The sequence below is a fragment of the Sphingomonas bisphenolicum genome (assembly GCF_024349785.1).
In the GTDB taxonomy this organism is placed as follows: Bacteria; Pseudomonadota; Alphaproteobacteria; order Sphingomonadales; family Sphingomonadaceae; genus Sphingobium; species Sphingobium bisphenolicum.
Genome location: NZ_AP018818.1, coordinates 685,001 through 742,024, shown reverse-complemented (window position 1 = coordinate 742,024; position 57,024 = coordinate 685,001). Strand labels below are relative to the sequence as shown.

At 64.6% G+C, this 57,024-nt stretch carries 50 protein-coding genes, 1 pseudogene and 1 riboswitch (2 of these 52 only partly in view); of the genes and pseudogenes, 25 read left to right on the top strand and 26 right to left on the bottom strand.

What is annotated here, in order from left to right; translation table 11 throughout:
• The 12 genes from SBA_RS21765 to SBA_RS21710 all read left to right on the top strand — a co-directional run.
• Window positions 1–415, top strand: the final stretch of a protein-coding gene (locus tag SBA_RS21765; protein WP_315975821.1) for a cobyrinate a,c-diamide synthase. The gene continues 893 nt to the left of window position 1, outside the view; the window shows 415 of its 1,308 coding nt (coding positions 894–1,308); the start codon falls outside the window, past its left edge; the stop codon is at window positions 413–415.
• 11 nt (window positions 416–426) lie between these two features.
• A riboswitch (cobalamin riboswitch) is annotated at window positions 427–617 on the top strand.
• 150 nt (window positions 618–767) lie between these two features.
• Window positions 768–2,708 carry a TonB-dependent receptor plug domain-containing protein gene (locus SBA_RS21760; RefSeq protein ID WP_261936996.1) on the top strand — a complete coding sequence of 647 codons (1,941 nt, stop codon included), beginning with the start codon at window positions 768–770 and terminating at the stop codon, window positions 2,706–2,708.
• Window positions 2,709–2,734: 26 nt separating this feature from the next.
• Window positions 2,735–3,268 carry a hypothetical protein gene (locus SBA_RS21755; RefSeq protein WP_261936995.1) on the top strand — a complete coding sequence of 178 codons (534 nt, stop codon included), beginning with the start codon at window positions 2,735–2,737 and terminating at the stop codon, window positions 3,266–3,268.
• On the top strand, window positions 3,268–3,675 hold the full coding sequence (locus tag SBA_RS21750; protein WP_066609172.1) for a DUF1636 domain-containing protein: 408 nt from the start codon (window positions 3,268–3,270) through the stop codon (window positions 3,673–3,675). Before SBA_RS21755 ends, SBA_RS21750 begins: the two co-directional genes overlap by 1 nt.
• Window positions 3,672–4,688 (top strand): nicotinate-nucleotide--dimethylbenzimidazole phosphoribosyltransferase, encoded by a 1,017-nt coding sequence (cobT, locus tag SBA_RS21745; protein WP_261936994.1) that lies wholly within the window; start codon window positions 3,672–3,674, stop codon window positions 4,686–4,688. Before SBA_RS21750 ends, cobT begins: the two co-directional genes overlap by 4 nt.
• Window positions 4,685–5,254 carry a histidine phosphatase family protein gene (locus tag SBA_RS21740; RefSeq protein ID WP_261936993.1) on the top strand — a complete coding sequence of 190 codons (570 nt, stop codon included), beginning with the start codon at window positions 4,685–4,687 and terminating at the stop codon, window positions 5,252–5,254. Before cobT ends, SBA_RS21740 begins: the two co-directional genes overlap by 4 nt.
• A complete protein-coding gene (locus SBA_RS21735) occupies window positions 5,251–5,970 on the top strand; it encodes an adenosylcobinamide-GDP ribazoletransferase (RefSeq protein WP_261936992.1) in 720 nt (239 codons plus the stop codon). The genes SBA_RS21740 and SBA_RS21735 overlap by 4 nt, the downstream gene beginning before the upstream one ends.
• Complete coding sequence (locus SBA_RS21730) at window positions 5,967–6,956, top strand: threonine-phosphate decarboxylase (protein ID WP_261936991.1); 990 nt, start codon at window positions 5,967–5,969, stop codon at window positions 6,954–6,956. The genes SBA_RS21735 and SBA_RS21730 overlap by 4 nt, the downstream gene beginning before the upstream one ends.
• Window positions 6,949–7,890, top strand: coding sequence for an adenosylcobinamide-phosphate synthase CbiB (cbiB, locus tag SBA_RS21725; protein WP_261936990.1), 942 nt, complete (start codon window positions 6,949–6,951; stop codon window positions 7,888–7,890). Before SBA_RS21730 ends, cbiB begins: the two co-directional genes overlap by 8 nt.
• On the top strand, window positions 7,887–8,393 hold the full coding sequence (gene cobU, locus SBA_RS21720; protein WP_224550622.1) for a bifunctional adenosylcobinamide kinase/adenosylcobinamide-phosphate guanylyltransferase: 507 nt from the start codon (window positions 7,887–7,889) through the stop codon (window positions 8,391–8,393). Before cbiB ends, cobU begins: the two co-directional genes overlap by 4 nt.
• 79 nt (window positions 8,394–8,472) lie before the next feature.
• The gene (locus SBA_RS21715) at window positions 8,473–9,948 is read left to right on the top strand and encodes a carotenoid oxygenase family protein (protein WP_261936989.1); all 1,476 of its coding nucleotides are present in this window, start codon (window positions 8,473–8,475) and stop codon (window positions 9,946–9,948) included.
• 235 nt (window positions 9,949–10,183) lie between these two features.
• The gene (locus SBA_RS21710) at window positions 10,184–12,583 is read left to right on the top strand and encodes a TonB-dependent receptor (protein WP_261936988.1); all 2,400 of its coding nucleotides are present in this window, start codon (window positions 10,184–10,186) and stop codon (window positions 12,581–12,583) included.
• Window positions 12,584–12,639: 56 nt separating this feature from the next.
• Here the strand turns inward: SBA_RS21710 and SBA_RS21705 are convergent, their stop codons facing one another.
• Window positions 12,640–13,683: an aromatic ring-hydroxylating dioxygenase subunit alpha gene (locus SBA_RS21705; protein WP_261936987.1), complete on the bottom strand. Its 1,044-nt coding sequence runs from the start codon at window positions 13,681–13,683 to the stop codon at window positions 12,640–12,642.
• 65 nt (window positions 13,684–13,748) lie between these two features.
• On the opposite strand from SBA_RS21705, the gene SBA_RS21700 reads away from it, so the two are divergent.
• The 3 genes from SBA_RS21700 to SBA_RS21690 all read left to right on the top strand — a co-directional run bounded on the left by SBA_RS21700 (window position 13,749) and on the right by SBA_RS21690 (window position 16,298).
• Window positions 13,749–14,312, top strand: coding sequence for a TetR family transcriptional regulator (locus SBA_RS21700; RefSeq protein ID WP_261936986.1), 564 nt, complete (start codon window positions 13,749–13,751; stop codon window positions 14,310–14,312).
• A 103-nt stretch (window positions 14,313–14,415) separates the two neighbouring features.
• Entirely contained in the window at window positions 14,416–15,885 is a 1,470-nt protein-coding gene (locus SBA_RS21695) for an aldehyde dehydrogenase (protein ID WP_261936985.1), read from the top strand.
• A gap of 2 nt (window positions 15,886–15,887) precedes the next feature.
• Complete coding sequence (locus tag SBA_RS21690; protein WP_261936984.1) at window positions 15,888–16,298, top strand: hypothetical protein; 411 nt, start codon at window positions 15,888–15,890, stop codon at window positions 16,296–16,298.
• Window positions 16,299–16,375: 77 nt separating this feature from the next.
• Here the strand turns inward: SBA_RS21690 and SBA_RS21685 are convergent, their stop codons facing one another.
• From SBA_RS21685 to SBA_RS21670, 4 genes are read right to left on the bottom strand one after another with little or no spacing between them, the layout of a single operon-like run.
• Window positions 16,376–17,287 (bottom strand): CmcJ/NvfI family oxidoreductase, encoded by a 912-nt coding sequence (locus tag SBA_RS21685; protein WP_261936983.1) that lies wholly within the window; start codon window positions 17,285–17,287, stop codon window positions 16,376–16,378.
• The gene (locus SBA_RS21680; RefSeq protein ID WP_261936982.1) at window positions 17,287–18,723 is read right to left on the bottom strand and encodes an aldehyde dehydrogenase family protein; all 1,437 of its coding nucleotides are present in this window, start codon (window positions 18,721–18,723) and stop codon (window positions 17,287–17,289) included. The genes SBA_RS21685 and SBA_RS21680 overlap by 1 nt, the downstream gene beginning before the upstream one ends.
• A gap of 9 nt (window positions 18,724–18,732) precedes the next feature.
• Window positions 18,733–19,554, bottom strand: coding sequence for a glutathione S-transferase family protein (locus SBA_RS21675; protein WP_261936981.1), 822 nt, complete (start codon window positions 19,552–19,554; stop codon window positions 18,733–18,735).
• A 3-nt stretch (window positions 19,555–19,557) separates the two neighbouring features.
• Window positions 19,558–20,310 (bottom strand): glutathione S-transferase family protein, encoded by a 753-nt coding sequence (locus SBA_RS21670; RefSeq protein WP_261936980.1) that lies wholly within the window; start codon window positions 20,308–20,310, stop codon window positions 19,558–19,560.
• A gap of 220 nt (window positions 20,311–20,530) precedes the next feature.
• Here SBA_RS21670 and SBA_RS21665 point away from each other — a divergent pair, with 220 nt between their 5' ends.
• The 4 genes from SBA_RS21665 to SBA_RS21650 all read left to right on the top strand — a co-directional run bounded on the left by SBA_RS21665 (window position 20,531) and on the right by SBA_RS21650 (window position 22,741).
• Window positions 20,531–21,202, top strand: coding sequence for a glutathione S-transferase family protein (locus tag SBA_RS21665; protein ID WP_261936979.1), 672 nt, complete (start codon window positions 20,531–20,533; stop codon window positions 21,200–21,202).
• Entirely contained in the window at window positions 21,199–21,621 is a 423-nt protein-coding gene (locus tag SBA_RS21660) for an acyl-CoA thioesterase (protein ID WP_261936978.1), read from the top strand. The genes SBA_RS21665 and SBA_RS21660 overlap by 4 nt, the downstream gene beginning before the upstream one ends.
• Window positions 21,622–21,754: 133 nt before the next feature.
• Window positions 21,755–22,426 carry a DUF4197 domain-containing protein gene (locus SBA_RS21655; RefSeq protein WP_224550635.1) on the top strand — a complete coding sequence of 224 codons (672 nt, stop codon included), beginning with the start codon at window positions 21,755–21,757 and terminating at the stop codon, window positions 22,424–22,426.
• Window positions 22,427–22,477: 51 nt separating this feature from the next.
• Window positions 22,478–22,741 (top strand): hypothetical protein, encoded by a 264-nt coding sequence (locus tag SBA_RS21650; protein WP_261936977.1) that lies wholly within the window; start codon window positions 22,478–22,480, stop codon window positions 22,739–22,741.
• A 10-nt stretch (window positions 22,742–22,751) separates the two neighbouring features.
• On the opposite strand, the gene SBA_RS21645 is transcribed toward SBA_RS21650, so the two are convergent.
• On the bottom strand, window positions 22,752–23,585 hold the full coding sequence (locus SBA_RS21645) for a helix-turn-helix transcriptional regulator (RefSeq protein WP_261936976.1): 834 nt from the start codon (window positions 23,583–23,585) through the stop codon (window positions 22,752–22,754).
• A 119-nt stretch (window positions 23,586–23,704) separates the two neighbouring features.
• Between SBA_RS21645 and SBA_RS21640 the strand changes: the two genes are divergently transcribed.
• The 3 genes from SBA_RS21640 to SBA_RS21630 are packed head-to-tail and all read left to right on the top strand — an operon-like array spanning window position 23,705 to window position 26,420.
• The gene (locus tag SBA_RS21640) at window positions 23,705–24,580 is read left to right on the top strand and encodes a BKACE family enzyme (RefSeq protein ID WP_261936975.1); all 876 of its coding nucleotides are present in this window, start codon (window positions 23,705–23,707) and stop codon (window positions 24,578–24,580) included.
• A gap of 14 nt (window positions 24,581–24,594) precedes the next feature.
• Complete coding sequence (locus SBA_RS21635; protein WP_261936974.1) at window positions 24,595–25,530, top strand: SDR family NAD(P)-dependent oxidoreductase; 936 nt, start codon at window positions 24,595–24,597, stop codon at window positions 25,528–25,530.
• On the top strand, window positions 25,527–26,420 hold the full coding sequence (locus tag SBA_RS21630) for an SDR family oxidoreductase (RefSeq protein ID WP_261936973.1): 894 nt from the start codon (window positions 25,527–25,529) through the stop codon (window positions 26,418–26,420). Before SBA_RS21635 ends, SBA_RS21630 begins: the two co-directional genes overlap by 4 nt.
• 159 nt (window positions 26,421–26,579) lie before the next feature.
• On the opposite strand, the gene SBA_RS21625 is transcribed toward SBA_RS21630, so the two are convergent.
• From SBA_RS21625 to SBA_RS21590, 8 genes are all read right to left on the bottom strand, one after another.
• Complete coding sequence (locus tag SBA_RS21625; protein WP_261936972.1) at window positions 26,580–27,365, bottom strand: class I SAM-dependent methyltransferase; 786 nt, start codon at window positions 27,363–27,365, stop codon at window positions 26,580–26,582.
• 175 nt (window positions 27,366–27,540) lie between these two features.
• Window positions 27,541–28,410 (bottom strand): amidohydrolase family protein, encoded by an 870-nt coding sequence (locus tag SBA_RS21620; RefSeq protein WP_261936971.1) that lies wholly within the window; start codon window positions 28,408–28,410, stop codon window positions 27,541–27,543.
• A complete protein-coding gene (locus SBA_RS21615) occupies window positions 28,400–30,529 on the bottom strand; it encodes a PQQ-dependent dehydrogenase, methanol/ethanol family (protein ID WP_261936970.1) in 2,130 nt (709 codons plus the stop codon). The genes SBA_RS21620 and SBA_RS21615 overlap by 11 nt, the downstream gene beginning before the upstream one ends.
• Before the next feature lie 41 nt (window positions 30,530–30,570).
• Window positions 30,571–32,133 (bottom strand): AMP-binding protein, encoded by a 1,563-nt coding sequence (locus SBA_RS21610; protein ID WP_261936969.1) that lies wholly within the window; start codon window positions 32,131–32,133, stop codon window positions 30,571–30,573.
• A 4-nt stretch (window positions 32,134–32,137) separates the two neighbouring features.
• The gene (locus SBA_RS21605; RefSeq protein ID WP_261936968.1) at window positions 32,138–32,887 is read right to left on the bottom strand and encodes a glutathione S-transferase family protein; all 750 of its coding nucleotides are present in this window, start codon (window positions 32,885–32,887) and stop codon (window positions 32,138–32,140) included.
• On the bottom strand, window positions 32,884–33,651 hold the full coding sequence (locus SBA_RS21600) for a glutathione S-transferase family protein (protein ID WP_261936967.1): 768 nt from the start codon (window positions 33,649–33,651) through the stop codon (window positions 32,884–32,886). The genes SBA_RS21605 and SBA_RS21600 overlap by 4 nt, the downstream gene beginning before the upstream one ends.
• Before the next feature lie 64 nt (window positions 33,652–33,715).
• The gene (locus SBA_RS21595; RefSeq protein WP_261936966.1) at window positions 33,716–36,223 is read right to left on the bottom strand and encodes a TonB-dependent receptor; all 2,508 of its coding nucleotides are present in this window, start codon (window positions 36,221–36,223) and stop codon (window positions 33,716–33,718) included.
• 273 nt (window positions 36,224–36,496) lie between these two features.
• Window positions 36,497–36,952 (bottom strand): MarR family winged helix-turn-helix transcriptional regulator, encoded by a 456-nt coding sequence (locus tag SBA_RS21590; RefSeq protein ID WP_224550648.1) that lies wholly within the window; start codon window positions 36,950–36,952, stop codon window positions 36,497–36,499.
• A gap of 112 nt (window positions 36,953–37,064) precedes the next feature.
• On the opposite strand from SBA_RS21590, the gene SBA_RS21585 reads away from it, so the two are divergent.
• The gene (locus SBA_RS21585) at window positions 37,065–38,534 is read left to right on the top strand and encodes a carotenoid oxygenase family protein (RefSeq protein ID WP_261936965.1); all 1,470 of its coding nucleotides are present in this window, start codon (window positions 37,065–37,067) and stop codon (window positions 38,532–38,534) included.
• A 13-nt stretch (window positions 38,535–38,547) separates the two neighbouring features.
• Here SBA_RS21585 and SBA_RS21580 read toward each other — a convergent pair.
• The 6 genes and pseudogenes from SBA_RS21580 to SBA_RS21555 form a co-directional block, all read right to left on the bottom strand.
• A pseudogene (locus SBA_RS21580) lies at window positions 38,548–39,260 on the bottom strand (IS5 family transposase).
• Window positions 39,261–39,436: 176 nt separating this feature from the next.
• Window positions 39,437–41,032, bottom strand: coding sequence for an MFS transporter (locus SBA_RS21575; RefSeq protein ID WP_261936964.1), 1,596 nt, complete (start codon window positions 41,030–41,032; stop codon window positions 39,437–39,439).
• Window positions 41,033–41,037: 5 nt separating this feature from the next.
• A complete protein-coding gene (locus tag SBA_RS21570) occupies window positions 41,038–42,093 on the bottom strand; it encodes an amidohydrolase family protein (protein ID WP_224550652.1) in 1,056 nt (351 codons plus the stop codon).
• Between the two features lie 3 nt (window positions 42,094–42,096).
• Complete coding sequence (locus SBA_RS21565) at window positions 42,097–43,524, bottom strand: NAD-dependent succinate-semialdehyde dehydrogenase (protein WP_261936963.1); 1,428 nt, start codon at window positions 43,522–43,524, stop codon at window positions 42,097–42,099.
• Window positions 43,525–43,528: 4 nt separating this feature from the next.
• Window positions 43,529–44,287, bottom strand: a complete 759-nt coding sequence (locus SBA_RS21560; RefSeq protein ID WP_261936962.1) for a nuclear transport factor 2 family protein — start codon at window positions 44,285–44,287, stop codon at window positions 43,529–43,531.
• A gap of 37 nt (window positions 44,288–44,324) precedes the next feature.
• On the bottom strand, window positions 44,325–45,749 hold the full coding sequence (locus tag SBA_RS21555; protein ID WP_261936961.1) for an MFS transporter: 1,425 nt from the start codon (window positions 45,747–45,749) through the stop codon (window positions 44,325–44,327).
• 133 nt (window positions 45,750–45,882) lie between these two features.
• Here SBA_RS21555 and SBA_RS21550 point away from each other — a divergent pair, with 133 nt between their 5' ends.
• Window positions 45,883–46,785, top strand: coding sequence for an SDR family NAD(P)-dependent oxidoreductase (locus SBA_RS21550; protein ID WP_261936960.1), 903 nt, complete (start codon window positions 45,883–45,885; stop codon window positions 46,783–46,785).
• Here the strand turns inward: SBA_RS21550 and SBA_RS21545 are convergent.
• From SBA_RS21545 to SBA_RS21520, 6 genes are all read right to left on the bottom strand, one after another.
• Window positions 46,782–47,357: a hypothetical protein gene (locus SBA_RS21545; protein WP_261936959.1), complete on the bottom strand. Its 576-nt coding sequence runs from the start codon at window positions 47,355–47,357 to the stop codon at window positions 46,782–46,784. The genes SBA_RS21550 and SBA_RS21545 overlap by 4 nt on opposite strands.
• 160 nt (window positions 47,358–47,517) lie before the next feature.
• Window positions 47,518–48,891, bottom strand: a complete 1,374-nt coding sequence (locus SBA_RS21540; RefSeq protein ID WP_261937486.1) for a sensor histidine kinase — start codon at window positions 48,889–48,891, stop codon at window positions 47,518–47,520.
• Between the two features lie 2 nt (window positions 48,892–48,893).
• Window positions 48,894–49,577 carry a winged helix-turn-helix domain-containing protein gene (locus tag SBA_RS21535; RefSeq protein ID WP_261936958.1) on the bottom strand — a complete coding sequence of 228 codons (684 nt, stop codon included), beginning with the start codon at window positions 49,575–49,577 and terminating at the stop codon, window positions 48,894–48,896.
• Between the two features lie 8 nt (window positions 49,578–49,585).
• On the bottom strand, window positions 49,586–52,192 hold the full coding sequence (gene mprF, locus SBA_RS21530; protein WP_261936957.1) for a bifunctional lysylphosphatidylglycerol flippase/synthetase MprF: 2,607 nt from the start codon (window positions 52,190–52,192) through the stop codon (window positions 49,586–49,588).
• Window positions 52,189–52,920, bottom strand: coding sequence for a virulence factor (locus SBA_RS21525; protein WP_261936956.1), 732 nt, complete (start codon window positions 52,918–52,920; stop codon window positions 52,189–52,191). The genes mprF and SBA_RS21525 overlap by 4 nt, the downstream gene beginning before the upstream one ends.
• Window positions 52,917–56,294 carry a glycosyltransferase gene (locus SBA_RS21520; RefSeq protein WP_261936955.1) on the bottom strand — a complete coding sequence of 1,126 codons (3,378 nt, stop codon included), beginning with the start codon at window positions 56,292–56,294 and terminating at the stop codon, window positions 52,917–52,919. Before SBA_RS21520 ends, SBA_RS21525 begins: the two co-directional genes overlap by 4 nt.
• A 515-nt stretch (window positions 56,295–56,809) precedes the next feature.
• Between SBA_RS21520 and SBA_RS21515 the strand changes: the two genes are divergently transcribed.
• Window positions 56,810–57,024, top strand: the 5' portion of a protein-coding gene (locus SBA_RS21515) for an ATP-binding protein (protein WP_315975820.1). The gene runs 76 nt beyond the window's last position; 215 of the gene's 291 nt are visible here — the first part of the coding sequence; it begins with the start codon at window positions 56,810–56,812; the stop codon falls past the right edge of the window.

Genomic DNA, 57,024 nt, shown 5'->3' with positions numbered 1-57,024 from the left:
CTATCCCGAACTCCATGCTGCGCGGATCGCGGCCAATGGTCAGTTCCTGAACGGCCTGCGCGCCTTTGCGCAGAGCCGGCCGGTGCATGGCGAATGCGGCGGCTATATGGTGCTGGGCCGCACGCTGGAGGATGGCGACGGCATCGTCCACCCGATGGCGGGCCTGTTGCCGATGGATACCAGTTTTGCGCGCAGGCGCCGAACATTGGGCTATCGCAGCGCGCGGCTGCGGCACGGCACCAGCTTCGCCTCTGTCGGGCAACTGTTGCTGGGTCATGAGTTCCATTATGCCAGCATCACCGCCAGCGAGGGCGAGCCGCTGGCCGACATGGCCGATGCGGAGGGGCAGGCCCTTCCTCCGGCGGGCCACCGCGCGGGCCAGGTGACCGGTGGCTTCTTCCACTTGATCGCCTGATCCAAGTCGATTAGGGCGGCTGCGCGTCAGGTTCCCCGCAAGGGGATCAAAAGGGAACGGGGTTAAAGACCCCGGCTGCCCCTGCAACTGTGAGCGGCGAGCCATCGAGGCACAAGCCATTGGAATCGATGATTCCGAGAAGGCGCTTCGAATACGGCATTGACCCGCAAGCCAGGAGACCTGCCTGTCGCGGTCGTTCTTCGTCCGGACAGGGTGTGCCGGTCGAACGAGGATATCCTCGCGCAACGACAAGCTGACCGTGCGGGTTCGCACGGTGGCGATGTCGTGCGCGCGTGCGCCCTGCATCGCCACCGCGTCGCGTCCGCCCGGTCCTGTCAACGACTGGGGGATTATGATGCATTGGATTTCAAAGAGCGGCCTTCTGCTTCTGGCGGGCCTGTCGACGCCGGCCTGGGCCGATGATGCGGGCGAGGTGATCGTGACCGCGCTGCGTCAGCCGCAGGCCATCGAACAGGTGGCGTCGAGCATCACCATCATCGACAAGCCGGCAATCGACGCCGCACAGGCGCTGGCGGTGTCCGACCTGCTGATCCGCACGCCGGGCGTCAGCTTCACCCGCAATGGCGGCTATGGCACGGCGACCTCGATCCGCATTCGCGGCGCGGAGGCCGACCAGACCGTGCTGGTCATTGACGGCGTGAAGCTGGCCGATCCGTCTTCGACCGGCGGCGGCTATAATTTCGCGACGCTGATGACCGGCGCCATCGACCGGATCGAGATATTGCGCGGTCCACAGTCGATCCTCTGGGGCAGCCAGGCGATCGGTGGCGTGGTGAACATCGTCACCGCGCGGGCCGAACGCCCGATCGAAGGCAGCTTCGATATCGAGGCGGGATCGCGCGATACCGTCAGCGCCCGCGCTGCGCTGGGCGGACGACAGGGCGCGATCGACTGGCAGGTCGCGGGCAGCCGCTTCACGACGGAGGGCATCTCGGCGATCAGCCCGCGCTTTGGCGCCAAGGAGAAGGACGGCTACACCAACGGCACGCTCAACGGGCGTCTCGGCGTCGCGCTGGCGCCGGGCGTGTCGATCGATATGCGCGGCTATTATGCCAAGGGGCGCACCGACATCGACAGCGCCGGGGCCATTCCCGATAGTCCGGAATATTCGGAAGTGGAGGAATGGATCGGCTACGCCGGCCTGAACGCCGATCTGTTCGGCGGTGCGCTGCGCAATCGCCTGTCCTTCAGCCGCAGCGAGACGCTACGCGACAACGTCAACCCCGCCCGCAAACTGCGCCAGACCAGTTTCACCGCCAGAGGCGAGACGAAGCGCTACGAATATCAGGGCGTGTTCACCATCGCGCAGGGCTGGACCGCGGCCTTCGGCGCGGAGCGCGAGGAGCAGCGGATGCGCACGGCTTCGCCTTCCGATAGTTTGGCTGCCTACGCCACGACCCGCGGGTCTGCCGATATCGACAGCCTCTATGCCCAACTGAGCGTCGAGCCGCTGGCCGGCCTGACCGTCAATGGTGGAGTGCGCTACGATCATCATTCGACCTTTGGCGGCAACACGGTCTTCGGCGCGGGCGCAGCCTGGGCGCTGGTCAAGGACCGCACGATCCTGCGGGCGAGCTATGGCGAGGGCTTCAAGGCGCCGACGCTCTACCAGCTCTACAGCGATTATGGGAACACCGCCCTGGTGCCTGAAAAGGCGCATGGCTGGGATGCCGGCATCGAACAGCATCTGTTCGACCATGCGCTGATCCTGTCGGCGACCTGGTTCGATCGCAGCACCGACAATCTCATCACCTATAATGGCTGTCCGACGACCAACCGGCCGCCGCTCTGCTATGCGCCGGGCACGACGACACCGCGCTTTGGCTATTATGCCAATGTCCAGCGCAGCGAGGCGCACGGGCTGGAACTGGCCGGCGTCGCCCATGCCGGTCGGCTGACGATCGACGGCAATTATAGCTGGGTGTCCGCGGAGGATCGGTCGCCGGGCCTGAACTATGGCAACCAACTGGCGCGGCGACCGCGCCATGCGGCCAATGCGACAGCGCGGTACGACTGGGCGTTCGGCCTGAGCACTGCCGTGGCGGTGCGCTGGTCGGGCAAGGCGCTCGACACCGCGCGCACCAGCGCCACGGTCGCGCCACTGGTCAACGCGGCCTACACGCTGGTGGATCTGCGTGCCGAAATGCCGGTGATGGGCAAGCTGACGCTATTCGGCCGGGTCGAAAATCTGTTCGACGAATATTATGAAACCGCGCGGCGCTACGGTCAATTGGGCCGCAGCATTCATGCTGGCCTGCGGGCGCGGTTCTGATCCCCCCTGACAAGGAACGTATGACCATGGACAGCCTGTCCCCTGCCGCCGCCCGCCATCTCTGGATCGGATTGATGACGCTGGCCAGCACCATAACCACTCTGGCGCTGGCCTGCGCCACGCCTTTCCCCGCCCTGGCCGCCCTCGCCGCGTTGCATGTCCGCCGGCAGGACGGCATCATCCTGATGCTCGCGGCCTGGGCGGTGTCGCAGGGGGTGGGCTATTGCCTGCTGGGTTATGAAACGACTGTGGAGAATGGCGTGTGGGCCGGGACCATGGCGCTGGCGGCGATCGCGTCGCTGCTCGGCGCGGATGGTGCGGCGCGCCTGTTGCCGCACCATCCGGCGGTGCGGCTGGTCGTGGCCTATGGGGCAGCGTTCGCTACGTTCAAGCTGGCCGTCCTGGCGGGCGCGTGGGCGCTCGATTCCGGCTGGGCGGCCTTCGCGCCGGATGTAATGGCGCGGCAGTTCGCGCGCTACGCCATGATCCTGGCCGGCCTGCTGGCTTTGCAGCATCTGGCCGACCGCAGCGGCCTGCTGCGCCGTGCGGCGACCGCCTGATGTTGCGCGCGGTCGAGGATGGTCCGGCGGTGGTGGTGTGCAGCAGTTGCCGCCACTCGCCGGGGCAGCGGGAAGATGCCGATGGCGTGCGCGGCGGTGCGCGGCTGGCGGAGGCGCTGCGCCGGGTGAAGGCCGGGTCGGACCGCTATGACGGGGTGGCGGTGCAGGACATGCCCTGCCTCTTCGCCTGTTCCGACCATTGCGCCGTCCATCTGCGGGCGCCGGGGAAGATCGGTTATGTGCTGGGGCGCTTTACGCCCGACGAGGATGCCGCGCGCGCGATCCTCGACTATGCGGCGCATCATGCCGCGAGCGCCCATGGCCAGGTGCCTTATGCCGACTGGCCGCAAGGGGTGAAGGGCCACTTCATCGTGCGTCTGCCGCCTGCCGGGTTCGTCGCCACATGAGCCTGTTTCCCACCGTGGCGGCTTTCGACGACGCGCTGGCGTCCCTGCCGGGGGCCGACCTGGCCTGCCGCGTCGCTGCCGCAGCGCGGCAGGGGCAATTGACAAAACCGGCCGGGTCTTTGGGTCGGCTGGAGGAGATCGCCATCTTCCTGGCCGGCTGGCAACGGCGCGCGCGCCCGCATATCGATCGCGGCCGGGCGGTGATTTTTGCGGGCAATCATGGCGTGGCGCGGCATGGCGTCAGCGCCTTTCCGCCCGCGGTGACGGCGCAGATGGTTGCGAATTTCGCCGCTGGCGGCGCCGCCATCAATGCGCTGGCGGGCGCAGCCGGGCTGGATCTGCAGGTCGTGCCGATCGACCTTGATCGCCCGACCGAAGACTTCACGGTCGCCGCGGCGATGGGCGAGGCGGATTGCCTGGCCGCGCTCAACTGCGGGGCCGATATGGTCGATCCGGGCCTGGACCTGCTGTTGCTGGGCGAGATGGGCATTGGGAACAGTACCGCCGCCGCGGCCCTGTGCCAGCGCAGCTTCGGCGGCAGCGTGGCGGAATGGGTCGGCGCGGGGACCGGCGTGGATGCCCACGCACTGGCGGTCAAGCGACAGGTGGTCGATCTGGCCATGGCGCATCATGCCCAAGCGCCGATGACGCCGTTCGAGACGCTGCGCCGGGTTGGCGGGCGGGAGATCGTCGCCATTGCAGGGGCCATGCTGGCGGCGCGGCATCGCCAAGTGCCGGTGGTGCTTGACGGGTTCATCTGCGCATCGGCGCTGGCGCCGCTGGCGGCCACCACGCCCGCGATCACCGATCATGTGATCGCCGGACATCGCTCGGCCGAAGCCGGGCACGGGCGGCTGCTCGACCGGCTGGGACTGAAGCCAGTGCTCGATCTCGACATGCGGTTGGGCGAGGGCAGCGGCGGCGCGGTGGCGGTGGCGGTGATCCGCGCGGCGGTAGCGGCCCATGACCAGATGGCGACCTTCGCCGATGCGGGTGTATCGGCGGGCGGATGAGCGGCATGCTGCTCCATCTGATGCGGCATGGCACGCCCGAACTTGCCGGGCGATTGCTGGGACATGCCGACTGGGCCGCCACCGATGCGGGGACGGCCGCCTGCGTGGCGCGTGCCTGCGGGCTGGAGGCGGAGGTTATAATATCGTCTGACCTGACCCGCACGCGGCAGGCGGCGACGGCCATCGCCGCGCCGCGTGGCATCGCGCCGCAGATCGACCCGCGCTGGCGGGAGCTGGATTTCGGGGCATGGGACGGCGCCGATCCGGCGATGCTGGACCAGGCGGCCCTGACGCATTTCTACGCGGACCCCGATGCCTGTCCGCCCCCCGGAGGCGAGCGCTGGTCTGCGCTGGTAGCGCGGGTCGGTGCGGCGATCGCCGCCCTGTCGCCCCGGCCGACGCTGGTCGTCACCCATGGCGGGGCCATACGCGCCGCGCTGGCGCTGCTGTGCGGCTTCGACCAGCGCCAGATCTGGGCGATCGACCTGCCCTATGCCGCCCGTCTTACGCTGCGTCTCTGGCCTGGCGAGAAACCTTGGGCGCAGATCGCGGGGCTTGCGGCGTGAAGGGCCTCATCTTCGCGCTCCAGTTCTTGACGCGATTGCCTATGCCGCGGGTGGAGGCGGACGGGGCGGCGTTCGCCGCCGCGATGCGCTGCTTTCCGGCGGCGGGCCTGGTGGTCGGCGCGCTGGTCGCCGCCGCGGGATGGGCCGGCGCCTGGATCGATGCGTGGACCGGCGCGTTGCTGGCGCTCGTGGCGTGGGTCTGCGTGACCGGCGCGCTTCATCTGGATGGACTGGCCGATCTGGCCGATGCGACGAGCGCGGCGCACAAGAATCGCGAGCGGTTGCTGGCGGTGCTGGCCGATCCCCATGTCGGCGCCATGGGCGCCACCGCGGTGGCGTTGCAGGTGATCGCCAAGCTGGTGCTGCTCCATGGCCTTGTGGAATCGAAGGCATTCGCCGCGCTGCTGTTGATCCCCTTCGCCGCACGGATTGGGCCGCTGCTCTGGAGCCGCTGGCTGCCGCCTCTGCATGACGGCCTTGGCGCGCAATTCCGCGCGGTCATCCGCCCGGCCGATCTGGCGCTGTGGGGCGTCATGCTCCTCTCCGCCGCCTTCTGGATGCCGGCGCTGCTGGCCGTGGCGCCGTTGGCCGGATTGTGGGGCTGGTGGGTTCTTGTGCGGATCGGCGGCATTTCAGGCGACAGCCATGGTGCGGGCATCGAACTGCTGGAAAGCGGCCTGTTGCTCGCAGCACTGATCCTGACGCGGGCGTCATGACGCGCTGGACCCATCATGGTGGCAAGCTGAACGAGGCGCGGCGATGGTTCGGCGAAGGCCGGGACCCGTGGATCGACCTGTCGACCGGGATCAATCCGCTTGGCTGGCCGGTGGAGAAAGCGCCTGCGATCGATTGGCGCGGCTTGCCCGGCGATGCGCTACTGGCCGAATTGGAGCAGAACGCTGCGCGGCATTTCAGCGTCGATCCGGCCCATTTATGCGCGTTGCCGGGGAGCGAGGCGGGATTGCGGCTGCTGCGCGGGATCATAGCCGGGAATGTCTTGCATGGCGCAGCCTGCTACCGCACCCATCGCGATATCCATCCCGACGGCCGCGCCTTCATCCCCGGCGTAGATGATCCGGCCTTGCTCGACGGCAATATCCTGCTGATCGCCAATCCCAATAATCCCGACGGCGGCTTGTTGGACAAGGTTCAACTGAACGCGCTGCTGGAGCGACAGACTTCGAGCGACGGCTGGCTGGTGCTGGACGAAGCCTTTGCCGACTGTCTGCCGGACATCAGCATGGCGGATCGCATTGCGGACGATCGGCGTCTCCTCATCTTCCGTTCCTTCGGCAAATTCTTCGGGTTGGCTGGCATACGGTTGGGATTTGTCATCGGGCCGCGCGCGACCATCGCGCGATTTCGCGAACGGCTGGGGAGCTGGCCGGTATCGACCGCGGCGTTGGTTATCGGGGCGGCCGCCTATGCGGATCGGGACTGGATCACTACCACCCAGGCACGCCTGATCGAACAGGCGGCAACGCTGGACGGATTGTTGCACGCACATGGCCTGTCTCCCCAGGGCGCTTGCCCCCTGTTCCGCCTGATCGTCACCGATGTCGCCACGACGTTGTTTGCCCGTTGCGCCCGGCACGCGATCCTGACCCGGCCCTTCGACGAGAATGCAGGCTGGTTACGAATCGGTCTGCCTGCCGACGCGGCGGCGCTGGCGCGACTGGATCGGGCGCTGGAGGGTGGCTGAGCCCGTGGCCCTGCTGGCGCTGGCGATCGAGGGTGCGATCGGCTGGCCCCAGCCATTGTATCGGCGCTTCGGCCACCCGGTCGGCGCCTTTGCGGCGATCATCGACGGGTGCGAGCGGGCCTGGAACCGACCGGAATTGCCCGGTCGGCTACGACGCGTGGCGGGTATTGGTTGTCTATTGCTGCTGCTGATCGTCGCCATGGGGGCAGGGCTTTTGCTGGAGTGGGGCCTGAATGGGATTGGAGGACGCTGGGCCTGGATTTTCATCACGCTCTGCGCCGTGCCGGGCATGGCGGCAGGCAGCCTCTACCGGCATGTCCGCGCGGTGACGGAACCCTTGCAGGCGAATGATCTGGCTGCGGCCCGCACCGCCGTCGCCATGATCGTGGGCCGGGATACCGAAAGGCTCGACAGCGCGGGCATCGCGCGCGCCGCGATCGAGAGCCTGGCCGAAAGCTTTTGCGACGGCGTGGTGGCGCCGCTCTTCTGGCTGCTGCTGGGCGGGTTGCCGGGCCTGTGGGCTTATAAGGCTATCAACACCGCCGACAGCATGATCGGTCATCGCGAAGAACGGTGGCGCGCCTTCGGATGGGCGGCAGCAAGGCTCGATGATTTGCTCAATCTCATACCCGCGCGGTTTGCCGGCCTGTTGCTTTGCCTGAGTGCGGGGCGAGGCTGGCGCATCATGCTGCGCGACGCGCGTCGTCACGCCTCTCCCAATGCCGGATGGCCGGAAGCGGCCATGGCGGGCGCTCTCGGCGTACGGCTGGCCGGGCCGATCGCCTATGATGGCGTGGCGCAGGACAAGCCGTGGATCGGATCGGGCCGAGGGGATCTCGCCGCCGCCGATCTCGAAGCGGCGCTGCGCCTTTATCTGCGCGCCTGCCTGCTGCTTGGATTGGCCGCTGCGCTCTTTGCATGGAGTGGCTTATGACGGTGCTATTGGTGCTGGGCGGCGCGCGATCGGGCAAGAGCCGCTATGCGCTCGCCCGTGCAGAAGCGATGCCGGGCGACTGTCTGTTCGTTGCGACCGCGCAGGCGCTGGACAGCGAAATGGACAGTCGTATCGCGCGCCACCGGGAGGAGCGCGGCGCACGCTGGCGCACGATCGAGGAGCCGGTCGCGCTGGATAGTATCGTGCGGACGGAAGCGCGGCCGGGCCGGGTGTTGCTGATCGACTGCCTGACCTTATGGGCGTCCAACCTGATGATGGCGGAGCGCGACATCGACGGAGCGGTGGATGCTCTCGTTATGGCGCTACGCCAGGCGCGGGGGCCGGTGATTTTGGTCGCGAACGAGGTGGGGCTGGGCATCGTCCCGGACAATGCGCTGGCGCGGCGGTTCCGCGACGTCGCGGGCACCATCAACCAGGCGGTGGCGACCTGTTCTGACGAAGCGGTTTTCCTGGCGGCAGGCTTGCCCCTAACACTGCGCTGACGGCGCCTTGCACTCTCCGCTTGGCAACAACAGTAACGATTGTTACTATGAGTCGAGATAAGAGAGGAGCCTCAAGGCCATGCCAGCCTATCCCCAGACCATTCATTTCGTCGGGTTGAACACACCTGTCGGCATCGAATGGGCGGCCCGCAATCTGGACGTTATCGGCGAAATCCCTGCCGGGATAGCCGGCGCCTTTTTCCGCGCCGTCCCGGACCCCGCCCATGCGCCGATGTTCGACGACGATATCGTCCTGTCGGGCGACGGCATGGTTGCCAAGTTCACCATCCAGGACGGCAAGGTGGATTACGCGATCCGCTATGTCGAAACCGAGCGCTACCGGCTGGAAAAGGACGCGCGGCGCGCGCTGTTCGGGCAGTATCGCAACCCGTTCACGGACGATCCCGTCGTTGCCGGCCGCGATCGTACGGTCGCGAACACCACGCCGGTCTGGCATGGCGGGCGGCTGTTCATGACCAAGGAAGACGGGCTGGGCTATGAGATCGATCCCGATACGCTGGAGACGATCGGTCGCTGGGACTATCATGGCGCCTTCACATCGCAGACCTTCACCGCCCATCCCCGCGTCGATCCGCAGACGGGAGAGATGTTCTTCTTCGGCTATGAGGCGGACGGCCTGTGTTCGACCAAGGTCGCCTATGGCGTGGCGGACCGCAATGGCAATCTGGTCAGCGAAACATGGTTCGATCAGCCCTATTGCTCGTCGATCCATGATTTTGCGATCACCGAACGCCACGCGATCTTCCCGGTCTTTCCGACCACGGCCGACCTGGATCGGCTGAAGGCCGGCGGCGCGCATTGGGCGCATCGGCAGGATCTGGACAGTTGGGTCGGCATCATGCCGCGCCATGGCATGGGGGGGGAGATGCGCTGGTTCCGGGGGCGACCGGGCGTGTCGGCCTTCCACATCGTCAACGCCTATGACGATGGCGATCTCGTCCATCTCGACCTCTGCCTGTCGGATACCAATGCGTTCGGCTTCATGCGGGAAGCGGGCGGCATCCGGCGCGACCAGCGGGAGATACAGGGCGGGTTGACCCGCTGGACCTTCGACCTGTCGAAGGAGGGGGACCGTTTCGAGGAACGGTTGGTCGGGCCGCCCGGTGACATGCCGCGCCTGCGCGACGCGGACCAGGGGCGGCCCTATCGGTCGGCCTGGTATCTGTCGATGAACCCCCAGGGTGGTCCGCCGCTGCCGGGCGGGCCGGTCGGCTTCGCCTTCAACGCGCTGTTGCAGATCGAGCCGGGTAACGGCCGTATCGACATGATGGGGCTGGAGTTCGGCATGGCCATCAGCGAACCGGTGCATGTGGCTTCCCCGGAAGCGGGACATGACGGCTGGCTGCTGATGGTGGTGGACCGTCAGGCGGGCGAAACAGAGTTCAGGTCCGAATTGTGGGTGGTCGATGCAGGCGCGATCGCGGCCGGGCCGATCGCGCGCGTGCCCATGCCCTTGCCGATGCGCGCGCAGGTCCATGGCGCCTGGGTGTCGGCGGCGCAATTGGCATCGGCGCAAGGTAAAAAGGCAGCCTGATCGCTATGCGGCACGCTTGACAAAATACTAACGATCGTTATTGATAAGCGAGAGAGGGGTGGTCTACTTCTGCCCCCTCCAACAAGAACCGCAACGCGCAAGCCGGCCGCCGGTATGGGCGAGAGGATGACATTATAAGGCAGGTGCAAAGCGCCGCCCGACCGGAACCTGCGACATGCGGGGCCGGTGTCGCCCTTTCCATGCCATGAGCTGCAAGAGAGGGAGGAAGACCAAGATGTCCGACTGGAAACGCATATTTCGAGGCCATGTGGCGGGGTGGGCGCTGGCGAGTGCGATGATCGCTGCGCCGGCTCTGGCGCAGGATGCGACCGTACCGGCCGACGCGCCCGCACAGGCAGCGGATCAGGCCGGCGGGGCCGCCGACATCATCGTCACCGCCCAGTTCCGGGCCCAGAATCTGCAGGATACGCCGATCGCGATCACCGCGGTATCGGCCGATACGCTGGCGGCGCGCAGCCAGACCAGCGTCACAGACCTCGGCCAGTTCGCGCCCAATGTCGCGCTGGCCCCCGCGACCAGCATCCAGGGCAACGCCGTGGCCGCGTTCATCCGCGGGGTCGGCCAGCTCGACGCAAGCTTCGCGCTGGAGCCGGGCGTCGGCATCTATATCGACGATATCTATTACGGCACGACCTTCGGCGCGGTCATGGACCTGACCGACCTGGAGCGGGTCGAGGTGCTGCGCGGGCCGCAGGGCACACTGGCCGGCAAGAACAGCGTCGGCGGCGCGGTAAAGCTGTTCAGCAAGAAGCCGGATTCGACGCCGGGGGGCTTTGTCGAGGCGACCTATGGCCGGTTCGACCGGCTGGAATTGCGCGGCAGCGCCAATGTCCCATTGACCGACGACCTGTTTCTGCGGGTGTCGGGCGTGTCGAAGAATGTCGACGGTTATATGAAGCTGCTCGACTATGGCTGCGTCAATCCAGCGTCCGGCATTCCGCCCAGCAGCGGCAACAAGAATTGCCAGATCGGCACCGAAGGCGGCATCGACGTGATGGCGCTGCGTGCCGCACTGCGCTACGCGCCGGCCGGATCGCCGCTGGAAATCAATATCGTCGCGGACGTATCGAAGGACAAGAGCGAGACGGTCGCGACCAAATTGCTCTATGCCGATAACCCGTCGGTGCGCAGCTATGTCGCGGGCGATCCCACAGCCGGCATCCCGTTCGACAGCCGTTTCCTGACCGGGGACAAAAGCTATACCTCCTATGCCACCTATGCGACGGGGGGCAACTATACGACGGTGTTCGGCATCCCGACCCAGATCGCGCCGGGCGGCTTCACCGCCAGCCCGACCAGCACCGTCAAGGCCTGGGGCCTCTCCGGCACGATCGATTATGACCTGTCCGACAGTCTGAAGCTCAAGTCGATCACCGGCTATCGCAGCGCCGATGGCACCAGCGCGATCGACGTGGACGGATCGCCGCTCGCCATTCTTCTGCAGGAATTCACCTACGGCCATGAGCAGTTCACGCAGGAACTGCGCCTCAGCGCCAATTTCAATGACAAGGTCGACCTGACCGTCGGCGGTTTCTATTACAAGGCGACCGATACGATCCAGGGCCGTAGCCAGATCCCGACCCTGTTGTTCGATTTTCTGGCGGACGATGTCGTCAAGAATCGCAGCGCATCGGTTTTCGCCCATGGCGAGTTTCATGTGACGGACGCCTTCAACATTATCGGCGGGCTGCGCTACACCGACGACAAGAAGAGCTATCGCTATTCGCGCCGCAACGTGGACGGCACGCTGCCCAGTGGCGCCTTCTTCACGCCCAATTTCCTGCTCGTCGGGCTGGACGGGCTGACCGGCACCTTCAAGGGCAATCGGGTCGATTATCGCATCGGCGTCAATTATCGCTGGTCCGACGAATTGATGACCTACGCCCAGCTATCGACCGGCTTCAAGGGTGGCGGTATCAACCCGCGCCCGTCGGCGCCCGACCAGGTCCAGACCTTCGGTCCAGAAAAGCTCACTACCTATGAAGCCGGGTTCAAGGCCGATCTGCTCGGCCGAATGCTGCGCCTGAACGGCGCGGTGTTCCTCAACAAATATAACGACATGCAGCTGGTGCGCTATCAGTGCCCGGAAAGCGTCGTCCTGTCCTGCTCGGTGCCGTCCAATGCGGGCGATGCGGAAGTGTTCGGATGGGAACTGGAAGCGCAATTGCGTCCGGCGGACGGCCTGTCGTTCGATGCGTCGGTCGGCTATCTGGACTTCGATTACAAGAAGATCACTAATCCCGCGACCTTGGTTACCAAGGATATGATCGCGCCCTTCATCAGCAAATGGCAACTGTCGGCGGGCGTGCAATATGAAGCGGACCTCGGCGGCAACGGCACGCTGACGCCGCGGATCGACTGGTCCTGGCGGTCGAACTTCTATTATAACTCGGTCAACAATCCCTATAATCTGATCGACGCGCCCAGCTTGGTCAATGCGCGGCTGACCTATCAGGCGGCCGACAAGGACTGGTCGCTCAGCGTCGGCGTGACCAATGTATTCGACAAATTCTATTATAATGGCGTAGCGGAAAATGTCGGCACCTTCGGGGTCGTCACGGGCACGGTCGGCCGGCCGCGCGAATGGACGGCCACGGTCAAGAAGAGCTTCTGATCTTTTCTGCAGGGATAGGGGGAGGAGGGCTCGTCCGCGGACGAGCCCTCCTTGCGTCAGGCAGCGACCGCTTCGCCGGCTTCGGTGCGGGCAAGACGATCGACGAGGCGCGTGAACAGTGTCACGCCGCGATCATGGACGGTGGGCATGATACGCGGCGCAGGCGTGCGATCGATCACGCGCTGCTGCGCTTCGATCATCAGCTTGTCCTCGGCAAAGGCCATGTCGGCCAGGCGCATCAGCATGTCGCGGACGGCTTCGTCGCCATGGTTGCGATGCGGTCCCCAGGAAAAGAAATAACGCGCCGTCCGGTCGCCGGTCGGCGTCACCGCCTGGCTGGTGAAGGTCACCGCGCCGATCGCCTCGTCATAATCGGGCCGTTCGAAGCCGCACCGTTCTGCCGTGCCAGCCGCAAAGCTGCCGCTCCACATCAGCAGCACGCCGGGCAACAGGAAGTCGTAGCTTTGCCAGCTATCGATCGGTGCATCGCTTTGGCGCCCGCCCGGTCCACGGGTGCCGACCACCCAGCGCTCGAAACGCACCCCCCGGTCCAGCGGCAGGAGACGCGGGCGTTCCTCTGCAAATTCCGGCCCTGCGCCGAAACTCTTGGCATGGACATAGCTCAGATGGCTGAAGTCCAGCAGATTGTCGTCGATAAGCCGGGCTTCGGCCGCATAGTCGAGAAAGCCGCGCCCCAATATATAGTCGGGGTCGTCAAAGCCGACCGCCGGCGGGATCAGCGCCGGGTCCGCCAGTGCGGGATCGCCCATCCAGATCCAGACCCAACTGTGGCGCAGTGCGACGGGATAGGTGCGCAGCCGCGCCTGCGGCGGGATCATCTCCTGCCCCGGTATCTGCACCACCGCGCCGTCCGCATCGAACAACAGGCCATGATACATGCAGCGCAGCCGCGCGCCCTCGCAGTGGCCGAGCGACAAGGGAGCAAGGCGATGGACGCAACGATCCTCGCACGCGACCAGCCGGCCGTCCGCCGACCAGAGTACGATAGGGTCATTCAGGATCGATACGGCCATCGGCTTGTCGGGCTCCAGATCCTGCTCCCAGGCGGCGACATACCAGGCGTTGCGGACATAGGTCATTTCGACTCTCCCTCATTTATTGAACAATGTTCAATGAACGTTGTTCAATTGTCAAGGCGCGCGCCATGGGGCAAGAAGGGTCGGTGAAGATCAGGCAGGAAGAGATTGTCGAGGCGGCGCTGACGCTGGTGGACGAACAGGGGTTGGGGGCGCTCAACATGCGCGCGATCGCGGCGCGGTTGGGCGTGCAGGCTTCGGCGCTCTACTGGCATTTCCCATCCAAGACGGTGCTGATGCGGGCGATGGCGCAAAGCTTTCATGCGCGCGCCCTGGTTGCGGCCGGCACGGGTGCGGCCAGGGATTGGCGGCACTGGTTGCTGGACTATGGTGCGGCCTTGCGCCGCGCGCTGCTCAACCATCAGGGATCGGCGCTGCTCTGCGCCACGGCGCGGCCCGCGCCGGACACGGCAGCGGCAGCGGCCGATCTACTGTCCGCGCCGTTGGTGGCGCAGGGGCTGTCGCGCGCCCACGCGCTCAGTTGCCTCGCGTCGATCAATGCGCTTGTGCTGGGCTGGGCGGTCTATGAACAGAGCGAGGCGATGCACGATCATCTGGCCGAGATGATCGGCTTTGACGAGAGTTTCGCGTTGGGGCTGAAAGCGATGGTGTCGGGCTTCCGTGTCGATTGACCCGTTGCAATAATTATAACGTTCGTTATGATGAAGTGGTCAGTCAAGGCCAGCCGCATGGTCCAGCAAGGGTGCGGTGGCGACATGCAGAAGAGGATAGACCATGACTCCCGACGCCATCCGCATCGCCCATCCCGATAAGCTGTTCATCGGCGGCGCCTGGATCGATTCGACCGGCGACGGCGTGATCGAGATCGTCTCGCCCAATAGCGAGGAGGTCGTCGCGCGGGTCGTCGATGGCACGGAGACGGACATGGATCGTGCCGTCGCCGCCGCGCGCAAGGCGTTCGATGAAGGACCATGGCCGACCATGGCCCCCGCCGAACGCGGTGCGATCGTAAAGCGCATGGGCGCGGAACTGGAGAAGCGCGCGCCCGAACTGGCGGCGGCCTGGACCGCGCAGGTTGGCGGGCTCGCCAGCTTCGCGCCGATCATGACCGGTGGCGCGACCGCGACCCTGATGGCGATCGCCGGCTATGCCGAGACCTATCCCTTCGTGGAGCGGCGACCCTCGCACATGGTCAACACCGCGATCGTGGTGCAGGAGCCCGCAGGCGTGGTCGCTGCGATCGCGCCCTGGAACGCGCCCTATGGCATCATGTCGGCCAAGGTCGCCTATGCGCTGGTCGCGGGTTGCACCGTCATCATGAAACCATCGCCCGAAACCCCGCTGGAAGCCTATATCATGGCCGAAGCGGCAGAGGCGGCGGGCGTGCCGGCGGGCGTCGTCAATCTGGTCGCGGCCGGACGCGATGCGTCCGACCATCTGGTCCGCAATCCCGGCATTGACAAGGTGACCTTCACCGGATCGACGCTGGCGGGCAAGCGGATCGGCGAAGTGTGCGCTGGCCGCGTCGCACGCTGCACATTGGAGCTGGGTGGCAAGTCGGCAGCGATCGTCCGCGACGATTTCCCGATCGAGGTCGCTGCCGCAATCCTGGGCAACACCATCACCATCATGAGCGGGCAGGTCTGCGCGATGCTGAGCCGCGCGATCGTGTCCAGGCACCGGCATGACGAGCTGGCCGACGCCATTTCCAAGGTGATGCAGGGTATCCGCATCGGCCATAGCGACGCGCCCGACACCCAGCTTGGCCCCGTCGCGATGAAGCGGCAACTGGAACGGGTGGAGGACTATATCGCCCTGGGTCGCGAGAGCGCCGATCTGGTGACGGGCGGCAATCGTCCGGCGCATCTGAACAAGGGCTATTTCATCGAGCCGACCCTGTTCGCCAATGTCGATAACGCCAGCCGCATCGCGCAGGAGGAGATTTTCGGTCCGGTGCTCTGCCTGATTCCCGCCGAAGATGAGGAGGATGCGATCCGTATCGCCAACGACAGCAGCTTTGGCCTGAACGGATCGGTGCTGACCAACGACGCCGATGCCGCTTATCGCATCGGCCGGCGCATCCGCGCGGGCGGCTTCGGGCAGAATGGCATGAAGCTGGAATTCGGCCTGCCCTTCGGCGGCTTCAAGCAATCGGGCATCGGTCGCGAAGGCGGGGTGGAAGGCCTGCAGCCCTATCTGGAAACCAAGACGATCCTGCTCGACGCCGCGCCTGCGGGGTTCTGACCATGATCGCATTGAACGGGCAGGGGCGCGGCGCCGGGGCGGCGTTCACTGCCGCCCGGATCATCTTCGGCGGCTGGTTCCTGTTTTCGGGGGTGGAATATTTCACCCCCTTCGACCTTCAGCCGCTGGGCAATACGCCGCTGGCGCAGGAATTCACGCTGGCGCTGATCCATAGCGGCCTGTTCGCCTGGATCAAGCTGATGGAGGTGGTCGCCGCGCTGCTGATATTGGCCAACCGGGCGGTGCTACCCACGGCGCTGGCCTGCGTCCCGCTCAACATCGTGATCGGCTACTGGAATTTCGTGCTCGATCCCGGCGTGGTCGAATATGCGTTCGGTATCGTAACGCTGGTACTGAACGCGATATTGCTTTGGCCTTGGCGGCGAGAGTTGATCGGGTTGCTGCGCTGGTAGGCCAATTTATTCCGTTCGGTTCGAGCCTGTCGAAAAGCATAGCGCAATGTTCTCGACAAGCTCGAACCGAACGGGGGCTATTCGAAAAACGCCACCGCGCGCACTTCGATACTGGAGCGCGTCTTCGTGTCGGGCAGGCTGCTGTCGTGAAAGGCGGTGTGCGGGCATCGCCAGGTCACATTATGATCGCTGTCCTGGAATTTGAACAGCAGCACATCGTCAGCCGCCATGTCGGAAAAATACCACCAGCGATGCCGGTCGCGATGGCGGAAGATGGAGGCCGCGATCATCTGATCTTCGCCTGGGACCGGCGCGGTCAGCGCGTCGCCGGTCGGCAATTCGTCCACCACGAACAATGTGTTGGACGTCGCTTCCTCGTCGGACACGGTGCGCCCGTCGCATACCGCCAGCGGCCAGTCCTGTGGACCGGGGGTGAAGGTGCGCCAGAAGCTGACGCAAACATAGCGCTTATAGCCGGGGCCGTCGGGAAAGGCGGCGGCGTAGGCCCGTTCGGCGGCCCGGCGGCCGGTAATCTCATTATAATCGACATGGGCCTCGCCCGCGGGCGGCTGGATGCCGCCTTCATGGCGGTAATTCTCGACCTTTTCCTGCGCACGGGCCGTCAGGTCGGCGGAGGTGCGGATCATCCAGCCCCCTGCCGACACGCCACTCGCGCCGGTTAGCGCGCGGATCGCTTCTTCACATTCGCGCAGATAGAGACGATCGACCTCCTCCTTGTCGAAGAAGTCGGTGATTGCGCTAGGGTGTTTGCCCAGCATGAAGCCGTGGGTGTCGAAACGGAAATGATCGCGGATCGGCATCCCGTCGCGCACGACCATGCGGTGATCGCCATAGCGGCCGGTGTTGATCTCGACCCCGCGCGACACGTAGCGCCGGGTGACGAAATCGCCTTCATCGAGATAGCGGATCAGCGCGGGCGCCTGCCGCGCGCTATCCTCGACATCGGCTGCGATCGGTAGGCTGGCCATCAGTCGACTTCCTCTGGCAGCGCGCCGATCACCGACTTGACCTCCAGAAATTCCTCCAGCCCGAACTTGCCGAATTCGCGGCCATTGCCCGACTGTTTATAACCGCCGAACGGCATGTCGAAGGCGAGGCCGCCGGCATTGACGAATACGGCGCCCGCGCGAATGCGGCTGACGAACTTGCGCGCGTGGGCGGGATCGCCCGCGACATAGGCGCCCAGGCCGTAGGGCGTGTCGTTGGCGATGCGGATGGCGTCTTCATCGTCTTCATAGGGCATGAGGACCAGGACGGGACCGAAAATCTCCTCCTTCGCGATCGTCATGTCGGGGGTGACGTTGGCGAAGACGGTGGGACGGACATAGCTGCCCTCGCTCAACGCTTCGGGACGGCCGGTGCCGCCGGTAACGAGCGTCGCGCCTTCGTCGATGCCGGTCTGGATCAGGCCCTGGATGCGGTCCCATTGCCGCTGGCTGACGACCGGGCCGATATGGTCGCCCTCGACCTGCGGATCGCCGACCTTCTTGGCGGCGAACAATGCGCCGACCTTTTCCGCCGCTTCATCATGCTGGGACTTGTGGACCAGCATCCGGGTGGGCGCGACGCAGCTCTGGCCGCTGTTGAGCAGCACACCGCCGACCCCGCCGGGGAGCGCCTTGTCGAGCGGCGTGCCTTCCAGAATGATGTTGGGCGATTTGCCACCCAGTTCCTGCGCAACGCGCTTCACCGTGTCGGCCGCGTTCTTGGCCACCATAATGCCCGCACGGGTCGACCCGGTGAAGCTGACCATGTCGATGTCGGGATGTTTGGCGAGCGCGGTGCCGACGCCTTCGCCATCGCCCTGCACCAGATTGAACACACCTGGCGGCACGCCTGCTGCATCCAGAATCTCTGCGAAAATGGCGGCGCAGCTAGGCGCTTCTTCCGAAGGTTTCAGGATCATGGTGCAGCCCGCCGCCAGCGCCGGGCCGACCTTGGCCACGATCTGGTTCATCGGCCAGTTCCACGGCGTGATGAGCGCGACCACGCCGATCGCTTCGCGCACCACCCGGTTGTCGCCGATCTTCTCGGAAAATTCGTAATTCTTCAGCGCATTGAGCGCTTGTCCCAGATGCCCCAGACCCGATCCCGCCTGCGCCGTCTGCGCCATGGAGATGGGGCAGCCCATTTCGGTGGCGATGGCGCGGGCGATGTCGGGCACTCGTTTCTGATATTCGGCGACGATCCGTTCCAGCAGCGCGGCACGTTCCTCGCGGCTGGTCTGGGAAAATGTCTCGAACGCACGGCGCGCGGCGACGACGGCGGCATCGACATCGGCAGCGGTGCCCAGGATCAGGTCGGCGGCGCTCTGGTCGGTGGCGGGGTTGATGACGGTGATGGTGCGGCCGCCCTGGCTGTCGACCCACTGGCCATCGATATAATGTTGCTGCGTGTTGGGCATGGGAAATCCTTATGCGGGAAGAAGGCCGAGTTCGGCGTCGGTGGCGGGCGCGCCCCATTTGTCGCGCGGGGGCAGCGGGCGGCTGTCCCAGCGGGGGTCGAGTGCGAAACTGGAGATGGCGCGGCCTTCGGGCAGGCGACCATTGCCGCCGCCCTGGCTGTAATCATAATAGAGCGTCATCAGTTCCCGATGGCTATGATGGCGCTGCGCTACCGGATGCGACAGGCAGGCCTCGCGCCAGCGCAACAGGCGGGTCAGATGCTGGGGGATCTGATAGGCTTCATAATAGTCGAGGAACCAGAGCCGCTTGAACATCGGCGTGAAGGCGACCTCCGCCCAGCCGAACCGGTCGAACAGATAGTCGCCATTCGGGGCGTAGTGGCGCAGATAGTCGTCCAGCCGCATATATTGCGCGTCCACTTCCGCCTTATGCTCCTCGCGCCTGGCCGGATCGCGGTTGAGGATCATGCGGTATCCCGCGCCGGTGAACTGCCCGTCGGTTGCGCACAGCATCGCTTCGACCGCATGTTCGTAGGGGTCTTGCCGCGCCACCGGCGGATCGGGGAAACGATCCTCGACATAGCGCATGATGACCATGCTCTCCTTCAACGTGGCGCCATTTTCCAGCTCCAGCGCCGGCAGCGCGGTGGTGCCGCGCGTCTTGGCGAGCAGCCAGTCGGGGCGGGGCTGCGCTATGTCGATCTCATGATCGGCCATGATGCCCTGCAATCCCTTCAGATCGAGCAGCAGCTCGATCCGTTCGGAAAAGGGGCAGCCGGGAATATGGTACATGCGCAGTCGTCCCGCGACCGGTTCATCCTGCCAGCCCATGGATCAGGCCGCCGTCGCGGTGGGACGGGGCGGCATTTCGCTCTTGGATTTGGCGAACATGGCCTGCGCGGCGGGGCGGGCATTGATGCGCTCGATCCAGGCGACCAGATGCGGCGTCGCCTCCCCGTTGACGATGTCGGCATAGCCAAACTGCATCCCGTTCGCGATCGCGAAGTTGCAGACATCGGCCAGCGTATAGTCGTCGCCCGCCAGCCAGGGGCTCTGCGCCAGCCGCTGTTCCAGTCGGTCGATCGACACGCGAATCTTGCGCATTTCCTCGTCCAGCACCGCCTGGGGGAAGCCGGCGCGGGCGCTGCGCCACTTGGCTCGCTGTTCGGGGATGGGGATATGTTTCAGCTTCTCCTCGAACTCGGCGTCGGACAGCTTGCGCGCCATCGGGCCGATCATCCGTTCCCAGCCGATGGTGGACACGCACCAGCAGAAATATTCGTCCACCCATTTGGTCCAGACGCGCATCTCCGCGATCTGCACCGGATCGGTCGGGCGCAAGCGGATGGCATTCGGAAAGGCATCCTCCAGATATTCGCAGATCACCGTCGATTCGGTGATGATATGGCCGTCATGGTCCAGCGCCGGCACCTGGCCGCGCGGATTGATCGCCTTGAACCAATCTTCATGATGTTCGAACCGGGTCGGGTCGACGAAGCGGGGCGTGAAATCCAGCCCCTTTTCATACAGGGCCAGCAGGGGCTTCAGGCTGTTGGCAGCCGGACCGAAGCTGTAGAGCGTCAACATGCGCTGTTCATCCTCACCTTATGGTTATGGCGTCTGGTGCGCCTTCAGGCATGAAACTGGCCATCGATCCGGCAGGCCGCAAGTCGTCTGTCGATACTATCAGCGGAACTACCCGGCAGCGCGGGCCGCTTAACCTGTCAGTTTCAATGATAGCGCCGCCACTCGTCTTGCGGTGGAGCCAAGGCTTTGCTTTGGATGGTGACAAGAAAAGCCGGAGAGAATGATGCTGGAACTGCTGACGTCGGAGACGCCCAACGGGTGGAAGGTGTCGATCCTGCTGGAGGAACTGGGCGAGCCCTATAAGGTGACGCCGATTTCGCTGACCGATCGCGTCCAGAAACAGGACTGGTATGTCGCGCTCAATCCCAATGGCCGCATCCCGACGTTGGTCGATCATGACGCCGGCGCTTTCGCCATCTTCGAATCCGGTGCGATCCTGCTCTATCTGGCGGAGAAATACGGCCGCTTCATCCCCACCGACGCGCAGGACCGCAGCCGTGTCATCCAATGGGTGATGTGGCAGATGTCCGGCCTCGGCCCGATGATGGGGCAGGCGACCGTTTTCAACCGCTATTTCGACGAGAAACTGCCATCGGTGATCGACCGCTATGTGCGTGAAAGCCAGCGCCTGTTCGGCGTGATGAACACGCACCTCGCGACCCGCGATTATCTGGTCGGCGACTATTCGATCGCCGACATTGCCTGCTTCCCCTGGGTGCGCGGCCATGACTGGGCCGGCGTCGACATGGGCGGCTTCCCCTACCTTCGGCGCTGGTTCGACAGGATTGCAGCGCGGCCCGCGGTGCAGCGCGGGCTCCTCATCCCCACCCCGCCGACCGACGAAGACATGGCGGAGAAGACCACGAAGCAAGGAAAGACTATCCTCGCGTGAGCGCCTTCCTCCAGCGGATCGTCCGCATCGAATGGGGGCATTGCGACCCCGCCGGCATCGTCCATGCCCCGAGATATTTCGACATTTTCGGTGAGAGCACCATGCTGCTGTTCGAGCATGCCGGCCTGCCCAAGAAGCGGCAGATGCTGGCGACCATGCCCTTCGCCGGCTTCCCGATGGTCGATGTATCGGCGCGCTTTTTCGTGCCGACCGCCTATGGCGACGACGCGCTGGTGGAGGCCGACGCGCCGGTCTTCGGCAACAGCAGTTTCACCGTGGCGCACCGATTGTCGCTGGACGGGCGGCTGTGCGTGGAATGTGTCGAAAAGCGGGTATGGACAGCGCCCGACGCCAGCCGACCGGGGGGATTGCGGGCGGAGCGGGTGCCGGATGCCGTCAGGGCGTTGTTCGCCAAATAGCAACAAACGCTCGTGCAGTGCCAGCCGCTTCTCGACACGCTCGAAGCGAACGGAGATTATGGCCTTATCCACGTTCAGCGCCCGGCAAGCCTGACCACGCCATAGCGTCCCCTGCAAAAAAGGGAGATGCGTCATGGAGCAATCATTCGGCCTTTCCGACAGGCGCAGCCTGATCGCGGCATTGGCGCTGTTGCCGCTGGCCGCCTGCGCCACGCCGATGGGCCGCTATACGGTTGAGGATGCCGTGCGCCGCCTGCTCCAACTGTCAAGCGAGCGGGCCTTTGCCCGGCTGACCGAACCGGGCGGCTTCTATGACGACCAGTTGACGCGCATCGTCCCGCCCGACCTGAGCGGCGGCAAAGGCGGCGCGGTGCTGTCTGCACTGCTGCGCACCAATGCGGTGCGCAATCAGGTTGCGCGATCGCTCAATGATGTCGCGGTCGACTTGGCCGATAATGCGACCCCGATCGTGATGGACGCGGTGCAGCGCATGACGCTGGCTGACGCCGTGTCGGTGCTGCGCGGCGGACCGACGGCAGCGACGGACCTGCTGGCGCGGGAAGCGCGCGGCTCGGTGGTCGAGGCGTTGCTACCCGGCGCGTCGCGCGCGTTGCGGTCGGACATGTTCGAAATGCTGTCTGCCGCGCTTTCCGCCAGCGGCGGCCGGGATTATGCGGCGCTGGCCGACAACGTCTCCGGCCAGATCGGCGACGCGATATTCCGCGCGATCGGGCGCGAGGAGGCGGAGATTCGCCGCGATCCGGGCGCCACGCGCGACCCGATCCTGATGGCCTTGCTGCGATAGTTTTTGGCTTAGGTCTTGATTTCGGCGCCGGGGCGTGGTGTCCCCGGCGCCATGGAACAGAAATATCCCGGCGTCGCCGCCATCCCCTGGGATCAGCCCGCGACCATGATCGATCTGGACGGCAAGCCGCCGCTGATCGGCACGATACGCGACTGCGCCGTCCATTATGGCCTCTATAAGCCCGAAGCGAAGGCGCAGGCGCGCGTGCTGCTGACCCAGCCCGTCCACCGCGAGGGGCGCAAGACGCGCACCTGGCTGCTGGAGCCGGATGAGATTGCGGCGCTGGCCGATCGACTGAAGCGCGAGACCAACTGAGCGTCGCCTGTCAGGCAGCGACGCTCTCTGTCTCCGCCACCAGCTTGGCGAGGCGCGCGGCGCTGACATCGTCCAGCGGCGCGAACAGCAGCAGGCGCTGGCCCGGCGCTTCCTCGATCGCATAGCTGGTGTGGCGGAACATGATTTCACCCACACCGGGCATGTCGGCGATGTTCGTGTCCTCGAAATGCGCCATGATTTCCGATTCCTGCCAATAAAGCTGGAAAAATTCGGACTGGTCCATCATGTCGGCGATGATGCCTTCGAACACTTCCGGCTGGGCGGTGCGGCTATAGTCCCATTTGAAACGGGCGATCAGCCGGCGGCACATGTCCTGGAATTTCTCCGGGTCGGCGCGGTAGCGCGGGTTCAGCATCAGGATGCGGAACAGGTTGCGCTCCTCCCGCGGCAATTTGCTGTAATCGCGAAAAGCCCGACCGACGAGCCGGTTCCAGCCGATCACCGTCCAGTCCTCCACGATCACCAGCGCCGGGATCGACAAGGCATCCATCAGATGCTGGGTGCCGGCATGGATCGTTTCGTCGGGCCGGCGCGCCAATGGCGGCGGACGATGCTGGGCCAGGGCAAAGAGGAATTCGCGCTCGTTGGCGCTCAGGCGCAGGGTGCGGCTCAATCGTTCCAGCATCGGCGCGGATAGCTGGACTTCCCGCCCTTGCTCGAACCATGTGTACCAGGTCACGCTCATCCCCGCGAGCGTCGCCACCTCCTCGCGCCGCAGGCCGCGGGTGCGGCGGCGTTCGCCGGCGGGCAGGCCGACTTCGACCGGGGCCAGCTTCGCCCGCGCGGCTTTCAGGAACCGCGACAATTCTTCCCTTTGTGCCATGCCTTATCCAGTTACTCGCAATAATGGGACATCCACCGGCCTTCTTGCGGGCCGTCGCCTCTGCAAGACCCTGTGGTCTGCGATCGGCAGCATAGCCGAGACTGGACAGGAGAGTAAGATTGGCTGGCAAGCTATTTGTGACCTGCGCGGTGACCGGGAGTTCGCCGATGCCGGCGCACCCCAATTTCCCCTTCCGCCCCGATCATGTCGCGGCCGAAGCGCTGGCGGCGGCGGAGGCGGGCGCGGCGATCATCCATCTGCATGTGCGGGATCGCGAGACTGGCGACCCGTCACAGGCGCTGGACGATTATCGCGAGGTCGTCGGCCTGATCCGCGCCAAAAACAACGAAGTGATCCTGAACGTCACCACCGGGCCGGGCTGTACCTGGATGCAGGGGGATGAAGATCCCGCCGTCTGCGGCCCCGGCACCTTGATGTTCACCGCCGAACGGCGGCTGGAACATATTCTCGATCTCAAGCCCGATATGTGCACGCTCGACATCTGCACGATGCAGCTATGGGGTGGGGTGGCGATCAACCTCGACCCCATGATCACCAAGATGGGGCATATGATCCAGGACGCCGGGGTGCTGCCGGAGATCGAATGTTTCGAGGCGGGCGACTTCGTCTTCGCCGACGATCTGATGGCCAAGGGCGCCATTCCCAAGAATGTGCCCTTCACCTTCGTTCTGGGCACCAAATATGGCCTGCCCGCGACCACCGAGGCGATGCTCTATTCCAGGAACCAGATTCCGCGCGGCGCGCAGTTCACCGGCTTTGGCGTCAGCCGTCACAGCTTCCCCATGGCGGCGCAGTCCGCGCTGCTGGGCGGCAATATCCGCGTGGGATTCGAGGATACGATCTACCTGCGCAAGGGCAGGATGGCGCAGGACAATGCCGACCTGGTGCGCTGGGGCGTCGAAATCATCGAACGCATCGGCGCGGATGTCGCCAGTGCCGGCGAAGCGCGGGCGATGCTGGGCCTGAAACAATAAGGGAGAGGATCGATATGACACAGACAGCAGCATCGCCCATGGGCGACGTCAGCGGCCGCACGGCCTTCATCACCGGCGGCGCGAACGGCATTGGTCTAGGGATAGCCCGCGCGTTGGTGCGGGCCGGCGCCAATGTCGTGATCGCGGACATTCGCGAGGACGCCCTGGCGCAGGCGAAGGCCGATCTGGCCGCCGATGGACAGGTGGAAACCGTGCAACTGGACGTCACCGACCGTGCCGGTTTCGCCCGCGCCGCCGATGCGGCGGAGGCGCGCTTCGGCAAGATTCACATCCTGATCGGCAATGCCGGCGTGGGCGTGATGGGGCCGGTGCTGGACGCGCGTTTCGACGATTGGGACTGGGGCATGGGCGTCAATCTGGGCGGGGTCATCAACGGTCTGGTCACGATCCTGCCGCGCATCAAGGCGCATGGCGAGGGCGGGCAGATCGTCACCACATCGTCCCAATCGGCGCTGATCCCGATCGGCTATTCGGCCATCTACACCGCGGCCAAGGCGGCCGTACTGGGCATTTCCGAGGCCATTCGCGGCGAACTGGCGGCGGAGAATATCGGCGTCTCCGCCTTCATGCCCGGCCCGGTGCAGAGCAATATCGCGCATAGCGGCGAACTGCGTCCCGCCGAATATCGCGAGGATAGCGGCTATCGCAAGCGCGAGGAGGAACTGGAAAAGCGGCCCGTGTCGCCGCTTTGGATGAGCGCGGACGAGGTTGGCGAACGGGTACTGGCCGGCATCCGTGCCAACGACCTCTACATCCTGACCCACCCCGAATTCGCCGCCGGAATGCGGACGCGCTTCGACGCGATCCTGGCGTCCTTCCCCGATGAGACGATCAATCAGGACCGGGCGAAGGAAATCGGCTTCCTGCTCGGCAATCCGGTGTTCGACGATCAGTTGGCGCGGCGCAAGGCGAGGGAACTGGCGGCATGACGCAGGTCGCGGGGCGCACCGCCTTCATCACCGGCGGAGGATCGGGCGTGGCGCTGGGCCAGGCAAAGGTCTTCGCGCAGGCTGGATGCAAGGTGGCGATCGCCGACATCCGGCAGGATCATCTGGACGAGGCGATGGCCTGGTTCGCGGGGCGCGAGCTTGCGGTGATGGCGGTAAAGCTGGATGTCACCGACCGCGCCGCCTATGCCCGCGCCGCCGACGATGTCGAGGCGAAGCTGGGGCCGGTCGAGTTGCTGTTCAACACGGCGGGGGTATCGATCTTCGGCCCGCTCCAGAACGCCACCTATGACGATTGGGACTGGCAACTGGACGTCAATCTGAAGGGGGTCATCAACGGCATCCAGACCTTCGTGCCGCGCATGATCGAGCGGGGCAAGGGCGGGCATATCGTCAACACCGCGTCGATGTCCGCCTTCGTCGCGCTCAAGGGGACCGGCATCTATTGCACCTCCAAGATGGCGATCCGGGGCCTGAGCGAATGCCTGGCGCTGGACCTGGCCGATCATGGCATCGGCGTATCGATGTTGTGTCCCGGCGCGGTCAACACCAATATCCATGAAGCGGTGCTGACCCGGCCGGCGCATCAGCAGAATAGCGGATATTATGGCGCAGACCCCGAAATGATGGCGCATCTCAAACGGGTGATCGCGGTCGGCATGGAGCCGGAGGTTCTGGCCCAATATGTGCTGAAGGGCGTGGAGGCGAACCAACTCTACATCCTGCCCTATCCGGAATTTCGCGGCACGCTGGAGGAGATACACGGACGGGTGATGGCGGCAGTCGCGCGGCCCGAAGACGATCCCGACTATGAAAAGCGCGTCGCCCATGGCGTGCCGGGCGGCGAGAAGCGGGAAAAGGTCGACAGCTGAAAATGCCTCTGGCCGGGTGGATAAAGGGGGCCGCCCGGTCAGCTTTTTCGGGAGATTTCAGTGGATGCCATGGTGTCTATCACCAGCTCCATTGGATATGCCCCACCAAGCAAGGTGGGTCAGGCAGAACATCCTTTTAGCCTGTAGTCCTGGCTCATTTCACTTATCGGCTGGGCGTTGGGCAACAAGCAAGATCCAGTCTTCGAACAATGTTGCTTCGTCGATACCTTCCAAATTCAAAAAATTGCGATTTTCTTCTAATAATGCCATGGTTTCTTGTGTTGGAAGCTGCTTATGCTCCTTTATGATCTCAAGACCGGCTTCGACAACATATCTGATAAGTTCTGCATGAGTAACTTTGTTCAATTCTTCAAAATACTTCATGCTCCAAGAAGACACCTTATGCTCTTCGACAAGATTGGTGAAATCCTTTCGGAGATGCGCCCATGGAAATTTTTCTGGCCCAAAGTCATCAAATAAATGATGTCCGACATTGGAGTAGAATAGGGGGCAGGTATCGAGAAGGAAGTAACCTCCCGGCGCGACATAGTTTGCAGCTACATCGATAAAGGATTTAGGATTGGGAACATGCTCAATACTATCGAGCATCATGACGCATGAAAAACTCTTTGGCTGAAGCTTGCATTTGAATATATCTGCTTCGATCATCAATGATCGTGCAGCATCAATATCATAGACTTTGCAAATTTTATCGAATTCTTCAATACTGAACCAAGAAAATCCTGTGAAACTACGATCTATGCCTACTGCCGTTTTGAATCCTGCCTGTAATGCCGCAATGACGCCGTTGCCTGATCCACATCCAATATCCAGAAACCGACCTGCATGGGCACCAGCTTCGATGTGGTCCTGAATTTTATTCAGAGCATGCTGGCGTCTACCCTCGAAATCGGACGGTATGCTGTTCAAATCAAGTTCCATCATTACCCTTTCAGAGTAGCTTTGGCAGCATCCGCTCACTTATCCGTCGAAGACGTCGGCCCTGTCAATTGGCGCAACAGCTAATGTCGATAATTAAATGGAATTTCGATGGGGATATGCTTTGGAGTCTTCGCAAACATCCAATCCATTCACTATTCCCAAGGCAGCCGGACCCCGATTACAGCCCCAGCAGCTTGACCGCATTTTCCTTCATGATGAGCGGCAGCACCTCGTCGCGGAAGCCCGCTTCCCGCGCGGCGTCGATCCATTTTTCAGGGCGGATCAACGGCCAGTCGGAGCCGAACAGCATCTTATGTTTCAACTGTGTGTTGGCGTACTGGATCACCTGTTTGGGGAAATATTTGGGCGACCAGCCGGACAGGTCCATGAAGACATTGTCCTTGTGCAGGGCCATCGACAGGCTTTCGTCGGTCCAGGGCCAGCTCGGATGGGCCAGGATGATCTTCATGTCGGGAAAGTCCACCGCGACATCGTCCACCAGGATTGGCTGGCCATATTTCAGCCGCACCCCGCCGCCGCCGCGCATGCCCGTCCCCATGCCCGAATGGCCGGTATGGAAGATGGCGGGCAGCTTATATTCGGCGATCACTTCATAGATGGGATAGGCAACCCGGTCGGCCGGGTGGCAGTCCTGCATGATGCCGTGGAACTTGAAGCCCTTCACCCCATAATTCTCGACCAGGTCGCGAGCCTCGCGCGCGCCGAACTTGCCCTTGCGCGGGTCGATTGAAGCGAAAGGGATGACGATGTCGCTGTCGTTGGCGGCCAGTTCCGCCACCTCATAATTGCTGATCCGCTTGGCCCCGATGCCGCTCTCGCAATCGACCGTGAACAGGCAAAAGGCGATATTCTGCGCCCGGTAATAGGCGATAGTTTCGGGAATGGTCGGCCGCTTGCGGTCCGCCTTGAAATAGGCCGACGCCGCGTCGAAATATTTGGCCATCACCGGGTCTTCGGGATCATGGCACGACACTTCGGCATGAACATGGACGTCGATGGCGATAACCTTCGTCGGATCAACGGGCATTGGGCTTGCTTTCCAGTGTCTTGTCCTCATTGGCGCGGTGGATGACATAAGCGCGGATATCTTCGATCTCCTTGGCGGAGAAGATCGATGCGAAGCTGACCATGCCATTATCCTTGAGCGCACCGTCATGTACGATCATCTGCCAGGTCGCCTTGTCGTTCAGCGCGGCGCTGCGGCGCAGGTCGGGGACGATGGTGCCGCCAACTGCGGCGTCGCCATGGCAGGTGCTGCAATAGCGGCCGAAACGCGCGCCGCCGGCCGCTATGTCCGCTGCGCTGGCGGTGGAGGGCGGCGGGTCGAGCGGCATCGCCGAATGGGGCGGCGGTGCGGGCAGGGCGCCCTTGCCGTCCAGCTTGAATACCAATAGCCGGCTGATGTTCCGGCTGGGCCCGCTCTTGTCGGACAGGATACCGGGCGCCAGCGCCCAGACGCCGCCCCAGCCGGCCATCACCGCCACATATTGCTGCCCGTCCAGTTCATAGCTGATGGGGGCTGCGACGATGCCGGTCTGCGCCGGGAAGGACCAAAGCTTGCGGCCATCCTTGGTGGCGTAAGCATTGAAGTCACCGGTCGCCGTCCCCTGAAACACCAGATCGCCGCCGGTCGCGAGCAGGCCGCCATTCCACGGCCCCTTGTAGGAGACGCGCCATTTTTCCTTCTGAGCGACCGGATCCCAGGCAATGAGCGCGCCAGTAGTCGCCTTCATCGCGGCATCCCGCACCGCCTTGTCGGCGGGCATGGCGGCGGCCGCGATATCGACGCCGACATTGAAGCCCAGCTTGTTCGCCTTCCATCCCTTTTCCGGGATATAGGGGAAGGCGGCGAGGTTGGCGGGGATGAAGACGGTCTGGCTCTTGGGATCGAAGGCCATCGGGTGCCAGCTATGCGCGCCGGTCGCACCGGGCGATCCGATGAAGGGTTTGCCGGTCTTGTAATAGCGCGCTTCCGGGTTTTCGATCGGGCGCCCGGTCTTCATGTCGATGCCGCTGGCCCAGTTGACCGGCACGAAATTCTTCGCCGACAGCAGCTTCCCGTTGGTGCGATCCAGCATATAGAAGAAGCCGTTCTTGGGCGCCTGCATCAGCACTTTCTTCTTCTGCCCGCCCATCTCCATGTCGGCCAGCATGATATGCTGGGTGGCGGTGAAATCCCAACTGTCGCCGGGCGTGGTCTGATAATGCCAGGCATATTCGCCCGTCTTGGCATGAACCGCGACGATCGAGGACAGATAGAGATTGTCGCCCTTGCCATCGGACCGATAGGCCTGGTTCCAGGGCGATCCGTTGCCGACGCCGATATAGAGAAGGTCTAGCTCCGGGTCATAGGCCATGGCGTCCCACACGGTGCCGCCGCCGCCCTGCTTCCACCACTCGCCATACCATGTCGCGGCGGCTTTCTTGAGGTAATCCGGCTCCTTTTCCGTGCCGGGCTGGGCCGGGACGGTGTAGAATTTCCACTTTTCGATGCCGGTGTCGGCGTCATAGGCGGCGACATAGCCGCGCGCGCCGAATTCCGCGCCGCCATTGCCGATGACGACCATGCCGTTCACCACGCGCGGCGCGCCGGTGATGGTGTAATTCTTCGTCTGGTCGAGCGTGACTTTGCTCCAGACCGGCTTGCCGCTCTTGCGATCGACAGCGATCAGCCGGCCGTCGAGCGTGCCGACGAAAATCTTGTCGCCCCATGCCGCCACGCCGCGATTGACCGCGTCGCAGCAGGCCTTGACCAAAGTGTCGCGCGGCACTTCCGGATCATAGGACCAGAGCAGCTTGCCGCTGCGCGCATCATAGGCCTTCACCATGCTCCAGGCGGTCGAGACATAGAGCGTGCCGTCGATGAAGAGCGGCGTCGCTTCCTGCCCTCGATTGGTGTCCATGTCGGCCGACCAGGCGAGGCCCAGTTTGCCGACCGTGTCCTGATTGATCGCGGACAGCGGGCTGAAGCGCTGCTCGTCATAGGTCCGGCCGGTCGACAGCCATTCGGCGGGCTTGGCGGCGATAATCCGGGCGGCGTCCACGCCGCCTGTGGAGGCAGGGGCAGTAACGTCCTGGCTCGTGCCCTTGCCACAGGCCGACAGGGCCAGACTCGTTCCCAACAGCAGCGCAATCGCGACCCGCATCCTCTTCCTCTCCATTTGTCGAGCGGATGTCTGCATCTCGCTCAGTTCACCATCCGCGCGCCGGTCCAATAGGCGGCGCGCAGGGCTTTCTTGTCCATCTTTCCGGCGGCAGTCCGGGGAATGGCGGGGACGAAGGCGACGCTCTTGGGCGCCTTCACCCCGCCCAGCCGGGCCTTGGCATGGGAGATGATCTCTGTTTCACCGATATTGTCGGCGACGACAATGGCGTGGACGGCCTCGCCCCATTTTTCATGCGGAATGCCGATCACCGCACATTCGCGCACGGCGGGCAATTCCGTGACGGCGGCCTCCACCTCGGCGGAAAAGACGTTGAAGCCACCGGACACGACCATGTCCTTCTTGCGATCGACGATATAAAGATAGCCGTCCTTGTCGCGCCGGGCGACGTCACCCGTATGGTGCCAGCCATGGGTGCGGACTTCGGCCGTGGCATCGGGCATGTCATAATATTCGCGGGACACCAATACGCCGCGCACCACCAGTTCGCCCGCCTCGCCATCAGGCAGCAGCGCGCCGTCCTCACCCATGATCGCGACCCGGACGGAGCGGCTGGGCCGGCCGCAACTGGCTAGCCGTTCGGGCCGGTCGCCCGACGCCGCCGCTGCGACATCCTCCGGCGAGAGCCATGTGACGATCATTGGCGATTCCACCTGGCCATAGGCCTGGCAGAGGCAGGGGCCGAATATCTCCACCGCCTGCCGTAATTTCTCCGGCGAGACGGGGGAGCCGACCAGCAGGAATATCTTGAGCGAAGACGTGTCGCTGCCCACTCGTTCCGGCGCGTCGAGCAAGTTGTAGAGCGCGGTCGGCGGCATATAGACATGGGTGACGCGATGGCGCGCGATCGTGTCCAGCACGGCGGCCGCCTCGAAGCCGGGCAGGATCACCTGCGTCGCGCCCAGCGACAGGGTAGCGAGCGCCACCGGGCCGGCCGCATGGGTGATCGGTGCGACAACGAGGGAGACAGGTGATGCGGTTCTGCCGTCTACGGCGTGCGCCAGCGTCTCGATCATCGTGCCCCAGCCCAGATTGGTGACCACCACCCCCTTGGACGGGCCGGTGGTGCCCCCGGTGGGGAAGAGGCCGACCACATCGTCGGGCTTGCCGAACGGATCGGAAAAGTCCGGCAAGCTGTCCAACTCGCTGTTCGCAATGAACTGGTCGAGCGAGGGATCACCATCATAGGCACGATCTAGGCAGACGAAATGGGTCAGGCTGGGGACTCGCGCCTTGAGTGCCGCCACGTCCTCCGCCTGGCTGCTGTGATAGAAGAGCCAGCCGCAGCGGACATAGTCGAGATAGGCGGCATTGGCGTCGATCGCGTTGCGGGTATTGACCGGCACCCACTGACCATTGGCGCGCCAGATGGCGAGCAGTGCGACCATCATCGTCGCGCTGTTGGGACCATAGAGCGCGACCGGCTGCTGGTTACGGAAGCCCGCCGCATGGAGGGCGGCGGCGACCTTGATCGTCAGCGCCCTGACCGCCGCGAAGCTCAGCGCCTCGCCGCTCTCCGCGTCGATCAGGCAGGGGCGTTCCGGACCAAGATCATGGCCCCGGTCGAAATAATCGATCGCGCGCATCTCATCAGCCCCAGCGGTTGATCTCCGGGCCGATGGCCCAGATCGCTTCGGGTTCAGGAACGGTGGCGAGGCCCAGCGCCTGCGCCACGGCGGGGCGGGCGCGCAGGCGCGCTTCCCAGGCGTCGGTCAGCGGCGCGGCGGCGAAGGCCTCGGGCACGAGGCCGCGCATTCCGGCCAACCAGGCATGGGTTTCAAGGTCGGCAATGGTGAAATCGCCCATCAGCCAATCGCGGCCGTCGGCCAGTTGCGCTTCCAGCTTCTCGACCGCCTGCGCGATCTTGGTGCGGCTGTCGGCCAGTTGGGCTTCGTCCACCTTGCCTTCCACCGCCTGTGACCAGCGGGCGGCGAGGTCTGCGCTGGCGATGCCGGCGGGGACCGAAGCTGGCGGGGCGGCGGCGTTGCCCAGCGCGGCGGCGGCGGGGGCCACGCGCTCGATCACATAGCGGCACCAGGCCATCATCTGCCAACGGGCATAGGGATCGGCCGGGCGGATCGCCGGGCCGCTGCCCACCTCGTCCAGATAGCAGGCGAGGAAGACGCTATCGGTCATCGCAGCGTCGCCCACGATCAGGACCGGCCCTTCGCCCTCGATCGACTGATCGACTTCGATGGGATGGGGCAGGGCGGTCGAGTGGCGCTCGCCCGCGACCAGATCGATCGCGCGCAAGTCCAGATCGACGCCTTTCTCGAAAGCGGCGGCGAGGACGGTGAAGGACGGGCCATTGGGCTGGCCATGATAGAGGATGCCGGTCATGCGGGTTCGCTTTCGAGCAGGGAGATGCGGCGGGCGAGGTCGGTGCGGCCCAACGCCCAGCAGGCGCGGGTCGCGGGGCGCGCATAAATGGCGCGCAGCCAGCGCATGATATTGGGCGTCAGTTCGTCATTGCAGAGCTGCGGCTGCGACAAGGGCATGGCGTAGGCGAGGTTGAAGCCGTTGATGTCGGCCAGACCATATTCGTCCGACGCCAGCCATTCCCGCTGTCCCAGCGCCTGTTCCAGATAGCCGATGCCGAGGGCGACGCGGCGCTGCGATTCCGTCATCTCCTCTGCCGAAAAGGCGCCGTTGATCGCCTTGCGCCATGCGACGCGCCGTTCAGGCATCGGAATGCGGTCGATCGCTGCTTCCAGTTCCGCGGGGTCTTTCTGCCGCACCGAGGGGCCGACGAAGACGCTCCAGCCGATCATCGAGAAGCTGGGGGCGAGCCACTGGTCCATGAACTTCATCCACCAGCGCGTGCGCCACTGGTCGACCGGGTCGGCGGGCATCAGGCGCGGGCCGTCGAACGCCTCATCCACATATTCCATGATGGCGGTGGATTCGGTCAGCACCAGCTTGCCATGGGTCATGGCCGGGATAGTGCCGAGCGGATTGACCGCCAGATAATCGGGCCGGTGCTGGTCGAAATTCAGCAGGTCGAGATAATGGCTGTCGAACGCGACGCCCTTTTCGAACAGCGCCAGCATCGGCTTGCCCGAATTGGCATTGGGTTCCCAGTGATAGAGTGTGACGTCGGTCATGCCGGATGAGTCTCCGAAAAGAAGCCGGCCGGGCGTGCGCAGCCCGACCGACCGAGGGGGAGGCTTAGAATTTCTTCTTCACCGTGATCGCCCATTCGCGCGGATTGCCGGGGCGCGCCTTGCGCACGCCCGCGCCCGCGCCGCGCAGGTCGAACACGGAGAGATAATAATATTTGTCGAAGAGGTTGGTGACTTCGAACGAGACGTCGAGATCCTCGTCCGCATTCTGCCAGGTCAGCCGCGCATTGGCGAGCGTGTAGGCAGGCACGAAGTTCAGGACGCGGACGCCACTGATGACTGCGGCGCCACCGAACTTCTTGTCTTCATAGGTGACGTCGAAGCGCGGGGTCAGGCTGCCGGCCTTGTCCAGGTCGATCTTATATTGCGCGCCGACGCTGAACTTCCAGGGTGGCGACACCGGCGGATCATTGGCCGACACGCCGCCCGGATTGGTAGGATAGGCCGCTGCCGGATCGAGGCTGCTCGCCTTGTATTTGAAGTCGAGATAGCTGATCGAGGCGTCGATCGCGAGGCCGTCGATCGGGTAGGCGGACAGTTCCGCCTCGAACCCCTTGACCCGCGCATCGCCGGCGTTGAGCCGCGCGGCGCAAGGTGCGCCGGGGCAGGTCAGCACCGGGATCTGGATATCGATATAGTCGTTGATGAAGGCCGCGGCGTTCAACCGGACCCGGCGATTGAAGAAGTCGCTCTTGAAGCCGATTTCATAGGCGGTCAGCTTTTCCGGGCGGAAGGCGATGACCTGCTGCGTGTTGAAAGGGCGCGGGTTGGAGCCGCCGCCCTTGAAGCCGGTGGATACCGATCCATAGACCATCAGGCTGTCGGTCAGGCGATAGTCGGCCGCGATGCGATAGTCCCAGCGCTTGGCGCTATAATGGGCGGTAAGGCCCGACAGTGCCGTCACGGTTTCGGTGGTGTTGCCATTGCCATTATAGTCGAGCGTGTCCGCGCCCGAATAGCCGATGCCATAGGCCGCGCCGACCGGATCGAGGAAGCGGTTGACCGTCCCGTCATAGTTCAGGCGATAATAGGTCTGGTCCTTGCTTTCCGTCGTGTAGCGCAGGCCGCCGCTCAAGGTCAGCCGGTCGATCGGCTTCCAGGACAGATGGGCGAACGCCGCCTTGGCCTCCGCCTTGGTCGGGTCGGGCTGGCGGAATTGCAGCGGATAGACCGGGACGTAGCGGATGTCCTGGAGCGAGTCATAGGTCGACTTCTGCTTGAAATAATAGCCGCCGACCGTGGCGTTGAGATTGTCGCCCAGCTCCGCGTTCAGCCGGACTTCCTGGCTGAAGCTCCAATTTTCCAGATAGTTGCGACCGAAACCGATATTGGCGGGGGATATATCGTCATCGGAATCGAACTGGGTGTTGAAGGTGCGGTATCCGGTGATGGACGACAATTTGAACGCATCGGACAGCGCATAGTTGATCTGGCCCGACACGCCCCAGCCCTTGTAGAGGCTGCGGTCGGTGCCCTGCGTCGCAGCCAGCGGCGTGCCCGCCGCGCCGAAGGGATCGACCGGGATCGGCGGTGTCCACACGCCGGCGGGCTGACCGGTGCCGATATAGTTGCAATAACGACCGCAGATGAAGCGGTCGTCATAGACGACGCCCGGCGCCGGATTGGTGTTGGGCGAATTGACGGGGTTGGTCGCGATCAGCACTTCGCCGGCGATCGTATGTTCGTCGCGGGTATAGTCGCCGATGACCGTGACATCCAGCTTGTCGCTGGGTTCCCAGAAGGCGATGGCGCGGATCGCCTGATAGCCCACGCCGCCCAGCTTGCTGATGGTGCAGTCGCCTGCGGGCTGGGTGGAGGGAATGCCGCTGCCGGGATTGGCGCAGCCATAATCGATCCGGTCGACGAACCCTTCCTGCTGCTTGGCGACGCCGGAGATGCGGACGGCGAGCGTGTCGGTGATGCCGAAATCGGCGGCGGCGCGAATACCGATCCGGTTGCGGATGCCGTAATTGACCTCAACGAAGCCGCCGCCATCGCCCGACGGACGCTTGGAATAGAGCTTGATCGCGCCGCCCTCGGCGTTGCGGCCGGCCAGCGTGCCCTGAGGCCCGCGCAGGATTTCGACCCGGTCGAGGTCGAGCAGTTCGAACACCGCGCCGGTCAACTGCGGATAATAGACATCGTCGATATAGATGCCGACGCCCGGTTCATAAGCGGGGTTGAAGTCGTTCTGGCCGACACCGCGGATCGAGGCGGTGATGGACGGGCCGAAAGAGGCGCCCTGCGGCTTCAACGACACGTTGGGCGCGGAATCGGCCATCTGCGCCAGGTTGGTCTGACTCTTGGCCTCCAGCTCGGCGGCGCCGACGGCGGTGATGGAGATCGGCGTGTCCTGCAACCGCTGGGCGCGGAACTGGGCGGTAACGACGATATCGGCGACCGAACTTTGCGACGCGCCATCCTGCTCGGCGGCCTGCGGGGCGGCCGCGGGCGGTTGGGCCGATGATTGCGCCGACGCTGGTGTAGTGATTGCGAGGATGGAGGCTGACGCCAACAGGGCGCGCGACATCATTGCACGAAGATCGTGTTGCATGGGTAATCCCCTCTCCTAATCCGGCTTTTGAGATCCGTCCTGTCCGAACGTGACCCGCCTGTGACGCTGCTGTGCGTCGATTGTTAGTAAGACATACAATTTTATCCGATGCAAGAGCCTCATCGACCTCGCAACGAACATTGTCGCACTATTTGCCTTCATTGCGAGAGGGCAAATAATGCTGTTGTTTCTATTGGTGGTAGTGGCAGTGACAGGATGATCGGGGGCGGAGAGAGAAAGCCCTGAAAATCCTTTGTTCCGCCAATGGTGCGTTCAGACGTAGACGCGCCGCAGCAGTTCCACCAGCATCGCGGTTTCGGCCGGGCTGAACCGCGCCTTCAGCCAATTCTCATGCTCGGCGATGCAGGCGCGGGCCTGCGTCAGCGAGTCGCGGCCACCGTCGGTCAGGCTTAATGTCTGGCGGCGGCGATCCTGCGCGGACGCGCCGCGGGTCAGAAAACCGCGGTCCTGCATTCGATTGACGATGGCCATCACGCTCGCCCGGTCCATTTTCAAGCGGCGGCCGATATCCGCTTGAGCGATGCCGGGCTGATCCTCGATCAGCCAGAGGACGGCAACCTGCTTCTGGGTGAGGCCGAGGTCGCTGAAGGTTTCGGTGAAATGTTGATAGACGGCGGCGCTTGCCAGTCGAATATGAAAACCGACCAGGCCGTCTATGCCGCTGAGGCGAGGGTCGGGGAAGAGGTCGAGCGGTTCCAGGTCATTCATGGTATTCATAGTAACAGTGTGCGCAGTAAGCGCTGGCCCGTCAATCCTTGGCCTTGAAAAAATGTGAGTGTCACATACAATATCTTCAACCAGAACAGGGAGAGGATCAGACGTGGCGCATTTTCCGGACACAGCGTCTTTCACGGGTTTCAACACGCCCTCGCGGATCGAGGCGGACATCGCCGATCTGGATGTAAAGGGGACGGTGCCGCCCGAACTGGACGGCGCCTTCTACCGGGTGCAACCCGATCCGCAATTTCCGCCCCGGCTGGGCGACGACATCGCCTTCAACGGCGATGGCATGATCACCATGTTCCGCTTTCATGACGGCCAGGTCGATTTCCGCCAACGCTGGGCGAAGACCGACAAGTGGAAGCTGGAGCATGAAGCGGGCAAGGCTTTGTTCGGCGCCTATCGCAATCCGCTGACCGACGACGAGGCGGTGCAGGGCAAGATACGCGGCACCGCCAACACCACCGCCTTCATCCATGGCGGGAAACTCTATGCGCTGAAAGAAGATAGTCCGGCGTTGGTGATGGACCCGGCGACGCTGGAGACGGACGGCTATACATGGTTCGATGGCGCGATGACCGGGCAGACCTTCACCGCCCATCCTAAGATAGACCCTGCAACCGGCGACATGATCGCCTTTGGCTATGCGGCCAAGGGGGTGCTGACGCGCGACATGACTTATTATGTCGTGTCGCCGGACGGGGTGTTGAAGCAGGAATTGTGGTTCGAACTCCCTTATTATGCGATGATGCACGACTTCGCGATCACGCCCGATTATGCGCTGTTCCATGTCGTGCCCAGCACGTCCAACTGGGAACGGCTGGAGCAGGGGCTGCCGCATTTCGGTTTCGACGCCACGCTGCCGGTCTATCTGGGCGTGCTGCCGCGCCGGGCCGATGCGACCGCGGCGGACATACGCTGGTTCAAGCGCGACAATTGCTTCGCCAGCCATGTCATGAACGCCTTTCAGGAGGGCACGAAAATTCATTTCGACACGCCCGAAGCGAAGAACAATATGTTCCCCTTCTTCCCCGACATCCATGGCGCTCCGTTCAACGGGCCGGAATCGGCGAGTTTCCTGACCCGCTGGACCGTCGACATGGCGTCCAACGGCGAGGATTTCGCCAGCGTGCAGCGGTTGACCAATATGATGGGCGAATTTCCCCGGATCGACGATCGTCAGACCGGCCTGCCCTATCGCTATGGCTGGCTGCTGGTGATCGACCCGACCAGGCCGGTGGAACTGAAGGGCGGCAGTCCGTCGGGGATGCTGATGAACACGCTGGGCCTGATCGATCACCGGACCGGCGTGGAGCAGACATGGTGGTGCGGGCCGCTGTCGTCATTGCAGGAACCCTGCTTCATCCCGCGCAGCCCCAATGCTGCGGAAGGTGACGGCTGGATCGTGCAAGTGTGCAACCGGCTGGAGGAGCATCGCAGCGATCTGCTGCTGTTCGACGCGCTGGACATCGCCAAGGGACCGATTGCGGAAATCCGTATCCCGATAAGATTGCGGTTTGGCCTGCACGGCAATTGGGCGACGGCCGACCAGATCGGGCTGGCGGCCTAAGGCTTGTGGGGATTCACCGGGAATTGATGACGGCTGCAGCGAGGTGGATCATGGCCTCGAAGCTGCGATCGGTTTTGCAGGCGCGCATGGCGATACGCTTGAATTCCTTGAGTTTGCAGAAGAAGTTTTCGATGAGGTGGCGCCACTTGTACATTTCGGCGTCGAGCGGGATGGGTCTGGCGCGTCGCGGGTGCTGCGAGATGACGATTTTTGCACCCCGCTCGTTGAGATCGGCGACGATATCGTTGCTGTCGAAAGCCTTGTCAGCGAGCAGTGCGCCGAACTTGATGCCGTCGATGAGTGGAGCAACGCCAACCGTGTCGAAGCGGTGGCCGGGCATCAAGCGGAAGCGGACAAGGTTGCCCAGCGCATCGGTCAAAGCCAGGATCTTGGTCGTCATGCCTCCTTTGGAACGACCAATGGCCTGGCTCTGAGTCCCCCTTTTGCGCCCTGGCCGTGCCGGTGAACCTTGACGATGGTGGCATCGATCATGGCGTATTCCATGTCGGGTTCATCCGACAGAGCATCGAAAATCCGCTTGAAAACATCGGCTTCCCGCCAATCGCGAAATCGGCGGAATGCCGTGCTCCAATTGCCGAACATCGCCGGTAGGTCGCGCCATGGACTTCCAGTGCGGACAATCCACAGCACTGCCTCCACGAACAGCCGGTTGTTTCTGCCGCTGCGTCCGGGGTCGGTGATCTTGCCCAGACAGTGCGGTTCCATCTGCGCCCATTGGGCGTCCGTCAGTACAAAGCGATCCATCCAGAGTGTGAATCACAACTCCAGCAAAAGGGGAATCCTAAATCCCCACAGCCCTTAGAGCGATTTCTAGTCAGATGGAAACGCAGTTTGGCGAAGCTAATCATCTGACGACTCGGAAATCGCGTAAAGCCAGAAACCTATACTTGCTCCCCTGCAGCGCGGGCGCGGGGGAGCAGGCTGGCATGGTCGCGTTCGACTCGCCACAGCAGCACCAGCAGGATCAGCACCAGCGGCGGCGCGACCCAGTTGATCGACAGGATCGCCCCGCCCAGGTCGCCGCCGCGCGCATCGCTGATCATCCCCACGGCATAGGGACCGATGCCCAGGCCGAATATGGTCGACACGACGATATAGAGGCTGACGGTCAGCCCGCGCATCCGCGGCAACACCTGTTCGAACAATACCGCATAGAGCGGCGGCATCCACATGGTCAGGATCAGGCTGTAGAGGGTGAAGCGCAGGTAGAAGTCGCCAGCGTCCGGGGCGCGATAGACCCAGAGCGCCAAGAGCGGCGACAGGCCCATGGCGACCAGCGCGACCCATACCCGGCGCGACAGGCGATGCGCGCCGATCCGGTCGGACAATGGCCCGGCGATCAGCGGCCCGACGACGCCCAGCCCGGCGGACAGCAGGCCGAATTGCAACCCGGTGTCGGCCGGCGACAGGCCATAGCCTTTCATCAGGAAGGAGGGCGTGAAGCCCATCACGCCGTAGTTGATGACGCTCTGCAACGCCCCCGCCGCGATGCACAGCAGCAGCGATGGATTACGGGTGATGAGGGCGAAGGCGACCGGATCGCGCCCTTTCAGATTCTGAAGCAGGTTGGCGATGACGAAGGCGCCGAAGCCGATCACGCTCCACTGCACCACATGCGGACTGATCGCGATACCGGCCAGCAGCAGCGGCGGTCGCGGCGAGAACGCTTCCGCCCAGCCGATCGCCAACAGCATGGCGACGACGATCAGCGCCAGCAGGCCGATATTGAGCGCCCAGTCCCCCCCGGTCGCCCGCGTGCGCGCCAGGCTGAGCCAATGAAAGCCAGGCGTCACAGCGCCCAGCACGTTCAGGCTGGCGCGGAAAGGATGCGGATCATGCGCGGTCGGGATGCCATCCATGACGCCGCGTCGCGGTTCGGGCAGGCGGCTCATCAGGAAGGCGATGAGGAAACCGGGCGTCGCCGCGACGGCAAAGGCGAATTGCCAGCCCTTCAGGCCTAGCGGTGCCGCGCCTGCCGCATAGCGCGCGTCCCACCACTGCGCGGCCATGCCGCCGATGATGAGCGATCCGCCAAGCCCGATCGCGATCGCCGCGGCCATGACCGCCATCACCATGCCGCGCTTTTCGCGCGGGAAATAATCATAGGTCAGGCTGGTGCCGGCCGGCTGCGACGCCGCTTCCCCAATGCCGACGCACAGGCGCGACAGCATCAGCGTGAAGAAGCCGGTGGCCAGCGCCGCCCCGCCGGTGGCGAGCGACCAGAAGCCGATCGTGATCGCCAGCAGCTTCGTCCTGACCCACCCGTCCGCCAGTCGCCCCAGCGGCAGCGAGAACAGCGCGTAGAAGAGCGCGAAGACGGTGCCGTAAAGCAGCCCCATTTCCGCGTCGCCGATCTTCAGGTCCGCCTTGATCGCGGGGGCGAGGATGGCGAGGATATTGCGGTCGAGCAGGCTGACGAGATTGGTTCCGGCCACCAGCGCCAGCGCATAATAGGCCGTGGCGCGCGAAGGGGTCATGATCGTCACAGGGCGAACACGCGCTCGGCATTGGTCTGCATCAGCTTGCGCCTGGCCTCGTCGGACATGTCCAGCAGGTCATGGGTGCGCACTTCATCCGCCACATATTGATAGGGATAGTCCATCGCATACATGACCCTGTCTTCGCCCAACACCTTTTGCGCGAATGTGATCGCCGGCTCCCACGCCATGCCGCTGGTCGTGACGCAGACATTGGACCGCATATAGTCGTGGATCGATTTTTTGAGCGGCTTCATCCGTTCGTAGCGCTGTGATCGCACGCCCGCCTGATGCATATAGTCGAGCCGGTAGAGCCAATAGGGCAGCGCCTCGCCCATATGGCCGACGATGATCTGCAGGTCGGGATAGCGGTCGAAAATACCGATGGTGATGAGCCGCAGCAGGTGCATCCCCGTCTCCACGCCAAAGCCGAAGATCGCGCCGTCCAGCCCGGCGTCCAGCATCGGCCCGATCATCGCGTCGGGCGGGGTTGAAGGATGGATATAGAGCGGCTGGCCGGTATCGGCGAGCGCGCGGAAGATCGGGTCGAACTTGGCATCGTCCAGATATTCGCCCTGAGTATGGCTGTTGACCATCACTCCCTTGAACCCCAGATCGCCAGCGCCCCGCCGGATTTCGGCGGCGGACCAGTCCGGATCCTGCGGTGCGATCGATGTCATGCCCACGAAACGCGTGGGATGGGCGGCGCAACGCTCGGCAAGATGATCGTTGGCGCGGGCAACCATCGCCTTGGCCTCGTTGACGTCCAGCAGTGGTTGCACGCCCGGCGAGGTCAGCGACAATATCGCGACGTCGATCCCGGTCGCGTCCATATCCGCCAATCGCTGGTCGCCCAGGTCGAGCAGCCGATCGATGATCTGGGTCGCGCGCTGCGACGGCGACTGGCCGTAAAAGCCCCACAGCGACACCATGCCCCGGTCGGCCGTTCCGTCGCGCAACATGCGCAGATAAGCGTCGATCTGTTCGCGCGTGGCGAAGGCTTCCTCCGTCGCGATGCGCAGATAGCCGCGGTCGCCGCCCGTCTTCAGTTCATGCGTCATGGCTTATCCTTCGTGAATGGCTTTTGTGACGAGGCAGGCGTCGATTCCTTCCGGACCGTCTTCCGCGCCGTGACCTGACCATTTGACCCCGCCGAACGGCGAATCCGACCCGCCGATCATCGCCGTGTTGATGCCAACCATCCCGGCTTCGATCTGCCGCCCAACCCGGCGCTGGCGCGCGGCATCGCTGGTCCAGGCATAGGCGGCGAGGCCATAGGGCAGGCGGTTGGCCTCCGCGATCATGCTTGCCTCGTCCGTATAGGCGTTGATGAGCGCGACGGGGCCGAACGGCTCCTCATTCATGATGGCGGCGTCCAGCGGCGTGGCCGTCAGCACGGTCGGCGCGAAATAATAGCCGGCATTGCCGATCCGTTCGCCGCCGGTTTCGAGGCGCGCGCCCTTGGCCACCGCATCGCCGATCAATCGGTCCATCGCGTCGAGACGCCGGGCGTTGGCCATCGGTCCCATGACGCTGCCGGCCGCCGCGCCGTCGCCGACCGTCACCTTTTGCGCGCGCTCGACAAAGCCGGCAAGGAAGCGATCATGGACGCCCGCCTCCACGATGAAGCGCGTCGGCGATACGCACACCTGCCCGGCATTGCGATATTTGCCCGCCACCACCGTATCGAGCGCCTTGTCGATATCGGCATCGGCGAAGATCAGCACCGGGCCATGGCCGCCCAGCTCCATCGTCGTGCGCTTGCAATCCTCCGCCGCCAATTTCGCCAGATGCTTGCCGACGACGGTGGAGCCGGTGAAGCTCATCTTGCGGATGATGGGGGAGCCGAGCAAATGGCGCGACACTTCGTCGGGCACCCCGAACACCGCCTGCGCCACATCGCCGGGCAGCCCTGCGTCGAGCAGGCATTGCAGCACCCCCAGCGCGGACGCAGGCGTTTCCTCCGCCGCCTTCAGGATGACCGAACATCCCGCCGCGATCGGCGCACCGAGCTTGCGGCCGGGATTGCCGAGCGGGAAATTCCATGGCGCGAAGGCGGCGACCGGACCGACCGGCTCCTTGGTAACGGTCGATCGCTGCCCGGCCGGACGTACCAGCGCCCGGCCGTAGAGACGAAAGACTTCGCCGGCGTAAAAGTTGAACAGGCCGACATTCATCATCACTTCGATGCGTGCTTCGGCCAGCGTCTTGCCCTGCTCCAGCGTGGCGACGCGGGCCAGTGCCTCCTGCCGCTCGACCATCAGCCGGGCCGCGCCTTGCAGCACGGCCGCCCGCTCATGGGGCGTCGAATCGCGCCAACGATGGAAGCCGCGCTGCGCCGCCGCCAGCGCCGCGTCGAGGTCCGCCGCATCGGCCAGCGGCAGGTCCGCGATCGCCTCGCCGGTGGCGGGGTTGACGACCTTGTGGGTCCGTCGCCCGCCGCCCGACAGCCGCTGGCCATCGATCATCAGATAGAGGTCGGGATAGGCCATGGGTTCAGGCGCTCACCGCTTCGCGCGCGGCCCGTTCGCGGTCGATATCGCCCTGCCAGCGTTCGGCGACGATTTCCTTGCCCGTCACCGGATGCACCATGTGGAACGGCACCAGCTTGTGCGTCGGCCACAGCCAGTGATCCTCGATCAGCGCGTCCGGCCCGGTCGGGTCTTCGGGATAGGTGATCTTGGGGAAAGGCACATATTCGGCTGGCGTATTGGCCCAGCCCTGGTCGAAATCGGCATGCCATTGCGGCATGTAGTTCAGGATCTGGATGCGCCAGATGCCGTCCACCTTCTTGTAGGTATTTTCGTAGATGCCGCCCTCCCACCATTGGCGCGCGCCGAGCATCGGGTTGGAGGGGTCGGCATAATCCTTGTGCCGGCCAGCCTGCATCATCGACCGGGCGCGGGCATGGGCCGTGACGCCGTCTGCATCGATGTCGACGATATCCTGCAATTGCGGATGGTCGAGCAGGAAGCCATCGATCGGACCGTTGGTGCCATGGGTGAAGCGCGCCTGGAAGCGTTCGACATAGAGGCGGCGAATACCTGCCTGGCCGCGCCAGACGCCGCCGAAGAAGCGCACTTCGCCATCCTCGGTGAACAGGTCGGCGGTTTCGTTATAGAGGCATTTGTCGATCAGGTAGCCGTAGAGATGCTGCAATTTGCGCACGTCCAGCTCATCCTCGCGCCGTTGCAGGCGGGTGCCAAGGTCGGCGACGCTCTGTTCCAGGCGGGCGATACGGTCGATGTCGGACATAATTTGCTCTCCTATCATTGTATGTAATACTTACAGATTAAACGGCTTCCGCAGCCAGTCGCTCCACTTCCTCGCGATAGGGACGGATGGCGCGGATCATGCAGAACGTCGCGATCGGCAGCAGCACGCCGGCGGTCATCACCAGCGACTTCCAGAGCTGGCTGGGATCGCCGACGATATAGTCCTGCACCAGGCCCACCAGGAAGCTGCCCATCGCGCCGAAGAAGGTGAACATGAAGAGGTAGATCGCCGTCACCTGGCCCCGCATCGCATTGGGCGCAACGCGCTGGATCGCGGCATTTTGCGGGACGGCCCCGGCCATGCCGAACATCGCGCCGATGCTGGATACGGCCAGCGACGCATAGCCATTGGGCATCAAGGGCGCGAGGATGGCGCAGATGGTGACGCAGCCGAAGAAGATGGCGGCGGCGCGGACATTGGCGTCGGCGTGGCGCTTGGCCAGCCATTCGACGAAGATGCCGCCCAGCAGCAGGCCGGTGAGCGACGCGACCAGGGTCATCGATCCCATCACCGCGCCGATCTGCGCCTCGTTCCAGCCATAGGTGCGGATCATGAAGGGGACACGCCAGAATTGCAGGCCGAACACCTCGATCGCGCTCAGCGCCAGTCCGGCGAACAGCGGATAATAGACGCGGCGCTTGGCATGGATCGCCCTGGCGGCGTCCAAGCCGGTGAAGGTCAGGATGCGGCGGCTCAGCGAGGCTTGAACGGGCGGCGTGATGGAGTCGGCGGCGGGCGCCTGGCGCGGCGGTTCCTTGACTGTCAGGAACAGGAGGGCGACGAACAGGGCTGGCAGGCCCAGCCAGATCATCAGCCATTGCCAGCCCAATATGGTAAGGCCGCCATGCTGGGTTGGCGGCCAGCCCACCGCATGGGAGATCAACATGCCTCCGATTACCGGGCCGAGTGTGGTGCCGCCGATGAAGCCGAATTGCAGCAGGGCGAAGGCGCGGGTCAGGATGCGCGGAGGGAAGGCGTCGGCCAGCAGCGAATAGGAGGACGGCGCATGGGCCGATCCGCCTGCAGCCAGGAAGACGCGGGTGCCGACGAACTGGCCGAAACTCTGCGCGATGCCGCCTAATGAAGTGATGATGCCTAGCGCCGCGCATCCTCCCGCCAGCACGAACTTGCGCGGGAAGATGTCGGCCAGGCGCGCCAGCGGGATGCCGACGAACAGATAGCAGATGATGCTGGCGGGTCCGGCCAGGAAGCCGAGCTGCGAATCGGACAGGCCGAAATCCGCCTTGATCCGCTCCGCCAACATGGCGAACACCACCTGTTCGAAGAAGGTGACGAACGTCGCCAGGATGATGACGAACAGCGCCCAATAGGCGGCACCCATCGCATGGGGCGGGCGCGCGGATGCGGCGGCATCCGGCGATGCGGCCTCTTCCGCATCCCATAATGTATCGGTCGCAATCGGCGCGGGTGCCAGGGCCATGGGCCTTCTCCTCTCCACTTCTCCCTTTGTTCACAGGGATGAAATTTCGGCTTGGCGAATTTGTAAGTGAACTATACGATTATGGCGAGAGAAAAATACACGTTCGTTACAAAGATCGTCATGGGAGAATGGGATGCTCGAATTTGCAGGACGCACCGCCTTCGTGACTGGCGGCGCCAATGGCATCGGTCTGGGTCTGGCCCGCGCCCTGCTGGCGCAAGGGTGCAAGGTCGCGATCGCCGATATAAGAGAAGATGCGCTGGCCGCCGCGGTCAGGACGCTCGACAATCAGAGCGTCATAGCTGTCCAACTCGATGTCGCATCGCGGACAGGTTTCGCCGAGGCGGCCGACAGGGCGGAGAAGGCGCTGGGGCCGGTCAGCCTGGTCTTCAACAATGCCGGCATCAACCTGTTCCAGACCATCGACGAGTCCAGCTATGACGATTGGGACTGGGTGATGGGCGTCAATCTGCACGGCGTCGTCAACGGCGTAATGACCTTTGCGCCGCGGATGAAGGCGCTGGGGCAGGGCGGTCATATCGTCAATACGGCGTCGATGGCGAGTTTCCTGTGCGGCGGCGCGCCCGGCATCTACAACACCACCAAATTCGCGGTGCGCGGGATGAGCGAATCCCTGCGCTACAGCCTGGCGCCGCACGGTATCGGCGTGTCCGTGCTCTGCCCCGGCCTGGTGAAGAGCCATATCTATGCGAGCGACGAAGTGCGGCCATCCGCGCTCAGCGGTGGTGCGAAGCCAGTGGACAGCGCGGCCGTCGGGCGGCTGGAACAGTTGCACCAGTTCGGCATGGAGCCGGACGTCATCGCAGCGCGCACGTTGGAAGCAGTACGAGAGAACCGTTTCCACATCTTCCCCCACCCCGAATTTCGTGACGAACTGGCGACGGTGTTTGAAGAGATACTCGCCGATTTCCGCGACTATCCTGAAGATGCCGGCTTCGCCCAGCGCACTGGCTTCGAAAAGATGCGTCGTGACAATTATGCCAAGGCCCGGCGCGAGGCGCGCGAACGCGCTTAATGGGCGAACAGGTCGCCCTGCCGGGGTGGGGCGGCCAGTCGTCGTGGCGCGGCCGGCGTACCGATGAGCACGCGGGCGCGGCCGGTGAGCGTATATACCGCTTGGCGCTGTGCGCCGCGATTGAGATGATCGACGCCATAGCCCTGATAATGGCGCTTGAGCAGGCCGGCCTTGACCAGTTCCGACGCGGCCCGGCTGAGATTGGTCTTGCCCGACGCGCGCACGCGGTTGCGCACTTCTTCCTGCACCTGCACATCGTCAGTCAGGGTGTCGCCGGTCAACTTCATGTCCTTGCGCAACTCGTCGCGCACCCGCTCCACCAGCGCCATGCGGCGTGGATCGCGGTGGCCCATCGGCGTCAGCGCATCGCATAGCCAGTCACGTAGCGGGACCAGCCCGTCGCCCACCCGGACCTCCGGCCCTGCGCTGCCGTCCGGTCGGGCCACGTCCGCGATCAGCGTCAGCAGCATGAAGGCGTATCGCGGCCGCGAGCAGCAATGGGAGAGCTGGTCGAGCAACAGCGAAAGATCGCTGCCGCCGGGGATGCGGGACGGAAGGGCTGAATGAAACATATCGTGAATCAAGCACAGAGCGAGTCGCTTGTGAATCCGCTTTTTTCGGCGAGTCGCATTTTGTCGCCCGTGACACTTTGCCCTTCGGTAAAGTGTCACGGCAGAAACTTTACCGAAGGGTGCAGGCATGCCCCGGCGGGCGCGATCCCGATCAGATCCCTTAAGGCGAATGCTGCTCGTCCTCGACGGGCAGGATCAGAGTCACGCGCAATCCGGGTCCCGCATCGCTCAAGGTCAAGGTGCCGTCATGGAGATGAGCGACCGCCGCCGCCAGCGAGAGGCCCAGACCGGCGCCCGTGATATGGCGCGACGCATCCAGCCGGGCGAAACGCCGCAGCGCCTCGATCCGTCTTTCTTCGGCGATGCCCGGGCCGTTATCCGCCACGGCGACGCAGATCGACGGGCCATCCCGCCAGGCGGACAGCAGGATGTGATCGCCGCCATATTTGAGCGCATTGTCGATCAGGTTCGACAGCACCTGACCGAATATCTCGCGATGCGACCGGATATGCAGGCCGGGCGGCGCATCGACGCTGATGGTCACGCCTTTGTCCTCGGCCAGCGCGTCATACATATCCTGGAAATCGTCCAGTAGCGCCGCGACGTCGACCGCCGAGAAATTGTCGCGGCCGATCCCCGCTTCGGCCCGGCTGATCAACAGCGCGGCATCCAGCATCCGCAACAGCGTGTCGCCTTCGTCCAGCGCCTTTTCCAGCGCTGCGATCGATTCCTCGTCCCGGCTCTGGCGCAAGGCGCTCTCCAGCACGGCGCGCAGCCGGGTAAGGGGAGAACGAAGGTCATGGGCCAGGCCGTCCGTCACCAGCCGCATTTCATCCACCAGCGCGGTGATGCGGTCCAGCATCGCGTTGATCTCCTCGCCCAGCGCATCGAACATGTCGCCGCTGCCGCTCAGCAGGATGCGGCGCTTGATGTCGCCCGTGCCGACCGCCGCAGCGGTATCGATGACCGATCGCAGCCGGCCCCGGATGATGGCGGCGGAGAAGAAGGCGGCGCCCGCCGCCAGGGGCATGGCGAGCAGGATGGCGCCGATCAGCGCCGCTTCCAGGTAGCCGCCGAAGCGCAGGTCGTTTTCCACGACATGGCCGGTCAGCAATCGCGTTCCGTCGGGGAATTGCGTGCTGACGATGCCGATGCTCTGGGGATCGCGGTTCTTCTGGCCGATGCGCAGCAGGTCGAGCTGGCGCCAGCTTTCCGAGGGACCGATGTCGGCTGGCCAGCCTGGGATGTTACCGGCGATGCGCTGGCCATTCGGCCCGATCAGCAACATGATCGAGCTGCCGTCCGGGTCGGCCATCATGCGGCTATGCACCGTGGCGCCAGCCGCTTGCAGGCCAGCCGCTGCATAGGTGGCGGCGATATCGTCGCGCAGGTTCACCGCGACCGCTCGGCTGGCTTCGTCCACCGAACGGCTGGTGAATTGATGCACGGCCCACAGCGCGACCAGCACGCAGGCGATCTGCATCAGGAAGACGAGCGCGGCGAATCGCCAGATGACGCTCTGGCGCCAGCGCATCGTCACCCCTGTTCGCTCAGGCGATAGCCTGCGCCGCGGATCGTGTGGATCAGCGGCGGCTCGCCATCCTCGTCGATCTTGCGCCGCAGCCGGCTGATATGCACGTCGATGACATTTGTGCCGGGATCGAAATGATAATCCCATACGCCTTCCAGCAACATGGTGCGGGTGACGACCTCGCCCTGATGCCGCAGCAGATAGTCGAGCAGGCGGAACTCGCGCGGCTGCAGGTCGATGACGCGCGCGCCGCGCTTCACCTTGCGAGAGAGGAGGTCGACGTCCAGGTCGCCGCAGGACAGGCGCGTTTCGGGCGCCTGTCCACCGCCGCGCCGCAGGATGATCCGCAACCGCGCCAGCAGTTCGGCGAAGGCGAAGGGCTTGGCCAGATAATCGTCCGACCCGCCGGTCAGCCCCTTGATCCGTTCATCGGCGGTCGCCAGCGCCGACAGGATGATGACCGGGGTGTCGATGCCAGCCGCGCGCAGCGCCGCGAGCACCGCCATGCCGTCCATGCCCGGCAGCATCCGGTCCAGAATGATGGCGTCATGCGCGGCTTCGGTCGCCAGGAACAGGCCGTCGCGGCCATTGTCGGCGCGATCGACGGTAAAGCCTTCCTCGACCAGTCCCTTGGCGATGTAATCGGCGGTGGTCGCGTCGTCTTCGACCAGCAGCACCTTATAGCTCATGACCGTCCTCATTTCCCGGCCACCGCCGGATCAGCGCTACGCATCCGGGCGGCCATGCTGCCCCGTCCGCCGCCGATCAGCCGTTGCAGGTCCACCATCGCCCGCGCCAGCGAAACGCCGTGCGGCCCGGCAATGAAGCGCGGTTCCCAGATCGGCGCGAATTTCGCCTTATAGGCCCGCAATCCGCCAAAGCCATAGAAGGCGTCGCCATGGCGATAGAGGAAGGCGGCCGCCTTGACCCAGAGCGGGGACAGGCGGCGCGCATCCAGCCCCGACAGCGGCGCAAGGCCAAGGGTGAACCAGCGATAGCCCTTGTCCTGGCCCCAGAGCAGCAAGCTGGTGAAGATGAAGTCCATCACGCCGGGCGGCGCGTCGGCGCTGTGGCGCATGAGGTCGACGGACAATTCCCGGCCATCCGCCGTCGCCCAGATATTGGCGAAAGCGACGATCCGCCCGCCGCAACGCACGAGGGCGCAATCGAAGCGCGTTAGATAGGCGTCGTCGAACCGGCCGACGCTGAAGCTCTTTTCGGTTGCGCCCTTCGCCGCGAGCCAGTCGTCGGACACGGCGCGCAGGGCAGGCAACAGGGGGGGAAGGTCGGCGGCCGCGACGATCTCGAACAGGGCGCCGTCGCGCGCGGTCCGGCGAACGCCATGGCGCAGGGCGCGCGCCTGCGATCCTTCCAGGGTGAAGCCGTTCAGGTCGATCCGTGCTTCCTCCCCATATTTGACGATGGAAAGGCCGAGGTCGATCGCCAGCGGCAGGGATGCCAGACTGAGTTGATAGAGGAGCAGGCGGCCCTGTGCCGCGTCGGCCCGTTCCCGCATCCGCCAGAGGAGATCGGGCCATTCCACCGGGTCGCCGACCGGATCGCCCATGACGATCCAGCTATGCCCCTGGACCTGGTACATGAGGAAGGCGCGGCCCGACGGAGATGTCAGGAATTTCTTGTCCCCGGTCAGCGCCAGAAAAGCATCGGTCCGGGTAGCCAAGGAGAGCGCAGCGTCGCCGGGCGGATCGGATGGTGATTCGTCCCATATATCGCGGGCGGGACGCAGTAGCGCCCACAGTGCCGCGCCGACCAGCACGACGCCCGCCGCCAGCGCGGCACGCAGGAAACGGGATGCATCCCGATGGCGTCCAAATTGCCACCACAGGTCGCCTTGATAGTCGATATGGCGATAGGCGATGAAGCCGATCCAGATGGACAGGCCGACGGCGAGGCCCAGCGTCGCAATCCATCCGGGGGTCAATATGGCCGATGTCAGGCTGGTCCGGCGATAAAAGGCCGCATGGCTCCATTGCAACAGGGCGGCGATGACGAGCAGGATGCTTGCCTCTTCATAGTCCAGTCCTTTGGCGAGCGAGAAGATCGCGCCGGCGACCAGCAGCAGTCGGGTAAGCCAGAAAGCGCCGTCCAGCCGCCGGTACAGGCCCGACGCCAGCAGGATCAGCAGCGCCCCGATCATGCTAGCGGCCAGATGCGACGCTTCGACGAAGGGCATGGGGATGATGCCGGCCACCATGCGGAAGCGGCCCGGCACCGCCGGCAGCGAGCCGGAAATGAGCAGGATGGCGCCGCCCACCGCCACCAAAGCGGCGAGCATGATGGGCGCGATCGTCCGGGCTATGGTCTGCGCGCCGCTCGTGACGTTGCGCAGCGGCTGTCGCCAGGCGCGCCGCTCATGCGCGGCGATCAGGACGACCGCGACGAACAGCGGGATCAGATAATAGAGGATGCGATAGGCGATGAGCGCGGCGACCAGCGCCGGCCTGTCGACATGGGGCAGGCTGGCGACGATCACGCCTTCGAATATGCCGATGCCGCCGGGGACATGGCTGATCAGCGCGACGATGATCGCCAGTGCATAGCCCAGGAAGAAGGCCGGATAGAGCGCGGGCGACAGATGGGGGACAAGCACGAACAGCGCGGCGCTGGCGAAGGCCAGGTCGATACAGGCGATGCCGATCTGAGCCAGCGCCTGCGACCGGCTGGGCAACGTCAATGTCCAGCCGAACAGATTGACCGGCCGCGTCGCGGATCGCAGCGCGGCCAGCAGCAGGATCGCGCCGCCGAGCAGCGTAGCGCCGATGGCGCGCTGGACCGGAGCGTCGATGGTGAAGCCGCCCAAGGTGAGGCCGGCGGGGTATAGTGTCATGGCCAAGGCCGTCAGTGTGAAAACGCCGCCCCAGAAGGCGAAGCTGGCCGACGCGATGATGCGGGCGACGTCGCCGGGACCTAGGCCGGCCGCGCCATAGATGCGCAGCCGCGCCGATCCGCCGGTGACCAGCGCCAGACCCAGATTATGGCTGAGCGTGTAGCTGCAGAAGGACGCCAGCGCCGCCGTGCGCCAGCCGACGGCGCTGCCGATGATGCGCAGCGCCAGATGATCGTAGAGGGTGAGGGCGAGATAGCTGAGGCCGGTCAAAACCGCGGCCGTGATGATCGCGACCGGGGGAATGGCCTGGAAGGCGGCGCGGACGTCGCTCCACCGGATTTCGGCAAAGAGATGATCGAGCGCGATACATGCCAGCGCCGCCACCAGCAGCAACATAGTGATGGCCAGGATCCGTCGGTATCGGCTGGCGCCGACCGGCCGCGCGATGCCGGTCATGGTGCCGCGGCGTGCCAGCCGATCGCTCGGCCGATCGCCCCTGACAGCGCGGCGCTGACGGCATCGGCGTCATGATTAAGGGGATGGCCGCCGGGCAGTTGCAGTCGGGTGACATTGGACTGGCGCAAGGCCGGGCAAAGGCTGGCCGCCTCCTCAGCGCCGTGGATGCACAGCAATGGCACCCAACTCAGTCGCCGGGCGGCGGTCGCCGCGTCTTCTTCGGGTTCGTTGAAGGAGAAGATTTCGGATGGCGAGGCGCGCCACTGGCGAGTGGCGCCCGGCACGATCAGGCCGATGAACGCGATCCGTCGACGCAGCGTGGTGGGCACGTAGGGGAGCGACGGCGCGATGACGTCGGCGCCGAAGGACTGGCCCAGCAGCAGCAGGCGCGCCTTCGGATCGACGGCGATGGCGCGGCGCAATCCTTCGGCGATCATGGCACCCGCTTCTTCGGGCGTGCGGCGCGTGCGAAAGAAGCGCAGGCTGTTTTCGGTGACGACGGGGATGCCCCGGCGTGTCAGCCGCTCTGCGACATTTGGTCCCAGTCCCGCGTGAAACCCCATGTCGCCCGACAAATAGAGCGCCACCGCACGTGGCTGGCGCGGGTCGACCGCACCTTTCGCAGGCATCAGGTCGAACAGCGCCCCGTTGCCGATATAGCCGATATACCAAAGTGCCAGCAGCAGGGCGCAGGTCGGGCCGGCAAGCGCGGCGGTCGACCGGCTCATGCCGCATGGCTCCATGCGCTGTCGGCATGGGGCAGCGCGCTCGTCGTTTGTACTCGCCCGCTGCGCTCCAGCTTGCCCCATCCGACCCATGGCCCCAATATGGCGGTGGCGACGGCGCGTATGACGACGCTATACATGATCTGCCGATAGATGAAGCGCTGCGCTACCAGCAGAAGCGCCGGATAGCGTTGCTCGCGCGGCTCCAGACGATAGGCGACGGCTCCGCAGGCGACGTCGATCGCGGTGAAGGCGATCCAGTAGAGCGCCATGCGCAGCACGTCGCTTTGGGTCTGGGCCCAGCCATGCTGGTGGACGCGCAGCGCGGTGTCGATTGCGCTGACCACCAGCGCCAGGTCGATGATCGGCGATACCAGCGCGAAGCCGATCTGGAACAGCCAGGCCTGGGGCAGGCCGACCCAGGCGAGGCCTGCCGGCTTGCGCTCGCGCCAGATGCTGCGATGCTTCCACAGGCATTGCAGCGTGCCATAGGCCCAGCGGAAACGCTGCTTGGACAGTGCGCCGAAGCTTTCGGGCGCCTCGGTCCAGGCGACGGCTTCGGTGTCGTAGGCGATGCGCCAGCCGGCCCGTTGCACCGCGATGGTCAGATCCTGATCCTCCGCCAGCGTGTCCAGCGGATAGCCGCCGACGGCGTCCAGTGCCGATCGCCGCCAGGCGCCGACCGCGCCCGGCACGACCGTGATCGCACCGAAACGGGCGAGCGCGCGCCGCTCCAGATTTTGCGCCGTCACATATTCCACCGCCTGCCAGCGGGTGACGAGGTTGATGCGGTTGCCGACCATGGCATTGCCGGCCACAGCGCCAATGGCCGGATCGGCGAACCAGCGGGCGAGGCGGGCGATGGTCGATGGTTCGAACTGGGTATCTGCATCCAGCGCGACGATGATCGGCGCGCGGGCGATTTCCAGCGCGCGATTCAGCGCCGCCGCCTTGCCGCCATTGGTAAGGGTGAGCAGGCGCACGCGCGCCTCGTCGGCGAAGCTGTCGGCCACGATGCGGCTGGTCGCGTCGGTAGACCCATCATCGACCACGATGACCTCCAGCCCGACCTGCTGGCTGGCCAGGACGCGCCGCACCGATGTTTCGATCACCTTGGCCTCGTTGAAGGCGGGGATGATGACGGACACGAAGATATCGGGCTGGCTGGCCGGCGGTGCGATCCGGTTGCGCGGCGACCGGCTGCCCAACGCAAGCCCCGCCAGCATCAGCGCGCGGCCGATGCCGAACAGGATGACGGCGAAGAACAGCCATTTGAGCGTTACCGCGATAGCCGCCAGCAGCAGGAATATGGCGACATCCACCCGCACCGCGGCCAGATCAGCCCCACGGACGGGCGGCATCACCTGCACAGGCGTCAGCCCGGCCAGCGCCGACACCGGCACGAAGCGATAGCCGCGCGCCGACAGCGTCTTGATGATGCGCGGCAGCGCCGCCACGGTCTGCGCCCGGTCGCCGCCGCTATCGTGCAGCAGGATGATCTGGGCCGATCGGTCGGCGCCGCCGGCCTCGACCTGGGCGATGGTGCGTGCGACGATGGCGTCGACGCCGGGTCGCGTCCAGTCGCCCGGATCGACATGCAGGCCGACATTGAGATAGCCCGCCTTCTGCGCCTCCAGCGCCGGACCGATCTCGTCCGCCGTGGTCGGTTCCGCGTCGCCGAAATAGGGCGCGCGGAACAGGCGCATCGCCCGGCCGGTATAGGCTTCGACCAGTCGCTGCGTGCTGTTGAGTTCCAGCGATACGCCCCGGTCCCAAACCTGCGCCAGATTGGGGTGAGTATAACTGTGATTGCCGATCTCGCTGCCCTGCGCGACGATCTGCCGCAACAGGCCGGGATGCATCATCGCATTTTCGCCGATGACGAAGAAGGTCGCGGGCACATGGGCCTTGCGCAATATGTCCAGGATCGGCGGCGTCCAGACCGGATCGGGACCATCGTCGAAGGTCAGCGCGACCTCATGCGGCCGATAGCCGGTGCGGCGGATGACATAGGGGGTGGGCAGGCTGGCGAAATGTTCGTCGGTGATAAGGCCGCTAGTGCGGCCCGACCCCATGACAATCGTGCGATGGCCGATGGTCGGCACATCGTCGATCCGCAATATCTCGCCATTGCCCTCGACATCGACCGAGTTGAAGCTGGTGAGCCGCCCGATCGCGGCGGGCGGCGTGGCCTTGCCTTGTTTGAGCGCGGCCCAGAAGCCGGGATCTTCCGATCCGAGCCGCCACAGGGCGACGCCTCCGGTCCCCGCCAGCCGCGCCGCGCGGACCTGATTCCAGCCGCTCGCGGCGTCCAGCATCCAGACATGGTGGACCTGCCCGTCCTGCTGATAATCGAAGCTGGCATTGCCTGACGCCGGATCGAAGCGGATCGCCGCACCGCTGTCATGCGCGGAGAGCCAGGCGTCTTCGATCGACAGCGTGTCGGCGTTTTTCACGCCATCGGTCCAGTCATAGGCATAATTGCCGATCGCGACGATCGTCTTGGTGGCCGGGACGACTTTCAGCGCGGCGTGGAGCCGTTGCACGAACCAGGGCTGGGCGGCGATCGGTCCGGCCGTGTCGCCGATATAATGCTGGTCATAGTCCATCAGGAATAGCCGGTCGGCCAGCCGGCCATAGCGGGCCAGATTCCAGCCGGCGTCATCGACCGGGACGGTCAGCGTCAGCAGCAGGTGGTGATCGTGCAGGATGGACGCCGCCTGACGGAGGAATGCGAGATAGTCGCCCTGCGCCACCGCCGGCAGCGCCTCGAAATCGAAGACGACGCCGGCCGCATGCATTGCGCGCAACGCCGGGATGAGATGCTCGAGGAAGGCCGTGCGCGCGTGATGATCGTGCAGAAGCGCCGCCGTCCCGGCGCTGTCCCATGTGCCGTCGTCGACGTTCTGGACGACCGGCAGAATCTTGGGGCGGCGATGCGCCGCCCGCATGATCGCGGCAAAGGCGGGGTCGGCCGTCACCTTCAGCGGGTGGGTTGGGCCGGTGACCGACAGCAGGGCCGGGGCGATCCAGTCGATATGATCGACATGCTGCCGCAGCGAGGCGCGGCTGGCGTCGTCCCAAGGCACATAGAAGGCGGCCGTTACGGGATGAGCAGAAAGGATAGAGCGGCCGTGCGGCAACCATTGGGCAAAACCGGCGCGCAGCTTGGCGCTCAGATGACCTAGCTTCTGACCGATGCTTTCGGCGCGCGGGCGTTCCATCTGCAACGGAACGGCCGGCGGGGTGGGGACATCGACGATGGTGAGGGCGAAAGCCAGCGCGGCAAGCAGAATGGCGACCAGCATGATGAACAGCGCAGGCAGGGTGATGCGCCGCCGTCGCCCGCTGGCGTCGTAGAAGATCGGCCTTTGCATCGTTCATCCGTGCTTTGGAGAGGCGGCGCAACAGGGGAGGCGCCGCCTCTCGCTCCACGGTCGAGATAATGACCGCAGCCATTGATACGACAGGTCGAAGATCAGGAGGATGAGCGCTTCATTACAGTTTCTTCATGACGGATAGGCTGCCAGAGGTCCGGTCATTCCCTGGCTGTCTCGCTGCTCCAGACCGACCGAGGCCCCGACGCCGCCAGACTGGCGAGCTGGATGAATTCCTGCCGCCAATAATTGGACCGCACGCCTGCGCTATCCTCGCGGTTATATCGCACCATCTCCACCAGCCCGTTCGGTCGGACAGGCCGACATTGAAGTCGCCGTCGAGCTGCTGCAAGATCATGGAACCGACATGGCGTCCATCGACCGCGAGCGATTTCTGGCGAATATGGCTGCCGACGCAGAGCGATTGTCTCGTCTGGTGCGGCGGCTGATGGAATTGGCGCGGGCCGATGTGACGATAGGGGTCCAGGCTGGCCATCGATTCGGATGCGCTGGAGGTGGTGCTGACGATTCTAGGCGATAATGCGCAACAGGCTGGCGCGTCGCGTCTGGATATCGTTCTGGTCGTGCGGGAGGGTATCGCCTGCTTTGACCTTGTCGATGACGGGCCGGGCATTCCTCAGGGCGACCGAATCCGATTTTTCGATCCCTTCTTCACCAGCAAGCGCGATCGGGGTGGGACGGGGGTGGGCTGGCCATCGCCCGATCGCTG

What these genes read in the sequence shown, in the direction of transcription:
- SBA_RS21625 (WP_261936972.1), bottom strand. Translation starts at nt 27,365, where the DNA reads ATGATGGAACTTGATTTGAACAGCATACCGTCCGATTTCGAGGGTAGA.
- SBA_RS21630 (WP_261936973.1), top strand. Translation starts at nt 25,527, where the DNA reads ATGACGCAGGTCGCGGGGCGCACCGCCTTCATCACCGGCGGAGGATCG.
- SBA_RS21730 (WP_261936991.1), top strand. Translation starts at nt 5,967, where the DNA reads ATGACGCGCTGGACCCATCATGGTGGCAAGCTGAACGAGGCGCGGCGA.
- SBA_RS21575 (WP_261936964.1), bottom strand. Translation starts at nt 41,032, where the DNA reads ATGACCCCTTCGCGCGCCACGGCCTATTATGCGCTGGCGCTGGTGGCC.
- SBA_RS21565 (WP_261936963.1), bottom strand. Translation starts at nt 43,524, where the DNA reads ATGGCCTATCCCGACCTCTATCTGATGATCGATGGCCAGCGGCTGTCG.
- SBA_RS21670 (WP_261936980.1), bottom strand. Translation starts at nt 20,310, where the DNA reads ATGTTGACGCTCTACAGCTTCGGTCCGGCTGCCAACAGCCTGAAGCCC.
- SBA_RS21755 (WP_261936995.1), top strand. Translation starts at nt 2,735, where the DNA reads ATGGACAGCCTGTCCCCTGCCGCCGCCCGCCATCTCTGGATCGGATTG.
- cobT (WP_261936994.1), top strand. Translation starts at nt 3,672, where the DNA reads ATGAGCCTGTTTCCCACCGTGGCGGCTTTCGACGACGCGCTGGCGTCC.
- SBA_RS21550 (WP_261936960.1), top strand. Translation starts at nt 45,883, where the DNA reads ATGCTCGAATTTGCAGGACGCACCGCCTTCGTGACTGGCGGCGCCAAT.
- mprF (WP_261936957.1), bottom strand. Translation starts at nt 52,192, where the DNA reads ATGACCGGCATCGCGCGGCCGGTCGGCGCCAGCCGATACCGACGGATC.
- SBA_RS21590 (WP_224550648.1), bottom strand. Translation starts at nt 36,952, where the DNA reads ATGAATGACCTGGAACCGCTCGACCTCTTCCCCGACCCTCGCCTCAGC.
- SBA_RS21710 (WP_261936988.1), top strand. Translation starts at nt 10,184, where the DNA reads ATGTCCGACTGGAAACGCATATTTCGAGGCCATGTGGCGGGGTGGGCG.
- SBA_RS21685 (WP_261936983.1), bottom strand. Translation starts at nt 17,287, where the DNA reads ATGGCCAGCCTACCGATCGCAGCCGATGTCGAGGATAGCGCGCGGCAG.
- SBA_RS21655 (WP_224550635.1), top strand. Translation starts at nt 21,755, where the DNA reads ATGGAGCAATCATTCGGCCTTTCCGACAGGCGCAGCCTGATCGCGGCA.
- SBA_RS21600 (WP_261936967.1), bottom strand. Translation starts at nt 33,651, where the DNA reads ATGACCGACGTCACACTCTATCACTGGGAACCCAATGCCAATTCGGGC.
- SBA_RS21570 (WP_224550652.1), bottom strand. Translation starts at nt 42,093, where the DNA reads ATGACGCATGAACTGAAGACGGGCGGCGACCGCGGCTATCTGCGCATC.
- SBA_RS21675 (WP_261936981.1), bottom strand. Translation starts at nt 19,554, where the DNA reads ATGGGCTGGCAGGATGAACCGGTCGCGGGACGACTGCGCATGTACCAT.
- SBA_RS21750 (WP_066609172.1), top strand. Translation starts at nt 3,268, where the DNA reads ATGTTGCGCGCGGTCGAGGATGGTCCGGCGGTGGTGGTGTGCAGCAGT.
- SBA_RS21760 (WP_261936996.1), top strand. Translation starts at nt 768, where the DNA reads ATGATGCATTGGATTTCAAAGAGCGGCCTTCTGCTTCTGGCGGGCCTG.
- SBA_RS21605 (WP_261936968.1), bottom strand. Translation starts at nt 32,887, where the DNA reads ATGACCGGCATCCTCTATCATGGCCAGCCCAATGGCCCGTCCTTCACC.
- cobU (WP_224550622.1), top strand. Translation starts at nt 7,887, where the DNA reads ATGACGGTGCTATTGGTGCTGGGCGGCGCGCGATCGGGCAAGAGCCGC.
- SBA_RS21610 (WP_261936969.1), bottom strand. Translation starts at nt 32,133, where the DNA reads ATGCGCGCGATCGATTATTTCGACCGGGGCCATGATCTTGGTCCGGAA.
- SBA_RS21715 (WP_261936989.1), top strand. Translation starts at nt 8,473, where the DNA reads ATGCCAGCCTATCCCCAGACCATTCATTTCGTCGGGTTGAACACACCT.
- SBA_RS21525 (WP_261936956.1), bottom strand. Translation starts at nt 52,920, where the DNA reads ATGAGCCGGTCGACCGCCGCGCTTGCCGGCCCGACCTGCGCCCTGCTG.
- SBA_RS21645 (WP_261936976.1), bottom strand. Translation starts at nt 23,585, where the DNA reads ATGGCACAAAGGGAAGAATTGTCGCGGTTCCTGAAAGCCGCGCGGGCG.
- SBA_RS21650 (WP_261936977.1), top strand. Translation starts at nt 22,478, where the DNA reads ATGGAACAGAAATATCCCGGCGTCGCCGCCATCCCCTGGGATCAGCCC.
- SBA_RS21695 (WP_261936985.1), top strand. Translation starts at nt 14,416, where the DNA reads ATGACTCCCGACGCCATCCGCATCGCCCATCCCGATAAGCTGTTCATC.
- SBA_RS21620 (WP_261936971.1), bottom strand. Translation starts at nt 28,410, where the DNA reads ATGCCCGTTGATCCGACGAAGGTTATCGCCATCGACGTCCATGTTCAT.
- SBA_RS21700 (WP_261936986.1), top strand. Translation starts at nt 13,749, where the DNA reads ATGGGGCAAGAAGGGTCGGTGAAGATCAGGCAGGAAGAGATTGTCGAG.
- SBA_RS21545 (WP_261936959.1), bottom strand. Translation starts at nt 47,357, where the DNA reads ATGTTTCATTCAGCCCTTCCGTCCCGCATCCCCGGCGGCAGCGATCTT.
- SBA_RS21680 (WP_261936982.1), bottom strand. Translation starts at nt 18,723, where the DNA reads ATGCCCAACACGCAGCAACATTATATCGATGGCCAGTGGGTCGACAGC.
- SBA_RS21615 (WP_261936970.1), bottom strand. Translation starts at nt 30,529, where the DNA reads ATGCGGGTCGCGATTGCGCTGCTGTTGGGAACGAGTCTGGCCCTGTCG.
- SBA_RS21690 (WP_261936984.1), top strand. Translation starts at nt 15,888, where the DNA reads ATGATCGCATTGAACGGGCAGGGGCGCGGCGCCGGGGCGGCGTTCACT.
- SBA_RS21560 (WP_261936962.1), bottom strand. Translation starts at nt 44,287, where the DNA reads ATGTCCGACATCGACCGTATCGCCCGCCTGGAACAGAGCGTCGCCGAC.
- SBA_RS21665 (WP_261936979.1), top strand. Translation starts at nt 20,531, where the DNA reads ATGATGCTGGAACTGCTGACGTCGGAGACGCCCAACGGGTGGAAGGTG.
- SBA_RS21740 (WP_261936993.1), top strand. Translation starts at nt 4,685, where the DNA reads ATGAGCGGCATGCTGCTCCATCTGATGCGGCATGGCACGCCCGAACTT.
- SBA_RS21705 (WP_261936987.1), bottom strand. Translation starts at nt 13,683, where the DNA reads ATGACCTATGTCCGCAACGCCTGGTATGTCGCCGCCTGGGAGCAGGAT.
- SBA_RS21635 (WP_261936974.1), top strand. Translation starts at nt 24,595, where the DNA reads ATGACACAGACAGCAGCATCGCCCATGGGCGACGTCAGCGGCCGCACG.
- SBA_RS21520 (WP_261936955.1), bottom strand. Translation starts at nt 56,294, where the DNA reads ATGCAAAGGCCGATCTTCTACGACGCCAGCGGGCGACGGCGGCGCATC.
- SBA_RS21595 (WP_261936966.1), bottom strand. Translation starts at nt 36,223, where the DNA reads ATGCAACACGATCTTCGTGCAATGATGTCGCGCGCCCTGTTGGCGTCA.
- SBA_RS21535 (WP_261936958.1), bottom strand. Translation starts at nt 49,577, where the DNA reads ATGAGCTATAAGGTGCTGCTGGTCGAAGACGACGCGACCACCGCCGAT.
- SBA_RS21555 (WP_261936961.1), bottom strand. Translation starts at nt 45,749, where the DNA reads ATGGCCCTGGCACCCGCGCCGATTGCGACCGATACATTATGGGATGCG.
- SBA_RS21540 (WP_261937486.1), bottom strand. Translation starts at nt 48,891, where the DNA reads ATGCGCTGGCGCCAGAGCGTCATCTGGCGATTCGCCGCGCTCGTCTTC.